This window comes from Limnobacter sp. CACIAM 66H1 (genome assembly GCF_001601825.1).
Classification (GTDB): Bacteria; Pseudomonadota; Gammaproteobacteria; order Burkholderiales; family Burkholderiaceae_B; genus Limnobacter.
Genome location: NZ_LUJK01000006.1, coordinates 1 through 57671, shown reverse-complemented (window position 1 = coordinate 57671; position 57671 = coordinate 1). Strand labels below are relative to the sequence as shown.

General features: G+C 52.9%; 45 protein-coding genes and 1 pseudogene (1 of these 46 running past the window's edge). 14 read left to right on the top strand and 32 right to left on the bottom strand.

Annotation, left to right across the window (positions count from 1 at the left end):
- Positions 1-536 carry the 5' end (the start) of an EAL domain-containing protein gene (locus A0129_RS03045; protein WP_291712303.1) on the bottom strand. It extends 1183 nt beyond the left edge of the window, so only the first 536 of its 1719 coding nucleotides appear in the window; the start codon lies at positions 534-536; its stop codon lies beyond the left edge, outside the window.
- A 102-nt stretch (positions 537-638) separates the two neighbouring features.
- Here A0129_RS03045 and greB point away from each other — a divergent pair, with 102 nt between their 5' ends.
- Positions 639-1196 (top strand): transcription elongation factor GreB, encoded by a 558-nt coding sequence (gene greB / locus A0129_RS03040; protein ID WP_291712301.1) that lies wholly within the window; start codon positions 639-641, stop codon positions 1194-1196.
- Between the two features lie 563 nt (positions 1197-1759).
- On the opposite strand, the gene A0129_RS03035 is transcribed toward greB, so the two are convergent.
- The 8 genes from A0129_RS03035 to A0129_RS03000 all read right to left on the bottom strand — a co-directional run bounded on the left by A0129_RS03035 (position 1760) and on the right by A0129_RS03000 (position 8903).
- The gene (locus A0129_RS03035) at positions 1760-3988 is read right to left on the bottom strand and encodes a bifunctional (p)ppGpp synthetase/guanosine-3',5'-bis(diphosphate) 3'-pyrophosphohydrolase (RefSeq protein ID WP_291712299.1); all 2229 of its coding nucleotides are present in this window, start codon (positions 3986-3988) and stop codon (positions 1760-1762) included.
- Between the two features lie 59 nt (positions 3989-4047).
- Positions 4048-4302, bottom strand: a complete 255-nt coding sequence (gene minE, locus A0129_RS03030; protein ID WP_159571646.1) for a cell division topological specificity factor MinE — start codon at positions 4300-4302, stop codon at positions 4048-4050.
- A gap of 4 nt (positions 4303-4306) precedes the next feature.
- Entirely contained in the window at positions 4307-5119 is an 813-nt protein-coding gene (gene minD, locus A0129_RS03025; protein ID WP_008251789.1) for a septum site-determining protein MinD, read from the bottom strand.
- A gap of 10 nt (positions 5120-5129) precedes the next feature.
- Positions 5130-5939: a septum site-determining protein MinC gene (gene minC, locus A0129_RS03020; RefSeq protein ID WP_291712297.1), complete on the bottom strand. Its 810-nt coding sequence runs from the start codon at positions 5937-5939 to the stop codon at positions 5130-5132.
- Between the two features lie 115 nt (positions 5940-6054).
- Positions 6055-6261 (bottom strand): DNA-directed RNA polymerase subunit omega, encoded by a 207-nt coding sequence (gene rpoZ, locus A0129_RS03015; protein ID WP_291712296.1) that lies wholly within the window; start codon positions 6259-6261, stop codon positions 6055-6057.
- A gap of 9 nt (positions 6262-6270) precedes the next feature.
- Positions 6271-6918, bottom strand: a complete 648-nt coding sequence (gmk, locus tag A0129_RS03010) for a guanylate kinase (RefSeq protein WP_291712295.1) — start codon at positions 6916-6918, stop codon at positions 6271-6273.
- 70 nt (positions 6919-6988) lie between these two features.
- Positions 6989-7891 carry a hypothetical protein gene (locus A0129_RS03005; protein ID WP_291712293.1) on the bottom strand — a complete coding sequence of 301 codons (903 nt, stop codon included), beginning with the start codon at positions 7889-7891 and terminating at the stop codon, positions 6989-6991.
- 82 nt (positions 7892-7973) lie between these two features.
- The gene (locus A0129_RS03000) at positions 7974-8903 is read right to left on the bottom strand and encodes a YicC/YloC family endoribonuclease (protein WP_291712292.1); all 930 of its coding nucleotides are present in this window, start codon (positions 8901-8903) and stop codon (positions 7974-7976) included.
- Positions 8904-8974: 71 nt separating this feature from the next.
- On the opposite strand from A0129_RS03000, the gene dinB reads away from it, so the two are divergent.
- Genes dinB through hemW form a run of 4 tightly spaced genes read left to right on the top strand, consistent with a single transcriptional unit; the run spans position 8975 to position 12950 of the window.
- Complete coding sequence (dinB, locus tag A0129_RS02995; RefSeq protein ID WP_291712365.1) at positions 8975-10183, top strand: DNA polymerase IV; 1209 nt, start codon at positions 8975-8977, stop codon at positions 10181-10183.
- Between the two features lie 38 nt (positions 10184-10221).
- Positions 10222-10953: a ribonuclease PH gene (gene rph, locus A0129_RS02990; protein WP_291712290.1), complete on the top strand. Its 732-nt coding sequence runs from the start codon at positions 10222-10224 to the stop codon at positions 10951-10953.
- Positions 10954-10976: 23 nt separating this feature from the next.
- Positions 10977-11606, top strand: coding sequence for an RdgB/HAM1 family non-canonical purine NTP pyrophosphatase (gene rdgB, locus A0129_RS02985; protein ID WP_291712288.1), 630 nt, complete (start codon positions 10977-10979; stop codon positions 11604-11606).
- Positions 11607-11645: 39 nt separating this feature from the next.
- Positions 11646-12950 (top strand): radical SAM family heme chaperone HemW, encoded by a 1305-nt coding sequence (gene hemW, locus A0129_RS02980; protein WP_291712286.1) that lies wholly within the window; start codon positions 11646-11648, stop codon positions 12948-12950.
- A 16-nt stretch (positions 12951-12966) separates the two neighbouring features.
- Here the strand turns inward: hemW and A0129_RS02975 are convergent, their stop codons facing one another.
- On the bottom strand, positions 12967-13518 hold the full coding sequence (locus A0129_RS02975; protein WP_275271819.1) for a hypothetical protein: 552 nt from the start codon (positions 13516-13518) through the stop codon (positions 12967-12969).
- 97 nt (positions 13519-13615) lie between these two features.
- Here A0129_RS02975 and clpB point away from each other — a divergent pair, with 97 nt between their 5' ends.
- Positions 13616-16204, top strand: a complete 2589-nt coding sequence (gene clpB / locus A0129_RS02970; RefSeq protein ID WP_291712284.1) for an ATP-dependent chaperone ClpB — start codon at positions 13616-13618, stop codon at positions 16202-16204.
- A gap of 765 nt (positions 16205-16969) precedes the next feature.
- On the opposite strand, the gene A0129_RS02965 is transcribed toward clpB, so the two are convergent.
- Positions 16970-17848: a metal-dependent hydrolase gene (locus tag A0129_RS02965; protein WP_291712282.1), complete on the bottom strand. Its 879-nt coding sequence runs from the start codon at positions 17846-17848 to the stop codon at positions 16970-16972.
- A 124-nt stretch (positions 17849-17972) separates the two neighbouring features.
- Here A0129_RS02965 and A0129_RS02960 point away from each other — a divergent pair, with 124 nt between their 5' ends.
- The gene (locus A0129_RS02960; protein WP_291712280.1) at positions 17973-18977 is read left to right on the top strand and encodes an AraC family transcriptional regulator; all 1005 of its coding nucleotides are present in this window, start codon (positions 17973-17975) and stop codon (positions 18975-18977) included.
- A gap of 82 nt (positions 18978-19059) precedes the next feature.
- Positions 19060-19551 carry a ribonuclease E activity regulator RraA gene (rraA, locus tag A0129_RS02955; protein ID WP_291712278.1) on the top strand — a complete coding sequence of 164 codons (492 nt, stop codon included), beginning with the start codon at positions 19060-19062 and terminating at the stop codon, positions 19549-19551.
- Between the two features lie 116 nt (positions 19552-19667).
- Here rraA and A0129_RS02950 read toward each other — a convergent pair whose 3' ends face one another.
- Complete coding sequence (locus A0129_RS02950; RefSeq protein WP_291712276.1) at positions 19668-20006, bottom strand: hypothetical protein; 339 nt, start codon at positions 20004-20006, stop codon at positions 19668-19670.
- A gap of 360 nt (positions 20007-20366) precedes the next feature.
- Between A0129_RS02950 and aceA the strand changes: the two genes are divergently transcribed.
- The gene (gene aceA, locus A0129_RS02945; protein ID WP_206018588.1) at positions 20367-21683 is read left to right on the top strand and encodes an isocitrate lyase; all 1317 of its coding nucleotides are present in this window, start codon (positions 20367-20369) and stop codon (positions 21681-21683) included.
- Between the two features lie 206 nt (positions 21684-21889).
- Here the strand turns inward: aceA and A0129_RS02940 are convergent, their stop codons facing one another.
- The 4 genes from A0129_RS02940 to A0129_RS02925 form a co-directional block, all read right to left on the bottom strand.
- Positions 21890-23578, bottom strand: a complete 1689-nt coding sequence (locus A0129_RS02940; RefSeq protein ID WP_291712275.1) for a cation:proton antiporter — start codon at positions 23576-23578, stop codon at positions 21890-21892.
- Positions 23579-23683: 105 nt separating this feature from the next.
- On the bottom strand, positions 23684-25312 hold the full coding sequence (locus A0129_RS02935) for a methyl-accepting chemotaxis protein (protein WP_291712273.1): 1629 nt from the start codon (positions 25310-25312) through the stop codon (positions 23684-23686).
- Positions 25313-25421: 109 nt separating this feature from the next.
- Positions 25422-28748, bottom strand: a complete 3327-nt coding sequence (locus A0129_RS02930) for a PAS domain S-box protein (RefSeq protein ID WP_291712271.1) — start codon at positions 28746-28748, stop codon at positions 25422-25424.
- Between the two features lie 137 nt (positions 28749-28885).
- On the bottom strand, positions 28886-29788 hold the full coding sequence (locus A0129_RS02925; protein ID WP_291712269.1) for a LysR family transcriptional regulator: 903 nt from the start codon (positions 29786-29788) through the stop codon (positions 28886-28888).
- A 103-nt stretch (positions 29789-29891) separates the two neighbouring features.
- Here A0129_RS02925 and A0129_RS02920 point away from each other — a divergent pair, with 103 nt between their 5' ends.
- Positions 29892-30560 carry a haloacid dehalogenase type II gene (locus A0129_RS02920; protein WP_291712267.1) on the top strand — a complete coding sequence of 223 codons (669 nt, stop codon included), beginning with the start codon at positions 29892-29894 and terminating at the stop codon, positions 30558-30560.
- A gap of 101 nt (positions 30561-30661) precedes the next feature.
- A complete protein-coding gene (locus A0129_RS02915; RefSeq protein WP_291712265.1) occupies positions 30662-32530 on the top strand; it encodes a hypothetical protein in 1869 nt (622 codons plus the stop codon).
- A 57-nt stretch (positions 32531-32587) separates the two neighbouring features.
- On the opposite strand, the gene A0129_RS02910 is transcribed toward A0129_RS02915, so the two are convergent.
- The gene (locus tag A0129_RS02910) at positions 32588-32797 is read right to left on the bottom strand and encodes a cold-shock protein (protein WP_008251850.1); all 210 of its coding nucleotides are present in this window, start codon (positions 32795-32797) and stop codon (positions 32588-32590) included.
- A gap of 254 nt (positions 32798-33051) precedes the next feature.
- Here A0129_RS02910 and A0129_RS02905 point away from each other — a divergent pair, with 254 nt between their 5' ends.
- On the top strand, positions 33052-33852 hold the full coding sequence (locus A0129_RS02905; RefSeq protein ID WP_291712263.1) for a GNAT family N-acyltransferase: 801 nt from the start codon (positions 33052-33054) through the stop codon (positions 33850-33852).
- A 26-nt stretch (positions 33853-33878) separates the two neighbouring features.
- On the opposite strand, the gene ppx is transcribed toward A0129_RS02905, so the two are convergent.
- Positions 33879-35378 (bottom strand): exopolyphosphatase, encoded by a 1500-nt coding sequence (gene ppx, locus A0129_RS02900; RefSeq protein WP_291712262.1) that lies wholly within the window; start codon positions 35376-35378, stop codon positions 33879-33881.
- Between the two features lie 144 nt (positions 35379-35522).
- Here ppx and ppk1 point away from each other — a divergent pair, with 144 nt between their 5' ends.
- The gene (ppk1, locus tag A0129_RS02895; RefSeq protein WP_291712260.1) at positions 35523-37667 is read left to right on the top strand and encodes a polyphosphate kinase 1; all 2145 of its coding nucleotides are present in this window, start codon (positions 35523-35525) and stop codon (positions 37665-37667) included.
- Between the two features lie 3 nt (positions 37668-37670).
- Here the strand turns inward: ppk1 and A0129_RS02890 are convergent, their stop codons facing one another.
- Positions 37671-39965 (bottom strand): bifunctional (p)ppGpp synthetase/guanosine-3',5'-bis(diphosphate) 3'-pyrophosphohydrolase, encoded by a 2295-nt coding sequence (locus A0129_RS02890; protein WP_291712258.1) that lies wholly within the window; start codon positions 39963-39965, stop codon positions 37671-37673.
- A gap of 30 nt (positions 39966-39995) precedes the next feature.
- Positions 39996-40856 (bottom strand): alpha/beta hydrolase, encoded by an 861-nt coding sequence (locus tag A0129_RS02885; RefSeq protein WP_291712256.1) that lies wholly within the window; start codon positions 40854-40856, stop codon positions 39996-39998.
- An 84-nt stretch (positions 40857-40940) separates the two neighbouring features.
- On the opposite strand from A0129_RS02885, the gene A0129_RS02880 reads away from it, so the two are divergent.
- Positions 40941-41708 (top strand): 3-hydroxybutyrate dehydrogenase, encoded by a 768-nt coding sequence (locus tag A0129_RS02880; protein WP_291712254.1) that lies wholly within the window; start codon positions 40941-40943, stop codon positions 41706-41708.
- A gap of 659 nt (positions 41709-42367) precedes the next feature.
- On the opposite strand, the gene A0129_RS02875 is transcribed toward A0129_RS02880, so the two are convergent.
- The 12 genes and pseudogenes from A0129_RS02875 to A0129_RS02820 form a co-directional block, all read right to left on the bottom strand.
- Positions 42368-43171 carry a transglutaminase family protein gene (locus A0129_RS02875; protein WP_291712252.1) on the bottom strand — a complete coding sequence of 268 codons (804 nt, stop codon included), beginning with the start codon at positions 43169-43171 and terminating at the stop codon, positions 42368-42370.
- Entirely contained in the window at positions 43168-44127 is a 960-nt protein-coding gene (locus A0129_RS02870; RefSeq protein ID WP_040513408.1) for an alpha-E domain-containing protein, read from the bottom strand. Before A0129_RS02870 ends, A0129_RS02875 begins: the two co-directional genes overlap by 4 nt.
- 12 nt (positions 44128-44139) lie before the next feature.
- A complete protein-coding gene (locus A0129_RS02865) occupies positions 44140-45555 on the bottom strand; it encodes a circularly permuted type 2 ATP-grasp protein (protein ID WP_291712250.1) in 1416 nt (471 codons plus the stop codon).
- A 99-nt stretch (positions 45556-45654) separates the two neighbouring features.
- Positions 45655-47346, bottom strand: a complete 1692-nt coding sequence (locus A0129_RS02860) for a DNA internalization-related competence protein ComEC/Rec2 (RefSeq protein WP_291712363.1) — start codon at positions 47344-47346, stop codon at positions 45655-45657.
- A 380-nt stretch (positions 47347-47726) separates the two neighbouring features.
- On the bottom strand, positions 47727-48683 hold the full coding sequence (locus tag A0129_RS02855) for a phospholipase D-like domain-containing protein (RefSeq protein ID WP_291712248.1): 957 nt from the start codon (positions 48681-48683) through the stop codon (positions 47727-47729).
- 85 nt (positions 48684-48768) lie between these two features.
- Positions 48769-49941: an SH3 domain-containing protein gene (locus A0129_RS02850; RefSeq protein ID WP_291712246.1), complete on the bottom strand. Its 1173-nt coding sequence runs from the start codon at positions 49939-49941 to the stop codon at positions 48769-48771.
- A gap of 85 nt (positions 49942-50026) precedes the next feature.
- The gene (locus A0129_RS02845) at positions 50027-52654 is read right to left on the bottom strand and encodes a DEAD/DEAH box helicase family protein (protein ID WP_291712244.1); all 2628 of its coding nucleotides are present in this window, start codon (positions 52652-52654) and stop codon (positions 50027-50029) included.
- Positions 52645-54402 carry a site-specific DNA-methyltransferase gene (locus A0129_RS02840; protein ID WP_291712242.1) on the bottom strand — a complete coding sequence of 586 codons (1758 nt, stop codon included), beginning with the start codon at positions 54400-54402 and terminating at the stop codon, positions 52645-52647. The genes A0129_RS02845 and A0129_RS02840 overlap by 10 nt, the downstream gene beginning before the upstream one ends.
- 377 nt (positions 54403-54779) lie before the next feature.
- On the bottom strand, positions 54780-55757 hold the full coding sequence (locus A0129_RS02835) for a DUF4238 domain-containing protein (protein WP_291712240.1): 978 nt from the start codon (positions 55755-55757) through the stop codon (positions 54780-54782).
- Between the two features lie 97 nt (positions 55758-55854).
- Positions 55855-56562 carry a hypothetical protein gene (locus tag A0129_RS02830; protein WP_291712239.1) on the bottom strand — a complete coding sequence of 236 codons (708 nt, stop codon included), beginning with the start codon at positions 56560-56562 and terminating at the stop codon, positions 55855-55857.
- A 166-nt stretch (positions 56563-56728) separates the two neighbouring features.
- Entirely contained in the window at positions 56729-57514 is a 786-nt protein-coding gene (gene istB / locus A0129_RS02825; protein WP_291712236.1) for an IS21-like element IS1326 family helper ATPase IstB, read from the bottom strand.
- Positions 57501-57671 (bottom strand): annotated as a pseudogene (locus A0129_RS02820) (IS21 family transposase); the annotation flags it as partial. The pseudogene A0129_RS02820 and the gene istB, both read right to left, overlap by 14 nt.

Here is a 57671-nt window from a genome sequence, read left to right as displayed (position 1 = left end):
CTCAACAGGCACAGGTCATTGTCCTCACCAGAATTTGTGCTTAGACCAGAGAGGGTTTTTACCAATCCTTGGCGGTTCAAAAAACCGGTGGCTGCATCAAAGTAGACTGCCCGCCTGTGGGCCTGTTCAAGCAATAGTTTTTCCCGGCGAAGCCGGTGAGTGTGTATTTCCCGGCGGACGGCCGGAATCAGGCGCTCGGGTTTGGATTTTTCCACATAGTCGCGCACTCCTTCATGCATGGCTTGTACACCCAGGGCGTCGCTGGCCAGTCCAGAAAGCAGAATCATGGGTGTTTCAGGTCGCAGGGTCTGAACCATCTCGATGGCTCTGTCGTGCGTCAGTTGAGGCATGGAATAGTCGCAGATCACCAGGTCGGGTTCGAGGTCATCCAGTGTTGTTCTCAGCGTTTCCTCGCTATGGGCATGCCGGACAACGGCGGTGTGCCAGGTTTTTGTCAGCTGCCGCTTGATCAAAAGAAAGTCATCGTCGCTGTCGTCGACAACAATGATTCTTGGCGCTTCCTGTTCTGTCGTCATTGAAGGATTTATGATGGTGTGATTGGCAAAGAAACGACCGCTTTCCTGTATCCTGCACACTTCTGCTGAGGCTGTCTAGTCGGGCAATTCACGAGAAAAGACATGAGCAAAGCTTTCACCAAAGAAAACGATTCAGAATTCGAGGACGACGGTCCCGATGCGAGCCCGGCCTTGCCTCAAGGCTTGAAAAATTACATCACACCCAAAGGTTACCGCCGCTTGCGCGACGAACTTACCCATCTTGTGAAAACCGAGAGGCCCGAAGTGGTGTCTGTGGTGTCTTGGGCGGCGTCCAATGGGGATCGCTCCGAGAATGGAGATTACCTGTACGGCAAAAAACGCCTGCGTGAAATTGATCGCCGAATTCGTTTTCTTACCAAGCGCACTGAAATTGCAGAGGTGGTAGACCCCGCCACGCAGCAGGAACTTGAGAGTATTTTCTTCGGCGCTACAGTCACCTACATCAATTCAAAAGGTGAGGAACTGACTGTAAAAATAGTGGGCGTTGATGAGGTAGACACTGCCAAGGGTCACATCAGCTGGATTTCTCCGGTGGCGCGTGCGTTGTTGAAAGCAAAAGAGGGCGATGTTGTGCAATTGATGACACCTGCAGGGCGTGATGAGCTTGAGATTGTCGAAGTGCGGTATGTGATCGATTGACTGGGTGACTGCGAGCTGAACTTGAATGGTCACCGTTGCGGTTTCTGGCCAACTCGGCGTGGGTTACTTGTTCCGCACAGAAAACCGCTGGATCCCTTTTTGAATGGATTCTTGCTCACCTCGCTCGGCAAAAAGGCGGGCCGAGTCTCGGTGTCGGCTTGTAGCCGAGCGCTGCGAATCCACTCAAACGGGGCGGTTTTCTTGAAGTGCTCCCCAAGCAATCCCACTGCCGAGTTGGCTCAAACCCGCAGAGTGCGCTCATCTGCAAGTTCAGCTCCCAGCCAGTCCCGCACGGCGCTTCGCCACCACCACGTAACTCGCAGCTGTGTTTGGTGCCCAATCGGCGGCGGTGTTTCGATCGCCTCGCCTTCAAGAAAACCTGCCCGTTTGAATTCACCCGCCACGGTCGGCCATGGGCCGGCACCGAGACTCGGCCCGCCTTTTTGCCGAGCGAGGTGAGTCAGGGTGAATATCAAAAAGGGAAATACAGGTTTTCTGGCGAGAGAGCGGAACCCAAGCCGAGTGGGCGATCAAGAACGACAAGAGATCGGAACCCAAGCCGATTAGTGTGTCGCCGTGTCTGCCACGGGCAAACGCACCTTTGCAAAAGCCCGGCCCTTCACACGGGTCACACGCTCCACGTATTCAAGCCTGCGCAAGGCCATCAAAATGCGCGCCAAGTGCACACGGTCAGTCACCTGAATGGTGAAATGCAGCAATTTGCGGTAGGCCGTTTCATCACTCATCGTCAGGTTGGTGATGTTGGCACCTGCGTCTGACAAAGTGGCCGCGATCGTGGCCAGTGCGCCTTTCTCGTTCACCGCCTGCAAATCTACATTTACATCAAATGGGCGGGTAATTTCGGGTGACCATTGAACATCGGTCCAGCGCTCCGGTTCCTTGCGAATCTGTTTGCGGGCTGTTTCGCATTCATCGGTGTGAATGATCAAGCCTGAGCCCTTGCGCACATAGCCAATAATATTGTCACCGGGAATGGGCAGGCAGCAGGGCGCGCGTTGAACCGACATGCCTTCGCCACCGTGAATCATGATGGGTGCACGGGCCTCCCCCTGGTTGCCCGAAGGCGCGTCCACTCTGGCGTCGGCTCTTCCCAAAGCAATGAGTACTCGGCGAGCCACCACCGGTGCCACACGCCGACCCGCGCCAATATCAGCCAGCAACTCGTCACGGGTGCTGACTTGTGAATCCTTCAGCAAGCGGTCCCAAACCTCATTGCTCAGGTTATCCAATTTGATTTGGTCTGCCTCAAGCGCCTGCTCCAACAACCGGCTTCCCAGGCGCACGGTTTCCTCAAGGTTCATCGACTTCAAATAGTGCCGAATCTCGGAGCGCGCTTTGCCTGAACGCACAAAACCCAGCCAGACCGGATTGGGACGGCTGTGAGGCGCGGTAATAATTTCGACCACATCACCACTCTTCAGAATGGTACGCAATGGCTCAATCACCTGGTTCACGCGTGCAGCCACGCAATGGTTGCCCACATCGGTGTGTACTGCGTAGGCAAAGTCGACCACCGTTGCACCCCTCGGCAGGCTCATGATCTTGCCGTTCGGGGTGAATACATATACGGCGTCCGGGAACAGGTCTACCTTGATGTGTTCCAGAAACTCGGCCGAATCGCCGGTCTGGTTTTGAATGTCAAGCAGGCTTTGTAACAGGCGGTGGGTTTGCGTTTGAATGGTATTGAGTGCCTCACCTTCGCCTTTGTACAGCCAATGTGAGGCCACACCTTTTTCCGCCACCTGGTGCATTTCTTCAGTGCGAATTTGAAATTCGACCGGTGTACCGTATGGACCCAGCAAGGTGGTGTGCAGGCTTTGGTAGCCGTTCAGTTTTGGAATGGCGATGTAGTCCTTGAACTTGCCCGGTACCGGCTTGAACAGTTGGTGCAACATGCCCATGGCCATGTAACAACCAGGCATGTCTTTCACCACAACGCGGAAACCGTACACATCCAGCACCTGGGAAAAGCTCAGGCGTTTTTCAATCATTTTGCGGTAAATACCGTACAAGGCCTTTTCCCGGCCATACACCTGGCATTCAATGTTGGCGTCGCTCAGGCATTTCTCCACAGCTTCCAGAATTTTGCCCACCACTTCACGACGGTTGCCCCGTGCTGCCAACACCGCTTTCTTCAGCACCTCATAGCGCATGGGGTAAGCATGCTGGAAGCTGAGTTCTTGCAGTTCGCGGAAAATTTCATTCAAGCCCAGTCGATGGGCGATGGGAGCATAAATTTCGAGGGTTTCTAGAGCAATGCGGCGTTTTTTGGCGGGACTCATGATGTCGAGCGTTCGCATATTGTGCAAACGGTCTGCCAACTTCACCAGAATGACCCGCAAGTCTCGGGCCATGGCCAACAGCATTTTGCGGAAGTTTTCGGCCTGAGCTTCTTCCCGGGAAGAAAACTCCATTTTGTCGAGTTTTGAAAGCCCATCAACCAAATCAGCCACTGATCCGCCGAAGCGCTCAATCAGGTCCTCCTTGGTGGTGCCCGAGTCCTCCATCACATCATGAAGCAGGGCGGCTTGAATGGCTTGGCTGTCCAGGCGCCAACTGGCACAAAGCTCGGCCACCGCAATGGGATGGGTCACGTAGGGTTCACCCGTTGCACGAAACTGCCCCAAGTGCGCAACGTCAGAAAACTTGTAAGCCTCGCGAACGCGCCGGATCTCAGCCTCTGGCAAATATGTCGAGGCTAGTCCAATAAGCTGTGCGATAGAGACCACATCGGGTCGGTTTGGCTCAGGTTGAAGTTCTCTGGCTTGCATTGCCCCCCGCATTTTGTACCACTGTTACAACTAAAACTACGATCTTCTATTGTGCAGTCTTACTTCTGGTCCGGCAAGACGATATTGACTTCCAACATCTCCATATTGCCTTGTTTTTGAAGGTTAAACTTCACGTCTTCTTGGTCAATCTTGACGTATTTGGCGATCACTTGCATCAATTCGTCCCGCATTTGGGGCAAAAAGTCGGGGCCGTCCTGGTCTACACGCTCGCGTGCAATGATCAAAGACAGTCGTTCTTTTGCAACATTGGCCGATTTTTTCTTTTCGCCAAACAGCATGCTCAGTAGTGACATGGTCTTAGCCTCCGAACAGGCGCTTGAGCAGACTTGGCTTTTCATAGTCTACAAAACGCAGTGGTTTGGTTTCGCCCAGGAAACGTGAGATACAGTCTTGGTAGGCCAAGGCGGCATCATTTTCTTCGGCGTGAATCACCGGCATGCCCTGGTTTGAGGCCTGCAATACAGTTTCGCTTTCAGGGATCACACCGAGCAAAGGCACGCGAAGCAGGTCGGCCACGTCGGTGTAGCTCAGCATTTCCCCATCAGCGGCGCGCTTGGCGGAGTATCGTGTAATCAGCAGGTGTTCTTTCACCGGCTCACCGCCCTCCTTGGCGCGTTTGCTCTTGGCTTGCAAAATGCCAATGATGCGGTCTGAATCCCGAACGGAAGACACTTCCGGGTTAGTCACCACAATGGCCTCGTCGGCAAAGGTCAGGGCCATCACGGCGCCACGCTCAATGCCAGCAGGGCTGTCGCACACAATGTATTCAAATCCCATTTCGATCAGGTCTTTGATCACTTTTTCCACACCTTCCTCGGTCAAGGCGTCTTTGTCGCGTGTCTGAGAGGCTGGAAGAATTGACAGCATGGGGCAGTGCTTGTCTTTGATCAAAGTTTGCTGAAGGCTTGCTTCACCGTTAATCACGTTGACCAGGTCATAGACCACCCGGCGCTCGCAACCCATGATCAGGTCAAGGTTTCGCAAACCCACGTCAAAGTCGATTACCACTGTTTTAAAACCACGCAAGGCCAGGCCTGCGGAAAAACTTGCGCTGGTGGTTGTTTTACCAACGCCACCCTTACCGGATGTAACAACAATGACTCGACTCACAAATGGTCTCCTAGCGGATGTTGATGGCTTTGAGTCGCAATGCTGCCGGCTCAGTGCCATGGTCAAGATGAATTAATGTAGGTTTGGAACGGTTCTCCTCGGGAAAACCGCCCTCGAATGTCAAATAGTAACCAGCCACGGCCACCAATTCTGCTTCAAAACAGGTGGAGATAATTCTGGCTTGATTGTCGCCCGCTGCACCGGCCAAGGCGCGGCCGCGCAACACTCCGTAAACGTGCACATTGCCATCGGCGATGACTTCAGCACCAGCCGACACCTGCCCCATGACGATCAGGTCTGCCCCCTGGGCATAAATTTTTTGACCGCTGCGGACGGATTGGTCGATCACCATGGTTCGGCGGGCATTGTCAAAATTGGGCACTGCGGGGTGATTCGCCTGAATGAGCCCGGGTTCAGTGTCGGGTTTTGCCGCTGCGCTTGGGGCATCGGCTTGCACTGGCAGCGGCTCTTGTTCAGGTTCAGCCTGATCGGCCTGGCCGGTCTCGAAACGAATGCCCAATTCCTCTGCCTGGGATTCCAAGGCGGTGCCGTGCCCTCGTGTCTCCACCAGCAGAACGCCTGCGGCTTGAAGCAATTCTGCGTAGGCTTTTAACTCAATGCCATGTTCAACGAGTTCGGCTTCGCTCCAGCCAGAGAAATCGAGAACTGCAGGTTCAGCGGAGTACACACCGGGTGTTGGCCCCAGGCGTTTTTTCAAGGCATCAAGGCTTTCCTGAAGCGGTGCAGGGCGCAGGGCGAATGTTACCGCCTTGATTTTGGCAAATTTGATGTCCAGCGGTGCTGAGGAGGGTTTGTTCAAGGTGATCGAGGTCCGGAAATTCTGAGTTTCAGCCAGCTTGTTTTCGGTCAATTTTACGAACAAAGCCCGAGCCGTATGCCGGACTCGGGCTTTGGTGAATTCGCAATCGCCCGGATTAGATGGGCACGCGTTTCAGCATTTCAGTGCCGATTTCCCCAGCGGCGATTTCTCGCAGCGCGGTTACCGTGGGCTTGTCTTTGTCTGCTTTAACCTTTGGTGTGTGGCCTTGGGCCAGCATGCGGGCGCGGTAAGTGGCGCACAGGGCCATGTCGAAACGGTTAGGGATCTTTTTCAAGCAATCTTCAACGGTGATGCGGGCCATCTGGTGTCCTTACAGTCCAATACTTTTGAGTTGCGCCCCGTGGCGCGCCATTTGCTGGTTGAAACGGCAACGGGATGCGAAGACGATCGATTTCAGCTCCAAAAGAGCCTGTGTGAAATCATCATTAAGGATAACATAATCAAAGCGTCTCGCCTGCTCGATCTCGAGTTGTGCAGCACCCATTCTCTTCAAAATTACCTCTTCACTGTCTGTGCCGCGTCCGCGCAGTCTTTTTTCGAGTTCTTCGATGCTTGGCGGAAGAATGAAGATCGACACGACGTTTTCTACCTTGCGCACCACTTGCTCGGCGCCTTGCCAGTCAATTTCCAGAAGTACGTCGCGGTCAATTGCCATTTGCCCTTCCACCCATGAACGCGATGTGCCGTAGTAGTTGCCGTGCACATGGGCCCATTCCAGAAAGCCGTCTTGGTCTCGGATGGCTTCGAACTCGGGCTGGGAGATGAAATGATAGTCTTTGCCATCAACCTCGCCAGGGCGCGCCTTTCGAGTGGTATTGGAGATGGAAAGACCAATGCCCTGAACCTCGGCCAAAAGCGCTTTCACCAGCGAGGATTTGCCAGCGCCTGAAGGTGCGCTGACAATAAACAGGCTGCCAGAATACTGTGGCGTGTGCTGGGGTTGGGCCAAGGCGGTCATGAAGCGCTCGAACAAGGATCAATAAGCCGTGATTCTATGGGATTTCCTGTGGACTCGCCATGCCGCATGTTTATTCAGAGTGCTTGGAATGCTCTGTCAGAACAAACCACGGTTTTGTAGAGGTTTCATCGCCGAAGCCACTGCCTTTGTTCACTTGATAACTTGAAATGGGCGCGGCGATTAATTCCCGTTCATTGGGCAGTAGGGCATTCGACACGGACACATCTTTGGCCAGCTCAGTTTCAATCACGCAGCTGACCGTACCAAAAAGGCTCGAAACCATGGCGGCGGATGGCTCGTCGCACTTGCGCATGCTCAAGAAATAGTCGGGAACGAAAGGTTTACCCGTTTTTGCCGCGTCCAGCATCGCCAGAAACATCGGAGAGTTGCGATTCAGGTTGTGTTGGGCCTGGGCTGATTGCACAGGCAGGGCATTCAAAAAGCTGATCAATATCAGGCTGCGCTCTCGCAGATCCGAGTGCTGCTGTGGTGCGCCCTTAAACTCCCCACGCAAAAATTCGTTCATGCGTTGCGAGTATCCATCCGTTGCAATGTAATCCCGAAGCACGCACCGTTCTGCTGCGGTAACCGGCAGGGGCTGTGGCCCCTGCTTATTGACATTGGGCATGGTTTGAGGTGCTGACAGCACTTCAATCCTTTCCTGAAGGGACAGCTCGTTTTCGAACTTGTATCGCTCACCCACTTTGACTTTTGGAATTTCCCCCTGGCTGGAATTGCCGATTTCCAGGCGGCCGCTTTTGATCAGGTCCATATCAGCCAGTTTTTCCGGTCCAACCCGATATTGGGCGAGTTCACTGCGTTGTTGCCGCAATGTGGGGTGGCACAACAAGGCTTGTGCCGCTCGCTGCTGCCCTTTGGCGACCAAAAGCAGACCGGCAAGGCGCGGGTCTGTGGCTGCGTGGGGTAACACGTGCTTCAGTAGTTGATTGAGAAAAGAGATAGGCGTGGTCATCGGGCAAGGTCTCGAACAAACGAAAGTTCGATTGGGTGCCCAAGTATTCAGATTGGTTCAGTTCAATTGCAAATGCCGAAGTTTATTCGATGTTCTGGACCTGCTCGCGAAACTGCTCCACCAACACTTTCAAATCAATGCTGGCCTGGGTTTGCGCAATCGCGTGTGCTTTGCTGCCCAAAGTGTTGGCCTCGCGGTTCAATTCCTGGGTTACAAAATCCAGCCGTTTGCCAATCACCCCGCCTTTTTTCAGAATACGGCGAACCTCAGTGAAGTGCGTTTGGAGTCGCTCAACTTCCTCTTTCACATCAATGCGTACGCTGTGCAGGGCCACCTCGTGTTTGATGCGTTCTTCAAGGTCTTCCACGGTCAAGTGGCTTGCTTTGTCCGAAATGATTTTGTCAAAGGCCTCGGTCATGCGTTCCCGAATCTTGCCTTCATAGTGGGCCAAAAATTGGGGCAACATCGGCAGCAGGCTGTTCACAATCGCCTCCATTCCATCGATTTTTTCCAGAAGCACCGCTGCAAGGCCAGCACCCTCACGTTCGCGGCTTTGCTTTAAGGTTTCAATGGCCTGGTCGCACAAGGTTGAAATGGTTTCTTGCAACTCTTCGCCGCTCAGACTGTTGTCTTCGACCACACCGGGCCAGTTCAGCACCTCGGTAATGCGAAAGCCGTTGGCCTTGGGCAAGGCACCTTGAATGCTGGCCTCAAGCGTAGCCAATTGTTTGACTTGTTCCAGATCAACCTTCGGAATCCGTTTTTCACCCTCTGCACGTCCCCAGGAAATCCGGCATTCCACCTTCCCACGGCTCAGCGCATTCATCAGTTTTTCGCGGATCAGTGGTTCCACCATGCGCAGGTCATCGGCCATGCGGAAGTTCAGGTCCAGAAAACGGGAATTCACGCTGCGCAACTCCATGCTCAGGGTGCCAGCACGGGTCGTGCTTTGTGTATTGGCAAAGCCTGTCATGCTGTGTACTGCGGCGGTGTTTTTGCTGTCCTTGCTCATTTGCGGCCTGTGCGTGTGTGTCGGTGGTGCATGGATTGTAAACTCTGGGCTGGTGCTTGTTTTATTCGGGGGTGTTTTTGTCGGGTCGAATCATTGCCCATTTGGACATGGACGCCTTCTACGCCAATGCCGAATTGGTGCGCAACCCGGCTTTGCGGGGTTTGCCCGTGGCTGTTGGGGGGCGCCGAGGCATGCAGCCGCTGCCCGGGCAGCAATTCCCGACCTTGGCACAGTACCAGGGCAGGGGTGTGTTAACCACCGCCAACTACGAAGCCCGTGCACTGGGTTTGCATTCGGCCATGCCCACCATGAAAGCAGCAAAACTGGCGCCTCACGCGGTGTTGTTGCCCGCCGATTTCGACTGGTACAAAACCCTGTCAAGGCAGTTCAAGACCGCCGTGCGGGAATTGGCACCCAACGTTGAAGATCGCGGTATCGATGAAATCTACATTGATTTGACCGGGGAAACCGGGGGGGATTATGAGGCAGCCATTGAACTGGCGCGCCGATTAAAGGCTGCAGTAACCCGGGCCACTGGCGGCATGACCTGTTCAGTGGGTCTGTCCGAGAACAAGTTGACCTCCAAGATCTGCTCCGACTTGCAAAAACCAAACGGTCTAAGCGTGGTGCGCCCCGACCAGTTTCAGGAAATGATCTGGCCGCTTCCGGTGGGCAAAATCAACGGTGTCGGGCCCAAGGCTCAGGAAAAGCTGAAAGCCATGGGTGTCAACAGCATTGCCGAGCTGGCTGCTCAACCCGTCGATTTGCTTCAGATGCGTTTCGGCGAAAGTTATGGGCTTTGGATGCATGAAAGCGCCCATGGTATTGACCGGCGGGAAGTCACTTTGTTTTCGGAACCGAAAAGCATCAGCCGTGAAACCACGTTCGAGAACGACATGCATGTGCGCAGGCAACGCGACAACTTGACGCAGGTACTTGAGCACCTTGCAGACAAGCTTTCTCAAGACTTGGCCCGAAAGCAGCGGCTGGCAAAAACCATTGGCGTGAAAGTGCGTTTCGCGGATTTCAAATCCCTGACCCGCGATGTCACCACTGGATTGACCGTCCGCACAGCGGATGAGGTTTTGCAAGCCGCTCGAGCTTGCCTGAAGAAAATTCCGTTTGAAGACAAAGGAGCCAGATCAACCATCCGCCTGTTGGGAATCAAAGCCAGCCATCTGATTACCCCTGCGGAGGATGCGCTTGAAAAGGCTGCCGAGGAAAGCAGGCGAACCAAAGGGCAAGCCCAGTTGTTTCTCGACCTTGAAGATGCGCCATAATGCGTGCACTACGAAAGAACACGCACCGGAGAATTTGAATGAATGCCACCACAGCCCGCCCTGACGGGCGAAGCACCCACACCTTGCGCAATATCAGCCTGGAGCGCAATTACACCAAGCATGCCGAGGGTTCAGTCATGGTGCGTTTCGGCGACACCCATGTGTTGTGCACCTGCAGTGTTGAAGACAAGGTGCCGGGCTTTTTGAAGGGTCAGAATCAGGGTTGGTTGACTGCCGAATACGGCATGTTGCCCCGTTCTACCCATTCCCGCATGGATCGTGAGGCGGCCAAGGGCAAGCAAAGTGGCCGCACGCAGGAAATTCAGCGTTTGATTGGCCGTGCCTTGCGCGCAGCTGTCGATTTAAACAAGCTGGGTGAACGCACCTTGAAAATTGATTGCGATGTGATCCAGGCCGATGGCGGCACACGCACGGCATCGATCACGGGCGCCATGGTCGCTGTGGCAGATGCAATTGGCAAACTGGTGGCCAGCGGCGCTTTGGCTGAAAACCCGATCAAGCAGTTCGTAGCGGCTGTGTCGGTGGGAGTGGTCAATGGGCAGGTGGTGCTTGACTTGAATTACGACGAAGACTCCACCTGCGAAACCGACTTGAATGTGGTGATGACCGAGAAAGGCGGCTTTGTAGAAGTGCAGGGCACCGCCGAGGGCGATGCCTTTAGCCGGGACGAATTGAATGGCATGCTGGACTCTGCCGCAGCCGGTATTGCTGAGCTGGTTCGCCTGCAGAAAGCGGCTTTACAGGCATAAAAACCAAGTTGGATTACAAAGCGATGGCAGCGAACAGCGAATGGGTATTGGCCAGTGGCAACAAGGGCAAACTGCGGGAATTTCAGGACCTGTTTGCCCCTTGGGGCGTGAATTGGGTTGCACAAGGTGAACTGGGTGTGCCCGATGCCGAGGAGCCCTTTCATACCTTTGTGGAGAACGCCCTGACCAAGGCGCGCCATGCCAGCCGCCTTACAGGCCGCCCCGCGCTGGCCGATGACTCGGGCTTGTGCGTGCCGGCCATTGGGGGGGCGCCGGGCGTGCTGTCGGCCCGCTATGCCACCTTGTTTGGGCAAGACAAGAGCGATGCCAACAACAACGCCTGCCTGATTGACAAGCTCAAGGGTGTTGAAGACCGACGAGCGTACTTCGTGTGTGCCATGGTTTGGGTGACCCATGCCGACGACCCCACACCCACCATTGCTCAAAAAATGTGGTGGGGCGAGGTCATTGATACACCGCAAGGTGAGCACGGTTTTGGTTACGACCCTCACTTCTGGTTGCCAGAGCATCAGTGCACGGCTGCGCAAATGCCCAAGGAATTGAAAAACCGTTTCAGTCACCGTGCCCAGGCCACTCAAGCCTTGTTGCTGGAATTGCAGCAGCGGCTGGGTTTGAAAAAGGCGGTTGCGTAAGTGGAGCAGGGCGAGGACAAATCAGGCAAGCCGGGATTCATGGCTTCGACCACGGCTGGCAACCTGGTGGGCCGTGTCTTCATGCCCAGTGAACTTCGATTTGCCGCCATGCCGCCTTTGGCACTTTACATTCACCTGCCCTGGTGTGTGCGCAAATGCCCTTACTGTGATTTCAACAGCCACTTGGCGCCGGAAAGCAAGCTGCGTGAAGTGGGTGTACCGGTGGTGTCCGAGATACAGCGCGTCGACATTGATCCATCAAGCGCTGTTGAGCAGGGTTTTGCAGAGTCGCTGCCCTTGGACTTGCAACGCCGTTACCTTAATGCCCTGATTGCCGATCTTGACCAACAATTGCCAAAAATCTGGGGCCGAAAGTTGTACTCAATTTTCATTGGCGGCGGCACACCTTCCCTGTTTGCGCCTGAGTTGATTGATGAATTGTTGGGCGCAGTACGTGCACGTTTGGGCATGCCACAAAGTGGCGAAATCACCATGGAGGCCAATCCTGGTACTTTTGAACAAGCGCGATTTGAAGGTTTTCGAGAGGCAGGCATCAACCGCTTGTCGATCGGTGTGCAAAGTTTCTCCGATTCTCACTTGAAGGCCTTGGGACGGGTGCACAACAGTGGGCAGGCCCTGGCCGCAGTGCGCAGTGCAGTGGCCTTGTTCGATGAAGTGAACATTGATCTGATGTATGCCTTGCCCCATCAAAACGTGGAGCAGGCACTGGCCGATGTGGCGCAGGCTGTGGCGCTGAACAGCACGCACTTAAGCCTGTACCAGTTGACCCTGGAGCCCAACACGCTGTTTGCCGTAAAACCGCCGCCTCTGCCCGATGACGACACCTTGATCGACATTGAAGAGGCTGTTCACAAGGCTGCGAAGGAGGCAGGCTTTGAGCAATACGAAATTTCGGCCTTTGCAAAACCCGGACACCGCTGTCAGCACAACCTGAATTATTGGGGGTTTGGCGACTACTTGGGGCTGGGTGCCGGGGCGCACGCAAAAATAAGTTACCCCAACCGCATTGAGCGGGAAACCCGCCACCGCAACCCCATGGCCTACATGGAGGAAATGGAGGGCGCGGCGCAACCACTGGAGGTGCGCACCCTGGCTGTGAGGGAGTTGCCATTCGAGTTCATGCTCAATGCCTTGCGCTTGATCGACGGGGTACCCGAAAGCTGGTTCGTGGAGCGTTGTGGCAGGCCACTGAGCGATTTGCAAAAGCCTTTGAAACAGGCATTGAGTAAAGGTTTGATCGAAACCCAACCTGGCCTGTTCAAACCCACTGAATTGGGCTTTCGTTTTCTGAATGACCTTCAGGAAATGTTCTTGGCCGGTTAAGCGCCTTTAGTCCGGTTCAGTTCAAGTGGCGCGTTTCGGGCCGTTCGATGATGCTGGGTACACTCTTGAAATGCAAACCCCAATCAGCCTGCCCACAGGTTTTGATCAACAAGTCAGCAAAGCCGTGTTGCAGCTGTTCGGCCATTCGCATCTCGAACCCTTTGCCACTGCCTGCAACCAATTTCAACACCAGATCGGTGTTGTGCGCCTCTCCACTGGGGCGCAGCTCAATCTGGGTGATCAGCAGTGGGTCCGCACCCAGTGGCGTGGTGGTGTTTTTGTCTTGAAACGGGCTTTTGAAATCTGCAGAGTAAAGGGATACCTCCCGACTCATTTCGAGCAAGGCCTTCCGGCCCGCCTCGTTTAGCGGTCTGTCGCTGGCTAGAAGCTTCTGCATCATTTCATCCAGACTGGGTATCAACATGCGCACCATGCGGCGCGTCAGCCATACCCGTACCTCCTGATTTTCAGCCGAATTGATTCGCATCAGAATGCGATCATGCTCGGGCGCGTAAGCAACTTGGAGTTGTTTGATTTGCATGGCGGCGTACTTGGAAAAATAGTGCATGTCATTTGTGTTGGCGTTATCTTGAAATCACCACGCTCGCCCACACATACGGTTCAAGGGTATTGTGACTCAAAATTGTTAAGAAGGGTTTGCACACATGCGTTTAGATCGACTCACCACCAAGTTTCAGGAAGCTTTGGCCGACGCCCAGAGCCTGGCTGTGGGAAAAGACAACCCCACAGTTGAACCTGCACATGTGTTGTTGGCCATGCTCAAGCAGGGCGAGGGGTCTGTTCGCGGCGTCATCAGCAAGGCGGGCGGTAACCCGCAGGTGTTGGTCAAAGGCGTTGAGGCCGAGGTGAACAACCTGCCTCAAGTGGCCAACAATGCCGGTCAAATCCAGATTGGCAGCAAATTACAAGCTGCCTTGAACCTCACTGACAAAGAGGCGCAAAAGCGAGGCGACCAGTTTATTGCCAGTGAACTGTTTTTGCTGGCTTGTTTGCAAGACAGCACCGGGTTGGCCAAGGTCATGAAAGAGGCGGGCTTGAATGCCCAGTCGTTGAACACCGCAATTGAGCAGGTGCGCGGTGGCGCAGCTGTCGACAGCGCCGAGGGTGAAAGCCAGCGCGAAGCTTTGAAAAAATACACGATTGATTTAACCGAGCGCGCCCGGATGGGCAAGCTGGATCCCGTCATCGGTCGCGATGACGAAATTCGTCGTGCCATTCAAATTCTGCAGCGCCGAACCAAAAACAACCCTGTGCTGATTGGCGAGCCAGGCGTCGGAAAAACAGCCATTGTCGAAGGTCTGGCCCAACGCATCGTCAATGGCGAGGTACCCGATACCCTGAAAAACAAGCGTGTGCTGGTGCTGGACATTGCTTTGTTGTTGGCTGGTGCCAAATACCGTGGCGAGTTTGAAGAACGCTTGAAAGCGGTGTTGAAAGACATCGCAGCGGATGAAGGTCAAACCATTGTGTTCATTGATGAAATTCACACCATGGTGGGTGCTGGCAAAGCCGAGGGTGCAATTGATGCAGGCAACATGCTAAAACCTGCATTGGCCCGCGGTGAATTGCATTGCATTGGCGCCACCACCCTGGATGAATACCGCAAATACATCGAAAAAGATGCCGCACTTGAGCGTCGTTTTCAGAAAGTACTGGTCGGTGAACCCAGTGTAGAAAGCACCATTGCCATTTTACGTGGCCTGCAGGAGCGCTATGAGTTGCACCACGGGGTCGACATTACCGACCCCGCCATTGTTGCGGCTGCGGAGCTCAGCCACCGCTACATCACCGATCGCTTCCTGCCTGACAAAGCCATTGATCTGATCGATGAGGCTGCAGCCCGAATCAAGATGGAAATTGACTCCAAGCCTGAGGAAATGGACAAGCTGGATCGCCGGATCATTCAACTGAAAATTGAACGCGAAGCGGTCAAGCGTGAGCAAGACGAAGCCTCTAAAAAGCGCCTGGCCTTGATCGAAGAAGAAATTGTTCGACTTGAGCGCGAGTACGCAGACCTCGACGAAATCTGGAAAAGTGAAAAGGCCGCAGTGCAGGGCAGTGCGGCCATCAAGGAAGAAATTGATCACATTCGCGCAGAAATCGAGCAGTTGAAACGCAAGGGCGATTGGCAGAAAGTGTCTGAACTTCAGTACGGCAAATTGCCCGATCTGGAGAAAAAACTGAATGATGTGAAAGACAACGAGGGTGGAGAAAAGAAGCCGAACAGGCTGTTGCGCACCCAGGTTGGCACCGAGGAAATTGCAGAGGTGGTTAGCCGCGCAACCGGCATTCCAGTGAGCAAAATGCTGCAAGGTGAACGCGACAAGTTGTTGCAAATGGAAGCTGCCTTGCATCTGCGTGTCGTCGGGCAGGACGAAGCCGTTACTTTGGTGTCTGACGCCATTCGCCGTTCGCGTGCCGGTCTCTCTGACCCCAACAAGCCCTTGGGTTCGTTCCTGTTTCTGGGCCCCACCGGTGTGGGTAAAACAGAGCTGTGCAAGGCACTGGCTGGCTTCCTGTTTGATTCGGAAGACCATCTGATTCGCATCGACATGAGTGAGTTCATGGAGAAGCACAGTGTGAGCAGGCTGGTGGGTGCGCCTCCAGGGTATGTAGGCTACGACGAAGGCGGTTACCTGACCGAAGCCGTGCGCCGCAAACCTTACAGCGTAATTTTGCTGGATGAGGTGGAAAAGGCTCACCCCGACGTGTTCAACGTGCTGTTGCAAGTGCTGGATGATGGGCGTTTGACCGATGGGCAGGGCCGCACTGTAGACTTTAAAAATACAGTCATTGTGATGACATCCAACCTGGGTTCGCATGAAATTCAGCGTTTGGCAGGTCAGGATGGCGAGGTGATTAAAGCCGCGGTCATGGAAGAGGTGAAGCAGCACTTCCGTCCGGAATTCATCAACCGGGTGGATGAGCTGGTGGTGTTCCACGCTTTGGACAATGCGCACATTGCAAACATCGCCCGCATTCAGTTGCAGCGTTTGCAGCAGCGCCTGGCCAGCCGCGACATGCGCCTGGAAGTGAGTGATGCGGCATTGGCCGAAGTGGTCAAGGCAGGTTTTGATCCTTTGTATGGTGCAAGGCCTTTGAAGCGCGCCATTCAGCAAATCATCGAGAACCCGGTTTCAAAAATGATTCTGGAAGGCCGGTTTGGGCCGAACGATGTTGTGCCGGTTGATTTCAAGGAAGGGGCGTTCACCTTTGAACGGGTGGTTCACTGAGTGCAGCTATTTGAAATCGCATAGCTGTGCTCATCGAAGTCGCGTGGCTTCTTTATTCGAAGCCGCGTAGCTTCGTTCTTCGAAGCCGCTGAACTCTGCGCCGGAGAAGCCTTGCCCCAGTCACTTCTCTCGACAGCCCCGCCCAACGTGAATATTGCGGCGGTGGCCGTTCTGATCCCGTTCGGAATGGATGCCGCAAACGCTAACGCGTCTTGCGGAGCCGCTTCGCGTCTTGCGGAGCCGCTTCGCGTCTAATCCATTCCAAACAGGGAACGGCGGGCGGGTCTTGAACGTCGCGAGTAAGTGACTGGGGCAAGGCTTCTCCAGCGCGAATATTGGTTCTTGCGTTGACCAGTGAATTCGAGACGCTGCTGCGGACTTGCGGACTTGCGGACTTGCGGACTTGCGGACTTGCGGACTTGCGGGCTTCGCTGAGCGATGGTGTTCTTTATTCACGGTGTAGTGTCGCGATCATCTTGCCGATTCAGGTGGGCTTCCCGCTTGATGCACGGCGAGGGGCGACTCCGCAAGGAGTCGATGCGAAGACGCGTTCGCGTTTCGCATGCCCCAAGCAAGCAATCAAGAAGGGATTAAAGCCCGCCAAGGCGGGATGACGTGACCTGCACCGGAAACAATACACGAGTTCCAACGCCTTGCCCGCCAAGGCGGGATGACGTGACCTGCACCGGAAACAATACACGAGTTCCAACGCCTTGCCCGCCAAGGCGGGATGCAACAATGCACAAGCGTCGCAATGCCCACGTATCAATGCGCTGCAGCGTACATTGCCTCGCCAGCCTCGACCGGGTTACCGGTCTTGTTGAACACCTCAAGCCACACACCATAGTTGTGGACTGTGGGGTCTTGCCAAGGGTGAAACCCAGGTTTGAAGTAGTTCAACAATTTGGGCAGCAGGCTGCTATATAGCCCTTTTGGACCCAACAGCCAGACCAGGCCTTTCGAGTACATTTTGAACCGTGTCCAGCCCTTGAAACCATCGGTGCCCAGAATAATCCAGGTGAATACCAGCGTGTGTAAGGTGAAGTTGAACATGGCGTGGGCCATGGCAAGGCTTCGCTTGAAATAACCTACTTTGGCCACTTTCTGCATGACATCAAATGCCACAGCCTTGTGTTCCATTTCTTCAATGGCATGCCACGCCAACATGGCACGAACCCGATGATCTGCGCCGGCCATCACTTCCTTGCGGGCAAAAAACATCTCGGCCATCATGGCTGTGAAATGCTCCAGCGCTGCGGTCATGGCCAGGTTGTACTCTGGTGACAGAACCTGCAAACGGCGGTTCATGATCTTCGTAATCACATGCAACATTTTGTCCACTGGCACACCTTGCTCTTTCAGGCGCCTGTTGTAGTCGGTGTGAACCTTGCCATGTTGACCTTCCTGAAAGGAAAAGTCTTTCACTGCTTTCAACAACTCAGGATCGGTGATTTTGTCTTTGAAATTGCGAACGCTCGAGATGAAATAACGCTCGCCGTCCGGAAAACTCATTTGAACACCATCAATCACGCGGGTTTTGAACGCGTCTCCATCCATCCAATAGCGGGGGATGTCCTTGTCAGTGATTCCAAAATCCAGATCTTTCCGGACTACGATGTCTTCTTTGAACGATGTTGTTGTCATGACTGCCTCCTGCTGCATTGTGTGAATAAAGATTACCGAATCACCACAACACACGATATGATTTGAAATGACAAAAAGGGAAGAATTCGCGACAGGTTTAATCGTTCGCGTCACAGGAGGTTTGGTGGAAACCATCAATTTTCAAATGCTTGCAAGCCTTGCCAATGCTGCACGGCGCTGCGACATTGATTTGAACAGTGTGATGCAGGAGCTGAAACTGGAAATTGACATGACCGGGGACCCTCGTCGGCGCATGTCTTTGTCGTGCTTTAGTTCTTTGTTCTCCGCAGTTGAGGCACGCAAACCAAGCCAACACTTTCCGCTGGTGTTTGGTGATTCTTTCAACTTCGATGGTTTGCCCGAGTTGGCCACTTTTGTGACCAGTGCGTCTACTCCTCAAGAGGCCATGAGAGTATTGGACTGGTCCCCCAAGCTGCTTCATCCGAATTTGCATTTTACAACGCTCAATTTGGGTAGCGAAGCGGCGTTAGAGATCAGGGTGCCCGATCCGGAAGGCGTAAACGAAGACCTGCCAGGATTTGTCGAGGCGGCCATGTCTGCTGTTTTGAAGTTTATCCATCTTCTCAGTCCTGGCTCACACCTGATCAAGCGCATCGAATTTCGCCATGCGCCATTGACCCAGGAGTCGGCCTATCTGGAGGTGCTCAAGACCACGGTGCTGTTCAAGCAGGCCCACAATCGCTTGGTGGTGGATTCGTCTGCACTGGATTTGCCCTTGCCTGGGGGTATTCCTTCAGCACATCACAAGGCGCAGGCTGTGATTTTGAACCGCTTGTTACCGGATGTTGAAGAGCAAACCCTTGAAAAACAAATCAAGCGTTTGTTGAGGTCGCGTTTGAGTATGTTGAGTGAGCCAATACAGGTGATAGCCGATGTGCTGCATATTCACCCGCGTACCTTGCAGCGAAGGCTGAAAAGCGAGGGCAAGTCGTATGCTGAAATTCTGGGGGCTGTTCGCCACGAACTGGCCTGCGAGATGCTGAAAGGCTCGGTACTCGACATTGAAACGATTGCAGCGAATCTGGGTTATTCCGATCGTCGAAGCTTCACCAGTGCATTCTTGAAATGGCAGGGGGTCTCTCCGCGGGAATTCAGAAATCAGCAGTGAAACCGGATGGTCATGTTCCATGCCTGAATTTCATGCTTAAATTTTGGCTTTGAATTGATTCATTAAATTTTCGGAGAGCTTTATGACCCCTACCACGGACCTATGCGATGCCAACGAAGACAAAATTGGCGCGGGCACTTTGCGTGTTGTCGAGCCGATGTTTCAAAGTTGGGGCATGAAAAGCAGTTTTATGGGGCAAGCCCACACATTGAAAGTATTTGAAGACAATTCCTTGGTGCGCAGCGCCCTCGAAAAGGACGGACAAGGCAAGGTGCTGGTGGTTGATGGTGGTGGCAGCATGCGTTGCGCCTTGGTGGGCGGCAACCTTGGCATGTTGGCTGAAAAAAACAACTGGGCAGGTATTGTGGTGTACGGCTGCGTGCGCGACACCCTCGAATTGGATGAATGCAATGTGGGAATTCGTGCACTGGCCGCGCATCCCATGAAAAGCCAGAAGCGAGGCACGGGTCACGAGAACATCGAAGTGGCCTTGAGTTTCACCACTGTGCGCCCTGGCAATTGGGTGTATGCGGACGAGGATGGTGTTTTGATTTCAGAAACAGCCTTGATCTGATTGTTTCAGGACAGGTCGCCGGTTAAAAAATTCGGTGGCCTTGTTTCATCGGTTTGAATCAACGAAGTTCGACTCACCTTTATTGCGCCGGTGTCAGAAACGATTGATATTTCATCTTACCCTTGTTTCACGATGGGCAGCCTGCCATAAGTTTTTACCAGCGAGTCGACAATTTCATTGGTGCTTTTGTCCGCGCCAGCCGTCACGCACAAAAATTTACCAGGATTCGGAATCAATTGATAAATTCGATCAACTGATTCTTTAATCTTGTGCAATTGATCCGGTTGTATGTGAGCCACCAAGGCCTTGCCATCGGACTCGCGCCACAAAGCCAGGCCCACGCAAAGCGCGCACCCTGTCGTGCCAATCCGAGTGGAATCGCTTTGGTTCGAAGCCGGGGAAAGTAAACCATATTGGTTTTGACCAATCATGTGGGTGGCTAGCAAGCGAGTCATGTGAATGTCTGTTGGATATTTTTTGTTGAGTGGTCCGGCAAGATCAAAATGTTCACACGAACCATTTTTAGAAGGTTGCGCCGCATGATTTAGAGTGTTCACTCTTTTTCATTTAGAGAAAAAGTATTTCATATCGTGATTAATTTCAGATAAGTATTTGATTTTAAACGATACGAAAAAAAGTCTTGTATAAGATATAACTCTTGTTGCTCTGCGAAATGATCTGTAAGATACGGCTCATCACCTGATCGACACCACTTGCCCAAGTGATACCCGCGTAGCTGCACCCGCAGGGCACCGCAAGTAGGCCATCAAGCGAACCGTTTTCTTTTTTCTCTATTGCCTTCTGAGGACATCACTATGAAATCTTTTGACCAACAGGTTCAAGAACTCAACAAAGACTGGGAAACCAACCCACGCTGGAAGCTGGTAAAGCGCGGCTACAAGGCCGAAGACGTGGTACGTCTGCGTGGTTCAGTTCAGCCAGAGTACACACTGGCCAAGCGCGGCGCTGAAAAGCTGTGGGAAAAAGTGAACGGTGGCGCCAAGAAGGGCTACGTAAACGCTTTCGGCGCAATCACTGCTGGTCAGGCCATGCAGCAAGCCAAAGCTGGTTTGGAAGCTGTTTACCTGTCAGGCTGGCAAGTTGCTGCCGACGGCAACAGCTCCGAAACAATGTACCCCGACCAGTCACTGTACGCCTATGACTCAGTGCCAAAAATGGTTCGTCGTATCAACAACACATTCCAGCGCGCTGACGAAATTCAGTGGAAGAACATTTGCGACGGCAAGATGAAGGCCGAAGACGCAATCGATTACTTCCTGCCAATCGTTGCCGACGGTGAAGCTGGTTTCGGTGGTGTTTTGAACGCCTATGAACTGATGAAGAACATGATCGCCTCTGGCGCCGCCGGTGTTCACTTCGAAGACCAATTGGCTGCTGTAAAGAAGTGTGGTCACATGGGTGGCAAGGTGCTGGTTCCAACCGCTGAAGCCATTCAAAAGTTGATCGCTGCACGTTTGGCTGCCGACGTAATGGGTGTTCCATCCATCGTTCTGGCCCGTACCGACGCTGAAGCCGCCAACCTGCTGACTTCTGATTTCGATGAGAACGACAAGCCATTCCTGACTGGTGAGCGCACTGCCGAAGGTTTCTACCGTGTGAAGAACGGTCTGGAACAAGCCATTTCCCGCGGTATCGCCTACGCGCCTTATGCTGACCTGGTATGGTGTGAAACAGGTACACCTGACATCGGTTTTGCCCGTGAATTCGCGCAGGCCGTTCTGGAAAAGAATCCAGGCAAGCTGTTGAGCTACAACTGCTCACCCTCTTTCAACTGGAAGAAAAACCTGAACGACAGCCAGATCGCTTCCTTCCAGGAAGAACTGAGCGCACTGGGCTACAAGTACCAGTTCATCACTTTGGCTGGTATCCACGTCAACTGGTACAACACATTCCAGTTTGCCCACGCATACGCTCGTGGCGAAGGCATGAAGCACTATGTGAACATGGTTCAAGAACCTGAGTTCGCAGCACGTGAAAAAGGTTATACTTTTGTATCTCACCAGCAGGAAGTGGGCGCAGGTTACTTCGACGATGTAACTACTGTGATCCAGGGTGGCGCTTCTTCAGTAACAGCCTTGACAGGTTCTACAGAAGAAGAACAGTTCCACTGATCCGCTGGTTGAACTGAATTTGTCGGCAATCTTGGCAGTCTCCCACCCCAGGAGGGGTGGATAGATTGACCGACGGAGGGGGAGAGGAGACAAGCTCAAAAAATCAATTCAAGAGTATTTTTCCCCTTGCTGAGCCTTTACAAAAGGCTCAACAGCGAGTGCTGAAGCCCGGTAAGAAACTTGCCGGGCTTTTTATTTGGTGCCACTCAAGCTGTCTGTCTGGCCTTGATCAGGTCATGAACAATGGCGTCGCTCAAAGTGTCTTCCCATCGGTAAACATGCACATCGGGCAGCGCGTCGAGCATTTGCTTTTCCTCCTTCGAGTACGCCTGAACAAACACTTGAATCGCTGGGTTCAGCATTTTGGCGTTCTCAATCATCTGGGTCAGCCCCGGAGTATCGCCTGTGGCGATGATCAGGCTATTGGCGTTGGTGGTGTGCGCTTGAACCAAAGTCACCGGATCTGCATATTCGCCAGACACGGCAGCCTGTCCATTCTTTCTCAGTTTGGCCACCACTTCACGGCTGGTGTCCACAATGACCATGGGTACATTTTTTTTCTTCAGTGACTTGGCAATTTTTTTACTGAGCTCCGTGTGACCTACCAGCACAACGTGTTTGCCGAGGTATTTGCCATCGGTTTGTTGAGGGAGTTCTTCCATGGTGTGGCTGCGCGCATTCAAATTGCGTACCCATTGAAACCGTCTCACCATTCCGTCATTCAATTTTGGGATCAAAGAGAACACCACGGGGTTCAGGGCAATCGATAAAATTGCGCCCGATACAACAAGGCTTTGTACCTGAAGATCTACAAGACCGAGATACAACCCCAGCCCAATCAAGATGAAAGAGAATTCACCGATTTGAGCAAGGCTGGCCGCAATTATCAAGGCGCTTTTCAAGGGGTACTTGAACATCAATACCAGCACCCCGGCGGCCAGCGATTTGCCCAACACAATAATTGCCACCACGGCGAGCACGCGAAGTGGGTATTCGAGGATGACGTCAAGTTGAAACAACATGCCTACAGAAACAAAAAACAGAACGGCGAAGGCATCCCGCAAGGGCAGGGACTCCTCGGCTGCGCGGTGGCTCAGTTCTGATTCCCGCATCACCATGCCTGCGAAGAAGGCGCCAAGTGCGAAGGACACATCGAACAGCCCTGCGGCAACGAAAGCGAGACTGATGGCCATTGCAATGACTGAGAGTGTGAACAATTCACGGGAACCCGTTTTCGCAATGTGCCAAAGCATCCAGGGAATCACCCGCTTGCCCACCACCAGCATCAAGCCCATAAAAAGCGCCACCTTCACCAGAGTGAAACCAATGTCGAAGACCAGATTGGTCTCTGGATCCAGGGTTCCGCCTTTCAACAAACCTGCCAGTGGCGGAAGCAAAACCAGAATCAGTACCATGGCCAGGTCTTCAACCACCAGCCAACCCACCGCAATTTGACCGTTTGCACTGGTCAACATGCCGCGGGCTTCCAGTGCCTTCAGCAATACCACGGTGCTGGCCACTGACAATGCAAGGCCAAACACCAGGCTCTGGCCCATGGGCCAATCCCAGAAATAGGCCACTCCCATGCCAAGTAGAGTTGCGGCTGTCATTTGAACGATGGCGCCCGGCACGGCAATCTTCTTCACGGCCAGCAAATCATTGAGCGAGAAGTGCATACCCACACCGAACATGAGCAGCATTACACCGACTTCCGCCAGTTGATTGGTCAGCGCGGGGTCGGCGACAAATCCAGGTGTGGCTGGACCAATCAGAAATCCGGCGACCAGATAGCCCAACAAGGCTGGAGCCTTCAGTTTTTCTGCAATAAAACCGAAAATGAGCGCAAGGCCAAAGCCAAATGCCAAGGTGGCAATCAGGGAAACGTCATGGGGCATGATGGGGTATTCCAAATGGTATTGTTCTAATGATAGCAAGTGCGTATGGAACACACCTGCTTCATAGACAAGGACTTGGCCCCAAAGTTGCGTAGAGAATGCGTCTTATTCTGTCTTGAATACTTTGACAGCATTCATCATCGATTGCGAAACGCTCGACAAGTGTGTCGCAACTTGTGTGTTTTGCTGGGCAGCAGCCGTATTTTCTTCGGTCATTTGAGCGACACGCTCTACGTTACGGCTGATCTCTATGCTGACATTCGATTGCTCTTTCATGGACACTGCGATGGCGGCAATTGCCTCAGATACCCGATCCGAATCAGACTTGATTTTCTGGATGGTAGTGTTTACCACATCCGCTTGATTGATTCCCTCCTGCACCAATTGCACCGAGGCATCCATCGACTTCACCGCACCTTGCGTGATGTTCTGGATTTCAAAAACCATGCTGGAGACTCTGTCCGTTGACCCTTTGGTTTGCTCAGCCAGTTTTCGCACCTCATCAGCCACCACTGCAAAGCCACGCCCCTGTTCGCCAGCACGCGCAGCTTCAATCGCTGCATTCAGGGCAAGCAGGTTGGTACGGTCTGCAATCTCAGTGATCGTGGATACGATTTCGGAAATGTCTGCCGATTGTTTCTCCAGTGTCTGGACAGCTTGCGCACTGGTTTTTACGGCCTGCGCAATTCGCTGAATGCCCGCAACCACCTCACTCAAAGTCACCATGCCATTGTCGGCCGATTCGCGTGCCGCATTGGCGGTGGCCGTGGCATCGTTTGAATTCTCGGAAATTTGAGAAATACTGACGGTCAGCTCTTCGACTGCTGCAGCCATGGATGACGTGGCATCGGCTTGCTCCACACCCGCATTGGCCATGGTTGATGAAGATTCTTTGACCTGTGTAGCACTGCTGCTTAATTCCAGCGCAGAGTGGCGAATGCCATCAATCAGTTTCTTCAAGTTGCCCTGCGCGGTCGCCAAAGCGGCCAGCAACTGGTCCACTTCGTCTTTGTTCTGGTGGTGAATGGGGCTGTTCAATTCTCCGTTGGCCAGGGCATTGATGTGTTTGCCTGCAGTGCCCAATTTGTTGTGCAATAACTTCACCAAACTGATGGTGGCAAAAACGCCCACCACAAAGCTTGCAATCAGGGCGGCTGCCACAGACCACAAAGCCGTTTGGTATGTCGTTTCGGCCGCCTGAGTACGAACCTTCAACAAATTCAGTTCTTCTTGTTCAATCTGCCCAATCAGCTCCCGCATTTTGTCCATGATGGGTTTGCCGGACAAGGCGATGAACCGGTTCATGAACTCGGTCTGATCGATCTCCTGATTGTTCAGTGACTGACGCAACTCAATGTTCTTCTCGATTGAAAGATTCAGCCAGTTCGAATACATGTCCCGCAGTTGGCTCAATCTCTCGGTTTGTGTCGGGTTGTCCGAAGTGAGTTTGATCGCTGCATCGAAGTGGATGTCAATTTCCTTTTTACCTTCGGTGTAGGGCTCCAGATAAGTGGGGTATCCCGTCACCAAAAAGCCGCGTTGACCGGTTTCGATATTGGTCATGTTTTCCCGGATCAGACCGACCTCTCGCAACACTTCATGGGTGTGCTCATTGGCCTGAGCTCCATCCATGATTTTCTTGGCGTTGATCAGGCCCAGTGCGCCTGTGAGCAGGCCCAAGACAATGACGAGAGCGAAGCCAAAACCGAGTTTGGCACGTATGGTATTGAACATGGCACTTCCTTTGTGGTGGTTTACTTGTTGTAGTGCGCCAAGTATCGCCAATGTTCACAAAGTGAAGCATCTCTAGTTTTGGGGGATTCCCCTTTTGAGTGCTTTGGAGTTAAAGCGATTCGGTGGATTGCTGACCCTGAATGTCAAGCAGTATTCGAATCAATGTCTCTTTCTTGAATGGTTTGATGACATGTTCACACATGCCAGCATTCAGAATGTCCATACGATCCTGTTCGCTGGCCGATGCAGTTACGGCGACAATCGGTGGAGCCGCGTTGCCCAGTTCCTCAAGAATTCTTGCAGTGGCCTCATAGCCATCCATTTCAGGCATTTGCAAGTCCATCAACACCATGTCATAACGCTCTGTAACACAGGCTTGCACAGCTTCTTTGCCATTTTCTGCAAGATGCACCTGTGCGCCCCATTTCTTGAGCATTTCCGAGGCCACCATACGGTTTAGTTTGTGGTCGTCAACGACAAGCACCCGCTTGTTCAACATGGGTGGAACGGAAGGGCCCGTTTCCGCAGGCGCTGTCTGGGTTTGCAATTTCAGGGCCTGCTGATCCTCTGCCCGGATCTGGAATTCCGGTTCTATGCAATCCACCGTGAAATGGAAGGTGGTACCCAAACCTGGTGTGCTTTCTACCCAAATTTGTCCGCCCATCAACTCAACCAGATTTTTACAGATCGACAGGCCCAGACCAGCGCCACCATACCGGCGTGAGGAGCTGTCATCGACCTGGCTGAAAGGCTGGAAGATGGCTGCGCACTGTTCCTCGTTCATGCCAATGCCAGTGTCTTTCACACTGAACTGCAACTGCCTGCCGTTGGCCAGGCTTTGAACCTGCAAATGAATCCGTCCCTTGTCGGTGAACTTCAAGGCATTGGACAGCAGATTGTTCAAAATTTGCGCCAGGCGCAGTCGGTCACCTTTCAGGCTGACGGGACAGTTTGCGTCTTTGGTGCAATACAGTTGAATTGCTTTTTCTTCGGCCCTGTACGCAAACAAATCGGTGGCTTTGCTCAGTACCTGATCCAACAGGAAACGGTTGTGGCTGAGTTCCAGTTTGTTGGCTTCAACCCTTGAAATATCCAGAATATCGTTCAACACGTTCAGCAATACATCGGCTGCCGAGCCGATTTTGCTGAGGTAGTCGCGTTGCTTGGCTTGCAGTTCGGTGTCTTCCAGTAATTGCAGCAAGCCTACGATTGCATTCATGGGGGTACGTATTTCATGGCTCATATTGGCCAGAAAAGCGCCTTTTGCCTTGCTCGCGGCCTCGGCCTGTTGAGTGCGCTCGGTGAGTACGTGGTTGATCCGTTCTAGCTCGCGTTGTTGGGCCTTGAAGTCGGTAATGTTCGTCGAAATCGAGAAGAAGCCCTCAACCTTGCCGTACAGTACATCCGGAATCAAATGCACCAGCATGTCGGCATAGCCACCAGAGGGCAAGGGTTTTCGTCGCTCAAAACGCTGCTTCTCTCCTTTCAGTACACCCAGCACATAGTGGTGATCATGAATGAACAGTTCTTCACCCAGCACCTTGCGCATGTGCTGGCCTCGCATTTTGTCTGCTGGAATATTCGACCATTTTTCATGGTTGCGGTTTGCAAAATGGCAACGCAAATCCGTACTCCAGTACGACACCAATCCCGGCAAACATTCAGACAAAGTTCGCAGAAAATGCTCCCGCTCAATCAGCGTGGCCTCATTTCGTTTGCGCTCTGATATGTCTTGAATCTGGGAAATAAAGTAGATCACCCGACCTTTGTCATTGCGCACTGCCGAGACCGACAGGTGAACCCACACCACATGCCCTTCTTTGTGAATGTAGCGTTTTTCAAGTTGATAATTGTGACGACGCCCCTTGAGTACATCGCGCACCAGATGGGTGTGCTGCATGGTGTCTTGAGGGTGCGTAATCGCGTCAAAACTAAACCCCAGCAATTCCTCTTCGCTGTAACCAAGAATGTCAGAGAGTGCTTTGTTGACCTGTAAAAACTGACCCTTGAAGTCCAGCATCGCCATGCCGATTGCCGCCCATTCAAACGAGGAACGGAATCTGGCCTCGGCCTCACGCAAAGCGTCTTCAAACTGGCGCTGTACAGTCACATCCACATTCACCCCAATCATTCGGAATGGAATGCCTTTGGCGTTTCTGTGGGTTTTCGCGCGGGCCTGAATGTTGCGAATGCGCCCATCGCTCGCCCGGCGAATGTTGAAGTTGAATTGAAAGGTGTCCTGGTTTTTTGAAGCTTCGAGCAACACAGTACCCAGCTTGTTGACATCCTCAGGGACCACATAATTCAGCCACTCTTTGTACGACACGAGTTCCTGTTCATCTTTCACGCCGTAGATTTTGCGCATGGCACTGTCCCAGCGAATGAACTTGTCCTGGATGTTGTATTCCCAAACTCCAATACCCGCGCTCTCCGTGGCGAGTTGAAAACGCTCATCATTGAATTGCTGGTCGGCTTTGGCTTTTTCTCTCGCCAACACCTGTTGGGCCTGATAGGTCATGCTGGCTTTCACCATCAGCACCGCCAATATGCAAAAGGCAACGTAACCCAGAAACAGACTGATGGTCTGCTCCCGCCACTGCACCTTCATGGGCGCTGCATCCGCCCAAGTGATCAGGTAGAGGGGAATGGGCGTGTTTAACTGATCCGAATTGGCCAGTGACAGGCTTGCAAAATAATGATCCTTGAACAACCCATGCTCAACTAAATTTCTTGCAGCCTGTGGTGTATCAGCCAGCGATCGAAAAGATTCAAAGTAGGGCAATTGTTTGCCCACAATCTGGCTGAATTCCGGTTGAATCAATAAAACAGTGCCGTCTTTATAAGCCAACCCACTGCGCATGTGCTCGCTTAGCTGAAGGGATGAAATTTTGCGCTCCAGGTAGCGGGCATTGAATCGGCCTTGAATGACACCCAGCATCTCGCCCCGAGTGTCTTTGATCTGGTAGTTGACAACCAGCACCAATTGCCTGTCGTCGTTGAACCCATGGGAGAACGAGACCAGCCTCTCGTTGTGCAGCAGCCGTGCATTCGGGGTGAAGTCAGCTTTGGTGTTGATAAGGTGTTTGTCTACTCCGGTTTGCCCCAAAATATTGCCGACCGAGTCTCTGGCAATAATGGTTTCCATGGCGGGCAAGGCGCTTTTCAACAACTCAAGTCGCTTGTGGATGTTGGTGCTGTTGTTGACTTCAATATTGTCTGAGAGCTGTAAGGTGGCTTCATCAAATGACCGGACAATTGCACTGAACTCATCGTGCAGAATATCGTGAAGCAATCGTAGCTGAGTCTGCGTATTGTGTTCAGCTGAATTGTTGATGCGTCGCAAGTCTGCGGCGGCCATCGCAAGCAAAGCAAGGCCAAGCACGCAGAGCATGGCTGCGGCGAGAATCCATTGATATCGGATTTTGCTTGTAGTCAACTGATACGACCTGTGGCAAGTGGAAAAAGGGGAGCTGATTCTTCGGGGCATATCACCCCACAGCTATTTTGTTACACCTGCCCGCGCATCAATTCGAGGATTAAAGGGGCCTTTTCGCGGTTTATTGCCCTCAAGTTTCAGGTATTCCAGTAAGAGTCAACGCTGTAGCGGTGTTTCAGAAAATCGATCCACAAACGCACGCGCAAGGGGAGGTGCCTTCTTTGAGGGAATACGGCGTAAATGGCGTTCGGAGGTGCAATAAACTCGTCCAGCACCGTCACGAGACTTCCATTGCGAAGATGTGGTTGAACTTCCCATCGGCTTCGCCACGCCAGGCCAGCATCGTTCAAAGCCCAGTCCAGAATGGATGAACCATCATTGCAAGAGAGGCTGCCGCTTACCCGGATGGACGTTGCCTCACCGTTGATGGTGAAGAGCCAACCGCCTGGTGCGCCCGAGCTCACCAGGTTCAGGCAGTTGTGATTCACCAGATCGCCCGGATGCATCGGGCAGCCGTGGCGCTGAAGGTAGGTGGGAGTGGCCACCACCAGTCTCTGGTTGTCGGCCAGTTTTACACCCACCAGGCTGGAATCGGGCAATACACCAATTCTTACAGCACAGTCCATGTTTTCGTTTAACAAATCGACTACCCGGTCTGAGAGGTCGAGTGACACAGTGACTTCCGGATGTTCTCGCACAAAATCATGCACCAAAGGGGCCACATGCTGCCTTCCAAATCCGCCTGGTGCGGACACGCGAAGGTGTCCACTGGCTTTGATTCCACCCAGACTGACGCTGGCCTCAGCATTGGCCAGGTCATTCAATATTCGCTGGCAGTCTTCAAGGAATGCCGAGCCCTCATAGGTCAGATTCAAAGTCCGGGTGGTGCGAAGCAATAGTTTGACCCCCAGGCGCTCCTCCAGTGCATCCAGTCTTCGGCTGATTACCGCGGGTGCTACGCCTTCTTCTCTGGCCGCGGCCGAAAGACTGCCCTTGGTCGCCACGGCAGCAAAGGTGGTGATTTGTTTGAAGTGGTCCATGTTTTTGCTTAAAAGGTAAAAATGTATTCAATTAACCGAAAGAGTACGGTGGTTTTATTCAATAAACTAGAGATTAATCCATGTGAATGTCGAGGTACGAGCAATGGCGACTCCCCAATTGGTTCTTTTTGATGCCTATGGCACCCTGTTTGATGTGTATTCCGTGTCCAGTACCGCCGAACAAATTTTTCCTGGTCATGGATCTGCGCTTTCAGTGTTGTGGCGTGACAAGCAGATTGAATACACCCGCCTGCGCGCCATGGCCGAACGTTACAAACCTTTTTGGGATATCACCATTGATGCGTTGCGATACGCCTGCGAGGTGCTAAAACTCGATTTGACAGAAGAACGGCAACGTCGGTTGTTGAATGTGTATTCAAGTCTGGCCGCCTATCCGGAAAACCGAGCGGTTTTGCAGGCACTCAAAGACCGTGGAATCAAAACTGCAATTCTGTCCAATGGCAATCCAGAGATGTTGAATGTGGCCGTACGTGGCGCCAACTTTCAGGATTTGCTGGATGCGGTGTTGTCAGTCGATGCGCTGCAAACCTTCAAAATTCATGGTTCTGTCTATCAAATGGGCCTTGATCACTTCGGTGTAAGGGCTGCGGATGCGCTGTTCGTCTCCAGCAATTGTTGGGACGCCTGCGGTGCTACCTGGTTTGGTTTACCAACTCTATGGGTGAACCGCGCTGGCTTACCTTTGGAGCGGTTGGATGTCGAGCCCATGGCCACGGGTCGGAATTTGAACGATGTCTTGTCCCTCGTATGAGGGAGTGGTGGTCCCGGTTTTTGCCAGCAACCCAGAATCATGTCACTGTGGTGAAAAAATACTGTCAATCCTTGTCTTGAATTCAAGCAAAGGAAGTTGTAATGGCTGGCTCCCCACCATTGGTCTCAACCCATACGGGCGCTGTTGCGCCAGTTCAATCAAGGTACTCTCCCGACAAAGACGATTTTTCATTGCAAAAATGCCGGGCACACACCATTCGCAAGGCGAATTACAAATCGTTGGGCAATGGGCAACTGGTTCGCACGGGCTGGCAATCCAGGCTGAGGGCATGGGTTGAGGGTAACAATGCAGACCAGCGCTATCACCGGGCGGCTTATGAAAGCAGCCAGCGGGTGTCGGCGGCACTTTTCTCAGAACAATACAAATGCGCATGCGAGGGTAAACCGGCGAATGTTTCAAGCAGCCCATTGGTCAAGGCGCGTTTTTACAGGCAAGACAACTTGCGGTTCAACCCGCAACTACGTCACCCCGGGTTTGGTCTGTCCACACAGGATCAACGCGCAGTCAAGCTTTCCAGATGGGCCCATTACGCCAATGGCGTGACGGAGCTGGGCGCAGCACCCACCGGGTTGTTGCTCAAGATCAGCAAAATATGGTTCACGCCAAAGCAGGATGACAAGTCCTTTACAAGTCAATTGCGCGTGCTTGCGGTATTGCCTGTGGTCGCGGGAATTGTCGCGTTGTTCTCCCGCGGAGTATTCATCGAAGGCATGCACAAGGCGCTCAACAATGTGAAACAGGCCTTGCAAACCGATATGCGCGCGCTGGCTTGTAGCTTCAGCGCCATATCCGCAGTGTCTGCTTTGGTTTCGCTGGCCCTGGGGGCAGGTAGTTGTCTCGCTGGCTCAAGGTCGAACCTGAGCAGTGCGGTCACGGATCTGATTCAATTCAACAAGGACAGGCACCTTCACCGTGTTTTTTTATTGCTGAACGATGTGAAAGACAAGCCTGGTGCAGCCTTGCTGCTTTCCAGGGCTTTGCGGCAAAAGATCGGGCAAAAGTATTGCACGGGTGATGGGACTCCCATTCTTTTGAATCGTTTACTGAGCAATCTACGTGGCAAGCAGAATGAGGTGGAAGTTAAACGGGCCATTGAAAGGACGATTGGATCTTACCTGACAGAATGGAGTCCTTGGGGTAGCACACCGGGCCGTTTTCTGGATCCCAAGTCTGACAAAGCTGAACTGTTGGCCCGTGAGAATCATTTTCTGGCCTTGACCAATCTGGTTGAGCATTCCGCCGTTCATGCGGATCCTCACAAGAAATTCATGGACATTCGTCACCACATTGAAAGTGGGGCAGAGAAGTTGCGAAAGCGTATTCTGGAGGGTCCTGGTAGTTTGCTCAATGTGCTTGGTTCTGCCCGGAAAGACACCCAGGGTTCTGGCTCTTTGTTAGGGCACCCGGCGAAAGGACTGCGTTACAGCGCAGAGAACATTTTGAATAATTCCCACCAGTATGGACCGTTGACCCGTGGCTTGGCGAAGTTTTCAGAGGGTTTGAGGGTGTTTAATCATGGCGTCCTTTTGTCTCTCAACTACCAGTTGACTCGCCCAATTGCCAAGCTGGCGGGTTACATCACGGAGACTGCACTTAAACGGCCCAACTCCCGTGTGACCAGTTTTAGCATTGGCAGGGCGATCGCCAGCTCGATCTGGGCAGCCGTCGATGCGTTTTTGATACTTTCTTTGGCAGCTGGCAATGGCGTGGCCTTGGGCGGACCTGAGGCCGCAACCAAGGTGAAGTTTCCGCTCAATATTCCGTTTGGGTCTATCAGCCTGGGAGTCTCCATTATTAGCACAGCCGCACAAATGCTGGTCGTGGCTCTACCGGCCGCTATTTTAATGGGGGCTGCAAAAGGTGCTTGTTACATTGAAGGTTGGAATGGAAATACAGCAAGACCACTGGACGTGATTGGCAGTCGACGACGGTCAGTCGCCTGGATTTGAAAACGATAGACATAAAAAAAGCCGCCCGAGGGCGGCTTTTTCACGTAGACGCGAGTATTACAGCGCAGTTACGTTTTCAGCTTGTGGGCCTTTCTGACCTTGAGTCACAGTGAAAGACACTTTCTGGCCTTCAGCCAAGGTTTTGAAGCCGTTGCCCTGAATGGCGCTGAAGTGTACGAACACGTCAGGACCGTTTTCACGGGAAATGAAGCCAAAGCCTTTGGATTCGTTGAAAAATTTAACTTGACCGGTTACGGTATCAGACATAGCAATATCCTGGATTTCTGAATTGAACAAAATAGCTAAAAAACTGGGTGAAATTCGAGAAACAGAACTATTGCTTAAGCGGTTTGCCTGAATTGAACTGACCTGAAGTAGCGCCAAATTTTTTTTGCTGAAGTCAGTTTAGGCTTTTCCTGATGCTTGTCAAGCAACATTTTCAGTTCAGTCACCTTTTCTTCATATTTCTTTTATAGCTCTGTCACATGCAGTCCGTACATTTCGTGTCATCGAAATGACAAATGGACCTTTGGATGGAAGCGATCAAGCACGATGTCACCAAGCAAGATGCCTTGAGAAATGCCCTGTATCTCAGCACGCCGGCGCGTGCACAGGCTCCTTCGCTGGAGGTTTGTCTGGCGAAAACAGCTGCTGAGGTGCTGGAAGCCCAAAAACTACGTTTCAACATTTTTTCTGAAGAATATGGTGCAGATTTGGGTAGTAACGGGATTGATCATGATGTGTTTGATGCCTACTGTGATCACCTTCTTGTAAGAAACAGCCAAACTGGCGAAGTTGTAGGCACTTACCGAATTCTTGCCCCAGAGAACGCCGCGCGCCTGAAATGCTGGTATTCGGAAACCGAGTTTTTCATGAACCGGATTGAACGGCTTCGCAAAACAACGGTAGAGGTGGGTAGGTCTTGCGTACATCCAGACTACCGCAATGGTGCTGCCATCATGTTGTTGTGGAGTGGTATCGCCCAATACATGAAGTTGGGTGGCTACAAACATCTGATTGGATGCGCCAGTGTCAGCCTGCGCGATGGCGGCCACCAGGCGGCAAGCCTGTTCAAGCAGCTTGAACCGCACCTGGCCGAAGCCAGTTGCCAGGTTTTCCCCAAAAACCGCTTGCCTGTCGAACGTTTGCGTTGCGATGTGGAAATCGAGCCACCACCCTTGGTGAAAGGATACTTGCGTCTTGGCGCCGTGGTGTGTGGTGAGCCTGCATGGGATCCGGATTTCAACACCGCAGACTTCATGATGCTGTTGTCAATTGATCGCATGAGCCCGCGTTACGCGAGACATTTCGGCTTTATTTGATCAGGTTTGATGCAGTGGCGCCCGGCTTAGCGCCGGGTGAGCAACTCAAGCTGCAGTCCGATTCTCTGCCACTGTTCAACTTCGGTTTCCAGGCTGTATTGGGTTAATGGATGGGTGATCAGCCAGTTTTTGGGGACACTCATTTGAATGCCTTGTTCAAGCAATTTCACCTTGAGCTCCGGTAAAGCCTCGACTTCCCGGCGACGCAAAAACAGCGCAGCCAGGCGCAAGCACATGGGCGCCGCCCAATGAATTGCAGTGTTGGCGATGTCGCTGACTTTGCCAAGTTTCCCGTTGTGAGCCAACACCCAGGTTGACAGCAGCTGTTGCTCACGTTTGGAAAACCCGGGCATGTCCGCATTGCTGAGAATGTATGCAGCGTGTTTGTGGTGGCCGTTGTGACCGATCGACAAGCCAATTTCGTGCAACATGGCGGCCCAATGCAGCATGGGTAGTTGATCTTTCAACTCGGGCATCTGCTTCATGAGCTGTTTAAACAATAGTTCGGCAAGTACTTTGACTTTCCCGGCATGTTTACTGTCGATTTTGTATCGATGCAGAAATTGGGCTACCGTGATTTCGCGCATGTCCTCGTTGTGCTGACGGCCCAGCATGTCATAGAGCAAACCTTGGCGCAGTGCGCCATCGGTCACATCCATGTGCTCGATTTCAAGCTCTTCAAATACTGCACTCATCACAGCCAGTCCGCCTGGCATCATCGGCAGGCGATCCACTTTCAATCCCTCCAACGTGATGTTGTCGAGATGCCCAGCTGCAGTGAGGTGTTCACGAATCAAGCGCAGACCCTCTGCGGACATGCCATGTTGTGTGAATCCGTTGGAAATACAAATTTCAGCCAATGCTCGGGCTGTGCCCGAGGAGCCAATGGCGTGGGTCCAACCCATGTCCAGCATTTGCCTGCGCAGCACCGCGACTTCCTTGCGGGCTGCCATGACTGCGTTTTTCATCGCGCGGGGACTGATGCTGCCATCTGCAAAATACTGTTGAGCCGTGCTGACGCAGCCAATGTACAAGCTCTCCATGGCCTCGGGTTCATAGTCTTCACCAATGATGAATTCTGTAGAGCCGCCACCAATGTCGACCACCAGGCGTTTGCCCTGACCAATCGGCAATTGATGGGCCACTCCGCAGTACACCAAGCGAGCCTCTTCCACACCTGAAATGACATCGATCGGGAACCCGAGGGCAGCCTCTGCTTTGGCAATAAATTCGACAGCATTTCGAGCCACACGCACGGCGTTGGTGGCCACGGCGCGTACCTCACCCGGCTTGAATGAACGCAGACGCTCACCAAAACGGCTCAGTGCACCCAAAGCGCGCTCTTGGGAGTCATCGTCCAGATATTTCTGGGCGTTCAGCCCCGCACCCAAGCGAACTGGTTCGCGCAGGGTGTCGATGATGTAAATTTGAGATTGACCGTTGAGTTCTTCTACCCGGGCAACAATCATTCGAAAGCTGCTCGAACCCATGTCTACGGCGGCAATCAACTGGCGTTGCTTGGACATTGTTTGTTCTGTGTTTCAGGTCAGGCGCTAGGATGCCACAAATGCAGCACACTGGCTTTGTTTGTAGCCATTTGACCACTTTCAAATGTTTGTCACAATTTTGAAATACCATCAAGGGTAACGCATCCACATTTGGAGTTTTGCTTGAAAGTAGCCGCTGTCTCTGACGTAGCACCCAATAAAGAATTGTTTTTGAACCGCGAGTTGGGCGTTTTGGCCTTCAACCGCAGGGTTTTGGCCATGGCAGAAGACCAAAGTGTGCCATTGCTGGAGCGTTTGAAATACCTGTGTATTGTGTCCAGCAATATGGACGAGTTTTTTGAGATTCGTGTGTCGGGATTGCAGGAACAAATCCGGCAGAACCCTGAATTCAAGGACAAAGACGGGCTGAGCGCCCTGGAAACCCTGCACAAGGTGTCTTTGGCATCGCAGGAAATTGTGGAGCAGCAATACCGTTTGCTTAATGAGTCAGTGCTGCCCGCCATGCGGGACGAGGGCATCGCCTTGATGACTCTGGCGACCTGGAATGAAGAGCAGGCACATTGGGCGCGTCAGTATTTCAGGCATGAAGTGTTACCTGTGTTGACGCCCATTGGACTGGACCCGGCACACCCGTTTCCACGTGTGTTGAACAAGTCCCTGAACTTCGCCGTCGAGCTGACCGGTCACGACGCTTTCGGGCGCGCATCGAATGTGGCCATTGTGCAGGCGCCGCGGGCCTTGCCAAGACTTATTCGCATGCCCTCCAATTTATCGGGTTACGAGCATGGTTTTGTCATGTTGACGTCGATTCTGCAGGCTTTTATTCCCGAGTTGTTCCCGGGTATGGAGGTGCATGGCGTGTACCAGTTTCGCGTTACCCGCAATAGCGATCTGTATGTGGATGAAGAAGAAATCACCAACTTGCGAGTTGCTTTGCAGGGTGAATTGTCGCAACGACATTTCGGGGATGCAGTTCGCCTTGAGGTAAGTGATCAGACCTCGCCTGACATGACCGCCCGCTTGTTGAAGGAGTTCGGACTGCCGGAGCAGGCCCTGTACAGGGTCAACGGTCCCGTGAATCTGGTTCGCCTGATGCAGCTACCTGATTGGGTGGATCGTCCCGATTTGAAATTTGCGCCTTTCGCACCTGGACGCCCGGACGCGTTGGTCAAGCAACCCGATATTTTCAAGGCAATTCAAAAAGGTGATGTGCTGTTGCACCACCCGTATCAAAGTTTCAGCCCAGTGCTGGAATTCATCAAAAAAGCGGCCACTGATCCTGATGTGGTGGCGATCAAGCAAACCATTTACCGCACGGGTACCGAATCGGTTCTGATGGACAGCCTGTTGGCTGCCGCGCGCAGTGGCAAGGAAGTGACCGTGGTGCTGGAGCTGATGGCCCGTTTCGATGAAGAAGCCAACATCAATTGGGCCTCAAAACTGGAGCGCGTAGGTGCCCATGTGGTGTATGGCGTGGTTGGCCAGAAAACACACGCGAAAATGTTGATGGTGGTTCGCCGTGAAAAAACTGAAACAGGCAAAGTGGTGCTGCGCCGCTATGTGCACCTGGGTACAGGCAATTACCACCCAAAAACAGCGCGTTTGTACACTGACTTTGGTTTGTTTTCCTGCGATGAATCGTTGGGCCACGACGTGCACGAGGTGTTCAATCACCTGACTGGTTTGGGCCGTGCCCGCAAGTTGAACAAAATATGGAATTCACCATTCAATTTGCACAGCAATGTAGTGATCGCTGTGCGCAAAGAAGCCGAACTGGCCAAGGCTGGCAAAAAGAGCAGAATCATGGCGCGCATGAATGCCTTGCTGGAGCCACACCTGATCAATGAACTGTATGCCGCATCACAGGCCGGGGTGAAAATTGATTTGATTGTGCGGGGAGTTTGTGCGCTGCGCCCGGGCGTACCAGGCTTGAGCGACAACATTACCGTGCGTTCAGTGGTTGGCCGCTTGCTGGAGCACAGCCGAGTATTTTATTTCAGCAACGACGGTGAAGAAGAGGTGTACATCTCCAGCGCCGACTGGATGGACCGCAACTTCTTCCGTCGCGTTGAGTTGGCCGTGCCAGTTACGGACAAAAAACTGAAGAAGCGGGTAATCGACGAGGGTTTGAAGGCTTTACTGGCCGATAACATCTTGGCTTGGACTATGGATTCCAACGGTAATTATGTGCGCCGAAAGCCAACAGGGGCACGCCGAATGAATTCACAGAATTATTTGTTGAGTACGCTTGCAGCCCGTTTCACTGAGCACATCCCATCGAGCGACCCAGTGACGTCGGTCTCATAGGTTCTAACGCCGCCGCACTTCAAATACACCGTTGATTTCCAGCAGGTGAGTCAGTGCTCCGCGCAACTGCTCACCACTGCTCACCTCGGCGGTGAATTGCATTTTGGCAATGCCGCGTTGTGTTTCAGTTTGTACGCCAATCACATTGATTTTGTCTTTTGAAAATACTTCGGTGATATCGCGCAGCAAACCCTGCCTGTCGTTCGCGGTTACTGCGATGTCCACGGGGTAGTGCAAGCCCGAGGACTCTCCCCAGGTGGTTTCAATCAGCCGTTCGGGTTGTCGACGCATTACCTCGGCCAGGTTGGAACAACCAAGCCGGTGAATGGACACACCTTTGCCGCGGGTAACAAAACCAATAATCGGATCGGGTGGGGCAGGGCGGCAGCATCGCGCCAGGTTGGTCATCAATGTGCTGACACCGACGACAAGCACACCGGACTCCTTGCCCGTTGAGTTACCCAACGAGCCTGGTTTGCGTTTGTTAAGTAACTCAACCTGCTCTTCGTCTGACAATGGCCCGGCAGGTTGCAGGTCGGCGCGCAAGGCGTTTTCAATGGCGCGGGGCCGTATTTCTTCACGAGCCAACGCGACATACAAATCATCGGGTTTTTCGTAGCCCAACTTTTGGGCCAATAGCTCGAGGTTCTGTGCGGTCTGCCCGATGCGTTGCAGTTCACGTTCAGCAATCGCACGGCCGCGTTCAAGTGTTTCCTTGCGTTCTTGCTGGGCGAACCACTGCTTTACCTTTTGACGAGCGCGGTGGCTGATCAGGTACTTTTGCGTGGGGTTCAGCCAGTCGCGGGAGGGACCGGTGGCCGCATCGCCGCGAGCACTCACAATTTCAACCGTTTGACCATTGTCCAGGGGCGTGTTCAGTTGCACCATTTGCCCGTTGACCTTGGCACCGCGGCAACGATGGCCCAATTCAGTGTGCACGTGATAGGCGAAATCCAGTGGCGTACTGCCGGTGGGCAATTCAACGACCTTGGCCTGTGGCGTGAATACGTATACCCGGTCGTTCAGCGCGCTGGTTTTCATTTCCTGCGCCCAGTCGCTGGCTTCACCCATGGTGTCGGTGACGTCTTTTTGCCAGGCCAACAGTTGGCGTAACAAGGCAATACGCTCTTCAAACTGGCCCTCGGCTCGACTTTCGCCGGTGTAGCCGTCTTTGCCCGATTCTTTGTATCGCCAGTGCGCCGCCACACCATATTCAGCAAACTGGTGCATGGCTTCCGTGCGAATTTGCACTTCCAGCGTTTTGCCTGTCTCGTCCTGCACCACGGTGTGCAGGCTTTGATAGCCATTGGGCTTGGGCTTGCTGATGTAGTCGTCGAATTCTTCAGGGATGGGAGTCCACAAGTTGTGGACAATGCCCAATGCGGTGTAGCAGTCATCGACTGTGTCTACAATCACACGGCATGCACGCACGTCGTACAGCTTGTCGAAGCTGATACCCTTGCCTCGCATCTTGTTCCAGATGCTGTAAATGTGTTTCGGGCGCCCACTGATTTCACAATGAATGCCAGCCAGCAACAAATTTTCCTTGATGCTGGCCATGGCCGATTCAATGAATGCTTCACGTTCGACGCGTTTTTCATCCAGCATCTTGGCCACGTTTTTGTACGTGTTGGGTTGCAAGATGCGGAACGACAAATCTTCGAGTTCCCACTTCAACTGCCACAGCCCCAAACGGTTGGCAAGGGGGGCATAGAGATCGAGGGTTTCCTGCGCATGCGACACCGCATATGGCCAAAGAGGGCCTTTCTCGTTTTTGATGTCCTCGTGGCTGGTAAAGTGCCTCAAGGTTTGGAGTCGGGAACACAAACGAATCATGATGACGCGAATGTCGGTGGACATGGCCAGCAACATTTTGCGCAAGGTTTCAATTTGGTCGGCCCACCGCAGGGTTTCAATAGTGGTGCGCGTGGCGCTGGGCCCTACCATGGATCGCATTTTGAAAAGTTTGCGCAGGCTGGCCAGCATGCGGCCCACCTCATCACCGAACTTTTTCTCCATCTGGCTTTCAAGGTGTTTGTCAAAAAACACCAATGGCCCCAGGGCGCCTGCGATGCGGGTGTTGGCATCGGCGCGCAACTCCGCCAACAGGTCAGCCACAGCCAACATGTGTTGAATAGCGGGTTCTTGAGTATCCAGAATATGGTCAGCTGCGTGAAGTCGTGCGTAATTCAGTGCTTCTTCAACCCGGGCCGCGTCAAATTTGTTCAACAACACCAGGGCTGGCGCAGAAGCGCCGCCGTTTTTCTCGGAGCCCAGTGTTGATGAAACTGAAACCATGTGTATTTGGGTGGATTCGTTAAGACCAGTTTAAAACAAAAAATCGCGAACAATATTAATTTGCTCGTTCTGCATGAAAGTAGGGGCATGGCCAACGCCGTGCACCTCGATAACGCGTGGCCTGGGGCCACGTTGACTCATTTCCGCCACGGTCTGTTTTGACAGAAGATCAGAGTGTTCTCCGCGCACCACCAATGTGTCGGCCTTGACGGCGTCAAATGCAGCCCAGAGGGCTGTTTCATGCAGCAAGGTGGTGGATTCTGACAGGTTTTGAAACGCTTGGCCGATCGCTGGGTCGTAGTGGGGTTGCCAATGTCCGTTTTTTTCGACCAGTACCGAGTCGCACAATTCATTCCATTGCGATTCGGTGTGTGGACCGAAAGGTTGCGATATGGCGCGAATGTATTGTCTTGCCTCCCCAAGTGTTTGAAATCGAACAGGTTTACCCACATAGTCTCCAATGCGCTGCAGCGCGCCAAAGTTCAGACTTGGGCCGACATCGTTCAGTATCAGTTTTCGAATCGGATTGTTGGGCAAGCTTGCGTAAGCCATGCCGATCAGGCCGCCCATCGAAGTGCCAAACCAGTCCAGCGTACCGGCATTCAAGCGGGCGACCAGGGCCACGCAGGCACCCACGTAGGTGGGCACGCCGTACAGGGCAGCATCGGGCAGCCAATCTGAGGCTCCCCGACCGGGCATGTCGGCAGCCACCACGCGCAGGTCTTTTCCAAGGTCCTGGGCCATAGCTTCAAAATCAGCACTGCTGCGGGTTAAGCCGTGAACACACAACAACACATGTGGGTTGTCGGGATCGCCCCATTCGCGGTAGGCTAATTTGTGTAAACCATGTGGACTTAACCATTGCACAGTGTGCAAGCGCGCTGTCAGCATTGTTCAATACCCTCCATGAAATTGTTTTAATCAGTATTTCAGAGTTTCATTATCGAAAGAGGTTCATCCGTGGATTTTAAGAACATGAATGCGTTGGTCACCGGCTCAACCAGTGGTATCGGGTTGGGCATCGCCCAGCGCTTGGCGGCCAAGGGTGTGAATGTGATGCTGAATGGTTTTGGCACACCTGAGCAAATTGAGGCAGCCAAACAAAGCGTTGCAGCGTTCGGTGTGAAAGTGGGTTATCACGGAGCCGATTTAACCAAAGTGGCCGAAGTGGAAGACTTGGTCAACAGCACTGAGCAGTTGTTTGGCCAAGTGGATGTGCTGGTGAACAACGCAGGTATTCAGCATGTCTCCCCGGTTGAAAGTTTTGATCCTGCCAAATGGGATGCGGTAATCGCCATCAATCTGAGTGCGGCCTTTCACACCACTCGCTTGGTGTTGCCGGGAATGCAGGCACGCAACTGGGGACGAATTGTGAATATTGCGTCGGCCCATGGTTTGGTGGCCTCGGCCAACAAGTCCGCCTACGTCGCAGCCAAGCACGGTATCGTGGGGCTGACCAAGGTAGTCGCTTTGGAAAATGCCAAAACCGGCATCACCTGTAACGCAGTGTGCCCAGGCTGGGTACTAACACCATTGGTGCAGGCACAGGTCGATGCACGTGCGGTTCGGGAAGGTGTCTCTGTCGAAGAGGCCAAAGTGGGTTTGTTGAGTGAAAAACAACCTTCGCAAGAGTTTGTAACGCCAGAGCAGTTGGGTGGTTTGGTGGTGTTTTTGTGTTCCGATGATGCGCAGGAAGTGCGGGGCGCGGCGTGGAACATGGACGGCGGGTGGGTGGCGCAGTAAACGTCGCCACTACGATTATTTGCTGAACTCGGCATGGGTTACTTGTTCCGCACGGGACTGGTTTATTGGGAGCTGAACTTGAAGGGTCACCGCTGCTGTTTCTGGCAAACTCGGCATGGGTTACTTGTATCGCACAGAAAACCGCTTAGTCCCTTGTTGAATGGATTCTTGCTCACCTCGCTCGGCAAAAGGGCGGGCCGAGTCTCGGTGTCGGCTTGTGGCCGAGCGCTGCGAATCCACTCAAACGGGGCGGTTTTCTTGAAGTGCGTCCCAAGCAATCCCAATGCCGAGTTGGCTTAAACCCGCAGAGTGCGCCCATCTGCAGGTTCAGCGCCCAGCGCTCCGGTGCAGCGCCTCGCCACCCCCGAGCGACTCACGGCGGTGTTCAATGGTCAATCGGCACTGGCGTATCTCCCTCACCACGCAACTCGCAGCTGTGTTTAGCGCGTCCAATCGGCGGCGGTGTTTCGATCGCCTCGCCTTCAAGAAAACCTGCCCGTTTGAATTCACCCGCCACGGTCGGCCTTAGGCCGGCACCGAGACTCGGCCCGCCCTTTTGCCGAGCGAGGTGAGTCAGGGTGAATATCAAAAAGGGAAATACAGGTTTTCTGGCGAGAGATCGGAACCCAAGCCGATTGGGCAATAAAACAGCTGGCGATTTAACCAACCCGTTCAATGCTTACTTGCACGTCAAGGGTCTCTTGCCCACCCCCGGTGCGAATGCCACGAATTGGAGACGCACCTGTGAAGTCCTTGGCCACTGCCAAGCGGCAATGATTACCCTGCACCAACGATTTGTGGGTTGCATCCACCCCTAGCCACTGCTGCCGTTTTTCATCGAATACTTCGACCCAAGCGTGGCTGTCGTGCTGTTCCACATTGGGATTGAAAAAGTAGCCGCTCACGTATCGCGCAGGAATGCCGTGTGCACGCAGGCACGCCAGCATCACATGAGAATGGTCCTGGCAAACACCTTGTCCATTTTCAAACGCCTGCATCGCCGAATCAGCCACGGTGGTGCTGCCTTTGGTGTACACAACACGGTCCGCCACTGCATGGGCCAGAGTCAATATCCTGTGGGTAAAAGGAATGTGTTTGTCCGTCACAAAACTCGCGAATTCACGCATTTCATCACTGAAACGCGTAAGCGGCGTAGTGGGGGTGTACACCAATGGATTGAGCGACAATGGCTGCAGGGGCACGTAACCATCATCGAGTGGATCAATTTCTACATGGCCATAGGACTGCACCGTCAGTTCCCTGTGCTGCTGGTTCACCGAGAATGTTTGCACCGAGTTTCCATGATGGTCGCAGGCACTGTGATGTTTTGCAGGTGTTCTTATTTTCCAGTCAACAATACGTTGTTTGTCGTCTTGCTGCGGGGTAAGGCGCACGTGCTGAATGCTGTACAGCACGGGCCAGGTGTAACGGTAGGTGGTGTGGTGTTGAATGCGCAGTTTCATGCCTCAAGTGGTACCAGGAAATCTTTGCTGATCCGGTTGCCCAAATCATTGACGCGTTCAAGAAAGTTGGTCAGGTAGGCATGCAAACCCATTTGCAGAATGTCGTCGATTTGGCTGTACAAAAGCTCAGCGCGAAGCTTGCCTGCCCGACGCTCTGTGTTGGCCGAGTAATCGTTCCGAATCATTTCCAGGTTGGCACACACTTCATTCAATGAGGCCAACAGAGAGCGAGGCATGTCATCTCGCAAAATCAGCAATTCAGCAACGCGGTCGGGTGTGATTACATCCCGGTATACCTTTCGGTATGTTTCGAAAGCAGACACCGAGCGCAAAATGGCGGCCCAGTGGTAATAATCGGCATGGGGGTCAGCAGTGCTCAAATTGGCCAAGGGGCTAAAAGGCATGCTGTGAAACTTCACATCCAACAATCGTGCGGTGTTGTCTGCACGTTCCAGAAACGTACCCAAGCGAATGAACCGGAATGCATCGTCTTTCAACATGGTGCCAATGGTGACACCACGGGACAAATGACTGCGAAATTTCACCCACTCAAAGAACTCAGAGGGGTCGCGTTCAACCGTGCCGTCAGCCAATACTTTCTTTAGTTCAAGCCATGTGGTGTTGTTGGTTTCCCAAACTTCGGTCGTTAACGCCCCGCGCACTGCGCGTGCGTTTTCCCGCGCACCTTGCAGGCAGCAGTAAATACTGGAAGGGTTGCTGGGGTCTTTTACCATAAAGTCGATTACCGCTTCGGCGCTGACTTCATCGTGCCTTTGAGCAAACGCCTCGGTTAACTCGCAAATCGACAGCATGGCTCGCCAGCCCTGTTCTGCATTCTCAGGGTCCTGCGGGAGCAGGGCGGTTTGTACATTCACATCAAGCATGCGGGCGGTGTTCTCGGCGCGTTCAATGTAACGGGCCATCCAGAACAAATGGTCAGCAGTTCTACTCAGCATCTTGTTTGCTCCTTATCGTTCCAGTACCCAGGTGTCTTTGGTGCCGCCGCCCTGGCTGCTGTTCACCACAAGCGATCCTTCTCGCAGTGCCACGCGGCTTAGTCCACCGGGGATCAGGCTGACTTTGCTGCCCGACAATACAAAGGGCCGAAGATCAATATGGCGAGGGGCCAGACCCTGTTCTACAAAAGTTGGGCATGTTGACAAGGCCAAAGTGGGTTGGGCAATGAATTTTGCAGGGTCTGCAATCAGCTTCTGGCGAAAGTCTTCAATTTGCGCCTTGGTAGAGGCCGGGCCCACCAACATGCCGTATCCGCCTGCGCCGTGCACTTCTTTCACAACCAACTCGGGTAGCTTGGCCAAAACTTCTTTCAAGTGGTCAGGTTTTCGGCATTGCCAGGTGGGTACGTTTTGAATAATCGGTTCTTCGCTCAAATAAAAGCGAATCATGTCGGGCACATAGGGGTAAATTGACTTGTCGTCGGCCACGCCAGTACCAATTGCGTTGGCCAGAGTTACGTTGCCAGCGCGGTATACGGAAAGCAGACCGGGCACGCCCAATTGCGAATCCTCGCGAAATGCCAGTGGGTCGAGAAAATCGTCATCCAAACGGCGGTAAATAACATCAACACGTTTGGGACCCTGTGTGGTGCGCATGTAAAGCACTTCCTCATCCACAAACATGTCTTTGCCTTCCACCAGTTCAATGCCCATTTGCTGGGCCAGAAATGCATGTTCGAAATACGCTGAGTTGTACATTCCCGGTGTCAGTAACACCACCGTGGGGTCACTGCTGTTTTGGGGTGAAACTGAACGCAAGTTTTCAAGCAGATTGTCGGGATAATGCTCAACCGGGGCCACGCGATTGCGTGCAAACAGTTCCGGAAACAGGCGCATCATCATTTTCCGATTTTCAAGCATGTAGCTTACGCCTGACGGCACACGCAGATTGTCCTCGAGCACATAGAACTCGCCTTCCCCAGCGCGCACGACATCCACACCAGCGATGTGGGCATAGATGTCGCCGGCCACTTTCACACCCTGCATTTCAGGGCGATACTGCTCGTTGTTGAAAATCTGCTCAGGCGGAATAAGCCCAGTGCCCAGAATTTTTTGTTCGTTGTAAATGTCTTTTAAAAACATGTTCAAGGCTTGAACACGTTGGCGCAAACCGGCTTCCAGTGTTTTCCATTCGGACGCTTTGATTACCCGCGGCACAATATCGAATGGAATTAACCTCTCAGTGCCCGATTCCTCGCCGTAAACGGCAAAGGTAATGCCTACCCTTCTGAAAATGAGGTCCGCCTCAGCACGTTTGTTCTGCAGCTTCTCGGGAGCCTGCATTTCCAGCCAGCGCGAAAAATCCTGATAATGCGGGCGAACCTCACCGCTTGGCGTGTACATTTCGTCGAAGGGTGTTGGTGACATAAGTTGATTATTCCTGTTCTGTGTAGTGATGAAGTAACAAGAAGCATGCCAAGCGCACGCGGGCTGATTGTGTCGCGCACAGTCATAAAGTTAACAGTCTTACCGGCCTTTTGCACCGCTTTCGTGCATGTGCCAGTAGCGCCGACGTAGCGCGTGTGCATCGTCCACATCAGGTTGGAAGTTCAGGTGGTTGAACCTCCATTTCATTGCACCATTTTGGGCGGTGCTGAACCATTGGACGCCCATCGCCTCGTATCGTTCAATCACGGCTCTGTGCGGATGACCAAACTGGTTGTCCCAGCCAGCTTGTATCAGTGCATATTCAGGCCGAACTGCTTGAAGAAAAGGCATGGTGGACGAGGTTTTGGAGCCATGATGCGGCACAATCAGAACACGTGATCTCAAGGCATTTGCGCCGTGTTGGGTTAGCAATGCCATTTCTGAAATCGCTTCGATGTCGCCGGTCAGCAGCACGCTGTGATTCGTATTGCTGACTTTTAACACGCAACTTTGATTGTTCTTGGCCAATAACTTTCGATTTGAATGAGCAGGTGTATCAAGCCTGATGGGGGTGAAAGTGACGCCATCCCAGGTCCATGGCTTGAGCTTGTGACATTGCGCTATGTCGCTTTTCAGGGTTTGTGCGAGCTGGTTTAAGCTGTGTTGTTTGTCGATCGAGGACGCGAACTGTACGGGCGGTGCCTTTTGTAGCAGCAGGGGTGCGCCGCCCGAATGGTCTGCATCATCATGCGACAGCATGAACATGTCGGCCCGCCGATAACCATGCGCTGCCATCCAGGGCAGCACTACACGCCGGGCCGAATCCGCACGCGCGTTGAACGCAGGGCCTGCATCGTAAATCAGCAGATGGTTTTGGGTTTGAATGCCGATGGCAGTACCTTGACCGACGTCCATCAAGGTCATCCAGAAATCATGGTGTTCGGGCCTTGGCGGTGGAAGCACCAGCAGGGCAATCAGTGTGACTCCTGCCCACCTTGGGATCAGCCCCCGAGGCAAAATCAAAATCAGGCAACCCAAGCCCACCAGGCCATTGACCCACCATGGCTGGTTGTGTATTGGCAAAGTAGCCCAACTCAATTCATTGAAGTACACAAGCCAATCGCGTTGCAGTGAAAGACTGTCGCCCGCAAGCGAGAGCAACACGGGCTGTTGTGTAAGCCCACCGATCAGAGCCAGTGGCGTACTCACGAAACTCATCCACGGAATGGACAGGGCGTTTGCCAAGGGGCTAATTAGCGACTGCTGGTTAAACAGCATCGCGCAGGGCAGGATCAATCCGATGGTCACCGTGTATTGGGCTTTCACCGCGTTGGCGATGAATTCATGCTTCGGTTTGATGAAGTGGTAGTGCCCTTGCGTGATGAAAATAAGGACTACCACTGCACCGAAGGAGAGAATGAAGCCTGCATCCAGCACAGCCCAGCTGTCAAAGGCAAGGGTTAAAAACAAGGCGAGAAAAAAGGTGTCCCAACTGCTTTGCATGCCACCACGTACTTGTCCAACAAACAACGCAAACAACATGAACACCGTGCGTTGGGCTGGCACTCCCCAGCCTGCAACCAGGCCATACAACACCGCAAACAGCAATCCAAATGCGCTACCTGCCAAAGGGGCCGGTACGCGAAGGCATAACCGGGTTGATCGACGCCAAAGCGCGCCAAACAGTTTGCCTGCAAGCATCGCAAACAGGGTAATGTGCAAACCGGAAATGGCAACCAAATGTGCAATACCAGTGGCACTGAACATTTCCCGATCCTCTGGGTGGTCTATGACATTAAAGTCTTGGTCTGTGCCAATAAGTTCTGTTTTGGCGCCGTTGTAACAATAAGTTCTGGTCCACTACGGCTTTTTAGCCGATCCGCCATGACATTAAAGTTCTGGTCCGCCTTGCTACGCGGCCTTTTTCGACAATTTTGCCGATAGGGCTAGAACGGACGCTTGGCTACCGGTTGGCCGCTTGCCCTGATCGCACCTCGAACAAATCCGTAAGTTTTGCTCGCTTCTTAAGCAAATCTGCGAGGATATGACAATAAGTACTGTTCCAGCTTCGGGCATGACATTAAAGTTCTGGCCTAGAAAGAGATCGTCTTCCGTTCCTAACACGTGCTCACGGCACCAGGCCAATCCGCCTACAACTGGGCGATGGACTATCACCAAATAGGGCCACCACCTCGCTGACTATCGATGATTTCGGAAATAGTACCCTCCCAGCAATCTATCCATTGTGGAATATGGCGACGCATCCAACGATCGCGCCAGCCAATCGCCAACCCCCACTCCTCAACGTCGGAATAGCCTTTGTTGACTTCGTTGAAGTTCTGCATCATCACTCGCCCTACGGCGTGAAGCTTTATCGAACGCACTTGGCCATTTTGATCAGTTACTTGTCGCCATGCTGCGTACTGCTGTGCGGTATTTATTCGGGCACGTTCACGAGCAAAACACGTGAGCATACTCTCACGATCCTCCATGCTGTAGTCACCTGGAAAGTCATGCTCATCGTCTAAACCCAATCGAGCCTCAAGGAACTGTTCATACATCAAGCCTCTATGGGTTGCGTGCATATTGCTGACACAGATGCTCCAAATATCCACCTGGCTTTCCGAGTACTTTCCCCACTCTTCGCCCAATACCACCACGTTGAATAAAACGCTGCGGCAGTGAGGGCAGTATTCCGGCGTCTGCTGGCTGTCAAGGTCCCGCAAATCGTGAAACTCATGCAGATAGTCCTTAACCAGGCTGAAATTATCTTGAATCACTACGACGTTTTCATAATGATTCGCTGCATTTCCTGACCAGTTGTAGCTCCCGGTAATCACCGTGTGCTCGTCGATAATACAAAACTTGTTGTGCATGAGCGCGTTGCGCCTAGCATTTCTCGCATGCAACTGCACACCATGCATTAGGTTTACGCCCGAGCGCGCGTTGATGTGATCATTGTTGTAGATCAGATCGATCTTCACCCCTCGTGAAGATAAAGTGGAAAAAATCGGCTGGAACTTCGCAGGGCTAATCCATGCCACACAAATGCGCACACTAATCTGGGCGCGAGCCAACAGTTGAATGATTTCCTGTTCGATTGCTTCAAAATACGCATAAGCCTGCATCTTGTTTCCTTTTCTAGCCGACGCGCTCACCCACTGTGAATTGGTCTACGCAAATGCACACACTCGGCAAACGCTCGGATGCACCCTATGGTGTTCTCGCCTGAGAATAGTTCGCCGGTACGCGCTCCAGGTACTTCTTTAAAACCCAACCCGTTCTATATTCCTCGTGCAGCCAGTGGTAGTACTCAACCTCAATCCACTTTCCCTTTTTATCCAGCGCCTTCACGACTTCATTAGGTAGAAGCTTACCTTCCACCGCAGCGCCGTGCTCGGGCTTTGAGCGCACCGTAGCGGTTCTCTCCCTAACAACAAATCGCTCATCATGCGCCTGAGCAGCGGCGACTAGCGCCCGCTCAAGAAGGACCGTGAGACTACGGATCTGATTAGCTTGAATCTCCAGGATTTGAGAGGTTTGGGTCTGAAATTCCTCAGTCTTCCTTTTATCCTGCTGACTGGATGACTCTTGATAAATAAAAATTAGGAAGGTCAAGAGCAGACTCAATATAGCCAGCGCGTCAGACTGCTTCCGACTGAGGAGCCCTTTTTCCGGGAGTTCCCCCGCTTCATGCAACGTGCCATCGGGGTCAATTCCTAGATGTGCAAGTTGTCCTTCCAGCCCTTCCTTGCCCAGAAGCTGTGCGAGCGCCCCGGCTGAACTCCAATCGATGGCGGGCAGAGTCACCTTGCCAATTTGGTCTTGAAGCTCTTTGAGCGAGCCCATCAGCCCCAGCACCTCATTGGGCACTTTCCACTGCTTATTGACCTGCTCGAATTCTTTCAGATAGCTCTGTAGGCTGGAACCAATAGCGGCGCGCTCGAATATCTCCCTGGCATGGCTATGAGAAGCATCAAGCTGCAAAGCCCCCATCTTAGCCACTGAACCCAGGGCGGATGTCTGATCTAGCAAACTCCTGAATTGCTCAGTTATGGCCCCAAGCCCTGCAAACTCCTTGGCCATCCGGTGAGTTGACTCAGCAGCTATCAAGCTCTTACGGATGTCGGCCAAGGGTTCGAGCATTTTGCGAATACTCGCTTGTTGCTCTTGTTGCGCCGCCTGCCACTGTCGAATAGTTTGCATAGCGGCTGTGTCTTCCCCTAAGAGAGCCTTGTACTGGGAAGCCAGAGCCATCGCTGGGCTCTGAAGATCTTTGACTAGCTGCGCATACACTGAGCCAACCTTCGATAGCTCCTGCCATTGCTTGGAGATCGAATTGGCCTGGGCCAGAGAGTTACGCCAACTCGCACGATCTTCTTCCATGCGAGCCAACTCTCGAGCCACGCTCCCTACAGATCCAATAGCAGCTAATTTTCCGATATCAAGCGTCACAGTTTAAGCACCCAGCTCAAGACAAAGCGTCTTTAATCGCCTGCCAGTTCTTATTCTCTACCCAAGCAAAACGGCAACGACCTCCACTGCGCCTTGCCCAAAGCTCCCCGATCCGCTTTTTCTCCTTGCTATCGGAGCCGTCCGCAATATGGTCGCCCTTGTACTCAACAGCGAGGAATACCCCAGACTTCATTTTCACAACGAAGTCTGGATAGAACTTGTCCGACGCGGTCTGCAACCAGAAGGAAGTTGGCTTCTTCTCGACGTTCCGTACCCACCATTCGACATCTGCAAGTTGGTTGGCGATGAACTCGGCACACTCAAACTCTTCGCCCTTGGCCTTTAGATTCCCGATGACCGGGAAGAAATGGCGCTTCAAGGGAATAAATCCGGCGTAAGGAATGTCGTAGGCGTACCGGCCCTGCTCGAACACCACTGCGTGCTCATCTCGGATCTCGAACCGGCTATCGTCTCCCAGCAAATCCTCAAAGACCCTCTGTTTGGCGAGCTTCAGCCCGGCGACCAGTTTGCGCTCCAATGCACCTCTGAGCCGGAATTTGCGGTACGCCAGTTCGTCCAATGTGAAGCTGCGCGACTCCATCAAGTAGGCCACCGCTGCATTCAGCCAGGCCGCTTTCTGAGGGCCATCTGCATAGGGGAAATAGATGTTCCGATCCAGCCAATGCACCAGATCGGTAGCCTCCCAGCCTTGTTCATGCCCGAACAGCGCGAACTGGCTATCCAACCGGTCATAGACGTCGCACTCAATCCTCTCAAGCTGGGAAATGCTCAAGGACGCGCGGCGCATCGCCTCTACGTCATGAGCAAACTCGGCTTCGGTCAGTTTGCAGTCGAACTCGTCAATCTCCCAGTCCGCGTCAAGAAGCGGCGTCTCATCGAAAACGTCAAAGAAACCTAGCTGGTTGAACGTCAGAAGGGGTACAGAGGCAGACTGACCAAGTTCCGCAGGCGTCTTCTGGCGAGCAGGCGGCGCCGCTCTCACAGCCATCTGAGTATCCAATTGCTCCCGAACTGATTTGGCCACGTCAGGCTGCTTGAAGGTTTCCGCAATTTGCTTGAGCTGGGCGGCCGTCACCGATCCTTTCACCGTCAATGTGCCAGCTTCCGGGGATAGCTCCATCTTGTCTCGCACTGATTTCGGCAATGCCGCAATCGCGTCCTCGTCGGGCATCGCAACCGTATCGCCGACCTCCGGTAAGGGAATAGTGAGGTCGAGCTCGTTAGCAAACAGGCCACCAAGCTCCCCATCATCCTCATCCTGGGTGCGAATCAAATCTTTGGTTTCGAGCCTCTCGAACCCGCTCTGCACGAGACCATCCTTGAGGTTCTGAACGGTAGCAGCAAGTTCGTTCGAAACTACGTAGGCATAGCTTCGATTCAGTGCCTCTTGCTGCTTCCTGGACACGTGCGGCATCCGCAGAACGCGTCCCAGCACTTGCTCGACCGCGGTGGCCGATGTCGTATTTCGGAACGAGAACAGGACGTAGGCGTAGGGGCAATCCCACCCTTCACGCAGCTTGTCTACCGTGATGATGAACTGCGGATAATCTGGGTCGCCAAGCTTTTTGCCGCTCAGCTCATCCAAAGCGCCGGTCGCAATGGCAATCGAGTCAGCCGGAATGTTGAAATCGTCTATAAGGTGCTGACGCACCCGATCTGGCGTGAAGGTTTCCCGATCTTGAACTTTGCGCTCGGCCTGGATCAACATCACTACTGGGCTGATGACTTCGCCAGTGAGCTGTTGTTCTTCCGCTGCTTCCTTCTCAAGCTGTCGCAAGCGAGCGATCGCCTCAGTCAAGGAGACACGCCATTCCGGATGGATTGCCAGCTCCAACGGCAACTTCAGCATATTCTCGGCTTGAAGGGTTGCGGCGGAAACGCTGCGCAAAACGTTGGATGGCTGGCTTGCGCGGTCTGGGGTTGCGGTGAGCTCAAGGATGCATGAGGGATTCAGTCGAATCAGGGTATCGACCGCAAGCGGTGTTCCCTGGTTATGGGCCTCGTCCACGATGATGTAAGGACGCCGTAGTCGAATCACATCAAGGAGTGAGCAGTCTCCTTTTTGCGCACTGGAGGCACCCTCAAAATGAGGCATCAACGCTCCGTTCTGCCGGTATACCCGAAGCCCATCAGCCGTGTCGCGCTTGAAGCTCTGCATTGTCGCAACGATGATGGTGTTGCCGGTATTCAGGGTCGCTGGCTGGACGTACAGCGCCTCGTCAATGTCAAGGACGTGAACTGAGCCAAAAAGCTCCCGCATGTCCTCATGCAGCAGCTCCCCCTTGGTTTTTAGGGCGTACAGCGTTTGCTCACGAATTGGGTCTGACGGCACAAGCCAAAGTATCACCGAGTGATCGGTGGCTAAGAACGATTCGTTGACGCGTTTGATCGACTGGCCTGCAATGCGAGTCTTACCCCCGCCTGTGGGCACGCGCAAACATACGTAAGGCACGTCATCCACCCCGGGAAGTGGATGGTATTGCAACGCATGGCCGAAAAACGCAGCAGTACTCTCAGCGAATGCAGACGCAGGACTCTTGAGCTCCCGAGTGCGAGCCAAAAAACCTGATAAGGCATCTAGGAGCTTCTCTTGATAATCCTTGAGGCTATTATTTAGAACCATGTTTTAACCGCCAATTCATAGGGGAGCTGGTGGAAGGTTATGCCAAGTTTTGCCAGCTTTGATTTGTCGAAGCGAGTACGGGCTCCATAGACAACTTTTGGTCCATCAAACCCAGAAAGCACCTCATTTAGATAAGCCAATGACCGGCCATTAAGGACATTGCCCCCGTCCTTCGAGCTATCCTTCAGGATACCGTTATAGAGCAAGAAGATAGCCCGCCCCTTGTGCGTGCCAAGGTAGGGGGTGCGATGTTGTGCATTGATCAGCGCAGATTCCGCAAGTCCAACTCCGGTCTCCATAAACCATACAAATTCCGCTAGCTGGTCGTAGGATACGGTTGAGCGTATTTTTCCATCAGCTTGGAATAAGGGCTCCTCCGATAGGCGGAAATACTGAAAGCCTCCACCCAGGCCAGGAACCGGCGTCTTCTTCTTTCCAACCAGAGGGGTATACCCCTCAATTGCCTTTTTGATCCGCGTCCTTGTTTTGGTTTCTGCCGTGTTACTGTCGATCTCAACCAAAATGAAATTTAGTGGCTTTTTCAAATGTTGGTTCTTGCGGAGCACCGCGTGCGCCGTCGTTCCAGAACCGCCAAAGCTATCCAAGACGATGTCGCCAGGCTCGGTAACCATCCCAACCAAATCAGCAATTACCTCTGAGTCCTTTGGAAATGGAAAAGCCCCTGCGCCTAATAAGGACTCCACTTCCAGAGTCGCAGCCCTTCCATCCTTATAGAAAACGCTCATCATTGGCTCCTCGTCGATCTCGAAGAGGTAGCTCTTTCGATTAGGAATAGTCGTATGGTCCTTACCGAAATGAATTCGTGGGGGATCGTCGGCTAGAGCCGCCTTTGTGGTGTCTTCCTCCCAGCGCCACCCAGTTGAAGGCATTGCGCACGGCTGCTGGGTAGTCGGATGCAGTATGGGGTATCTAGGTCTATTTTCCCGACCGTCATCTGGCCCAGCGAAATCAGCCGCGAAGTAGAGGCCACGCTTGTCGGACCAGTTGTAGTGTTTATGCGCCTTCCTAGGATCCGTTTTTGGCATCGCGCGATACCAAGCCATCATCTCCTTACGGATAATGGTGTGGTCATCGCCATGCTTCTTTCGAAGGTCATCATAAAACTCTAAAACCTCTTCAACACCAGGCTTCTTACGCCTCCATTTGACTTTGCGAGCTTTCAGTAAAGACTTGTTTCGAGCGAAAGCCACAATGTATTCATGGGTCACAGATACAAGCTTTGAGTCGCCCTTCTTACCTTTTTCCCAAACGATGGTAGCGACCTCGTTGCCTGTCCCAAATATCTCACGCATGAGAGCTTGCAGGTTTCCAAGCTCGTTATCATCAATAGAAACGAAAATTGCGCCGTCTTCCCGCAGAAACTGCTTAAGAAGCACCAGGCGGGGATACATCATGCACAACCACCGATCATGACGATCTAAGGTTTCCCCTTCTTTGCCTACAACCTCTCCAAGCCATTTCCTTATCTCAGGGCTGTTCACATTGTCGTTGTAGACCCAACCCTCATTCCCCGTGTTGTAGGGCGGGTCAATGTAGATGCATTTGACCTGCCCTGCATACCGAGGCAGCAGCGCTTTCAATGCATGGAGATTGTCTCCTTGGACAATCAAATTTCCGCTTTCCGCATCACCACACGACAGGTCAGGTACTGATTCCAACAAACGGAATGGCACCTCCTTGTGATGAGTTTCAACAGCCTCTTTCCCAATCCAGTTCAATGTTGGCATTCAATATCTCAACTTTTGTCTTTCTGATTATGTTCCCTCGGGTCTTCCGTCACCGTGAGCCCATGCGTCTCCGCGTAGGCAAGGACCAAGACCTCGATCATCGATGCGATTGACCGGTGCTCCCTGTCCGCCGCGGCACGCAAGAGACGCTTGATGTCGCTCGACGTCCTAATCGACAAGGTTTCATCCTTTAACCGTTTCATCAGTGAGTCCTCAATTCCATGTACTGCAAATGTAGTACATTTCCTACAGGAAGGCCACATACTTTCCATGTAAACAAGGATTCTGCGGCCCCGGGCACGAATCTTCAGGCCTCTGACGCAGAAATGCCGCCTTAGAAGGCGGCATCTTGTTTTTTTAACAATGCAACTTGACGGTCAGTCGCCACCTTGCCACTTAGGCTTTTGCGGACGTGGACCAAAAGCCTGTTGCATGACTACTGCTTCGCCAGTAGCGGTTGGCAACATGACGGACTTGTGAACGGGGGCCACGTTTGCAAACTGTTCAATCAAAGCTTCCTGGCCGGGTTGTTGTGCGATTACTGCCTCATAGGCAAATCGACAAGTTTGGGCGTTTACGTAATGCACCCAGCCCTGGTCGGGGGCCTCTCCATACAGCAACCCTTGGGCATCGAAGCTTTTCTTGTGCTCTGGGCTGCCGATCAGCACGAGGGTCGGACTGACAGGAAACTGAAGGATGAATGGTCCGTCGGGCTTGATCGTGTATGGCGCCTGGCGCTCAAAAGCCATGGAACCGTCATACCAAGCCACCGGATTATCGCTGGTAAGAAAAGGGAGTCCCGTCGCATTGTGAATCGCAACAAGCCCGATACGACCAAAATGAGTCTCCATGCCTTTCATCATCCACGCCATAGCATGAATGCTTTGATGGGGATCGATGGCTACCGTAACCCTATCCAGTAGATCTGGGTACTTAGCTAGAGGAGGCGGTAGTTTGCCAGCTCTAGCCAGATGATTCATCGTCCCCTTTACCGTAGCCGCATAGACAGCCTCTGCAAGATCTCGAGCGGCGGGAACTCTAACCCGCTGCAACGCTATGAACTGAAAGATCAGCTCTAGGTCATCGTGCACACTCTCGCGCCGATGAAGTTTTTCCACGACTTGAGGCCAACCACTCTCCAGTGTCGAAAATAGGTCTTCCAATGCGTTGTTGTCGACGCCTCCGTCTGGCTTAGGCTGGCTGTAGTAATACCGCCTAAATTGCGTAGCGTCCGGGGCAACAGTCAAAGGATCGGCAACCTTGTCTTTTCGATAAACAAGAATCCGCCCAGAGACATCCTTGAAGGAGTTGAGGTATGCCTTGGGAACGAAGTGATGTCGCTTTTTCTGGTTCATGGTCGATCATCTTAGCAAGGCATCGCAGCTGCATTGATCTCTGACTTACGGTTTTAGGATTGTACCCAGGCACTGGAACTACGAGTTATGGACCACCTCACGCAAGCTGCCCCTGCCATACCTTGACTGCTGCCACCCAGATAGTGGGAAGATCTGCTAGCGAGCACACAGCATTACGTTGGCCAGGAAAGTCTTCGGCAAGAGCCTGAAGCCGTGAGTGCCTTCCGTCATAAGGACGCTGGTAATAGCTTCCATCGCAAATTGCAAGGAAGAGCGTATTTTGATCACGGCAAGCTTGGGCTTCGCGCAAAAAGCGCTTCACATCAGCAAATTGATTGTCCTGCGCCCCGCCTTCGTCCCGGGTGTATTTATGGGTCGCAAATGCACGCAGCACCTTTCCACTCTGGGAGTATGACCACGAAAAGTCGATCGATTTGCCGTGATCATTGGTGGCTGCGTGAAGCGTGCTTCCCTCGACAACCAATCCCCTGACGACATACTTGGCGTTCGCACCACCGGAAGGTGGCGTGTCAAATTCTTCGACGTACGGCACCTTATTCTTGATGTGTGTGGCAGCAATTTTCTGATGAATCGACTGCTTTGCCGGGTCTTTAACAAAGTGCAGCGCAAAGGTGTCGTCGGTTAGCACCTTAAACCGAACAAACTCGGGCTCCAAGCCATACCGCACAGCCCAATTCTGGATTTTGTGCATAACATCTGGCGCGTTTAAATTAGCGCGCAACTTTTCAGCATTCTCCAGGCGTGCCTGCTTTTCTGCCAACTCGTAGTCAGGAGGAGTGATCACATTGCCCCCGCATTTCGTGCAGCAAGGTTAAGAATTTCGCGCGCCTGGGAAAAGTCTAGGCGACGACGATAGCGACCGTCCTTACGTAGCCCTTTAAAGTGTTGATTTGCACCCAAATTTGACCCGGGATTTGCATTGAATTTTGACCCACCCCTTGGTGTCAGAATTATGTCTCGATTTTCAGTTTTCGGGTTTGTTTTTCCTCCTTCTTGTTCTGAGTTGAACTGTGTTTGAAGCGGTAACTTTCGTTGCCAGTTTCCAGAATGTGGCAGTGGTGGGTCAGTCGGTCCAACAACGCTGTGGTCATCTTTTCATCGCCAAACACCCGACTCCATTCCGAGAAGCTCAAGTTGGTGGTCAGTATCACGCTGGTTTTCTCGTACAGTTTCGATAGCAGGTGAAACAGCAGTGCTCCGCCGGTTTGACTAAATGGCAAATAGCCCAGCTCATCCAGAATCACCAAGTCGGCGTACAACAAGCGGTTTGCGATTTGTCCCTGCCGTCCAGATACTTTCTCCTGCTCCAACGCATTGACCAAATCCACGGTGGAGAAGAAACGCACCCGCCGATTCAAGTGCATCACTGCTTGCGTGCCAATGGCTGTGGCCAGGTGAGTCTTGCCTGTGCCCGGTCCACCAATCAGTACCACGTTCTGGGCTTGTTCCATGAAGTCGCAGCGGTGCAATTGTTTGACTGTGGCCTCATTGACCAGGCTTTGACTGAAGTCAAAGCCCACCAAGTCCCGATATACGGGGAACTTGGCCACCCGCAATTGATAGTTCACCGAACGTACTTCACGCTCTGCTACTTCAGCTTTAATCAAGTTGTCCAGCATGGGCAAGGCTTGATTAAATGCTGGTGAATTTTGATTGCCCAACTCCTCAATGGCGTGTGCCATGCCAAAGAGTTTCAAGGATTTGAGGATTCTCACATGCCCTTCATGCTGCATCATGGGCTCTCCTCAAACTGTCATAGCGGTTCACATTCGCTTGCGGTTCCAGTGTCAGCCTTAATCCCTTGGGGATTGGAATTGGCTTGGGTGCTGGCTCTTCGATCAAGCGTCCCAGCAGGTTTAGTACATGCTCCTTCGATGGTTTGCCACACTCCAA

What these genes read in the sequence shown, in the direction of transcription:
- greB (WP_291712301.1), top strand. Translation starts at nt 639, where the DNA reads ATGAGCAAAGCTTTCACCAAAGAAAACGATTCAGAATTCGAGGACGAC.
- A0129_RS03035 (WP_291712299.1), bottom strand. Translation starts at nt 3,988, where the DNA reads ATGCAAGCCAGAGAACTTCAACCTGAGCCAAACCGACCCGATGTGGTC.
- minE (WP_159571646.1), bottom strand. Translation starts at nt 4,302, where the DNA reads ATGTCACTACTGAGCATGCTGTTTGGCGAAAAGAAAAAATCGGCCAAT.
- rpoZ (WP_291712296.1), bottom strand. Translation starts at nt 6,261, where the DNA reads ATGGCCCGCATCACCGTTGAAGATTGCTTGAAAAAGATCCCTAACCGT.
- gmk (WP_291712295.1), bottom strand. Translation starts at nt 6,918, where the DNA reads ATGACCGCCTTGGCCCAACCCCAGCACACGCCACAGTATTCTGGCAGC.
- A0129_RS03005 (WP_291712293.1), bottom strand. Translation starts at nt 7,891, where the DNA reads ATGACCACGCCTATCTCTTTTCTCAATCAACTACTGAAGCACGTGTTA.
- A0129_RS03000 (WP_291712292.1), bottom strand. Translation starts at nt 8,903, where the DNA reads ATGAGCAAGGACAGCAAAAACACCGCCGCAGTACACAGCATGACAGGC.
- rph (WP_291712290.1), top strand. Translation starts at nt 10,222, where the DNA reads ATGAATGCCACCACAGCCCGCCCTGACGGGCGAAGCACCCACACCTTG.
- rdgB (WP_291712288.1), top strand. Translation starts at nt 10,977, where the DNA reads ATGGCAGCGAACAGCGAATGGGTATTGGCCAGTGGCAACAAGGGCAAA.
- hemW (WP_291712286.1), top strand. Translation starts at nt 11,646, where the DNA reads ATGGCTTCGACCACGGCTGGCAACCTGGTGGGCCGTGTCTTCATGCCC.
- A0129_RS02975 (WP_275271819.1), bottom strand. Translation starts at nt 13,518, where the DNA reads ATGCACTATTTTTCCAAGTACGCCGCCATGCAAATCAAACAACTCCAA.
- clpB (WP_291712284.1), top strand. Translation starts at nt 13,616, where the DNA reads ATGCGTTTAGATCGACTCACCACCAAGTTTCAGGAAGCTTTGGCCGAC.
- A0129_RS02965 (WP_291712282.1), bottom strand. Translation starts at nt 17,848, where the DNA reads ATGACAACAACATCGTTCAAAGAAGACATCGTAGTCCGGAAAGATCTG.
- rraA (WP_291712278.1), top strand. Translation starts at nt 19,060, where the DNA reads ATGACCCCTACCACGGACCTATGCGATGCCAACGAAGACAAAATTGGC.
- A0129_RS02950 (WP_291712276.1), bottom strand. Translation starts at nt 20,006, where the DNA reads ATGACTCGCTTGCTAGCCACCCACATGATTGGTCAAAACCAATATGGT.
- aceA (WP_206018588.1), top strand. Translation starts at nt 20,367, where the DNA reads ATGAAATCTTTTGACCAACAGGTTCAAGAACTCAACAAAGACTGGGAA.
- A0129_RS02940 (WP_291712275.1), bottom strand. Translation starts at nt 23,578, where the DNA reads ATGCCCCATGACGTTTCCCTGATTGCCACCTTGGCATTTGGCTTTGGC.
- A0129_RS02935 (WP_291712273.1), bottom strand. Translation starts at nt 25,312, where the DNA reads ATGTTCAATACCATACGTGCCAAACTCGGTTTTGGCTTCGCTCTCGTC.
- A0129_RS02925 (WP_291712269.1), bottom strand. Translation starts at nt 29,788, where the DNA reads ATGGACCACTTCAAACAAATCACCACCTTTGCTGCCGTGGCGACCAAG.
- A0129_RS02920 (WP_291712267.1), top strand. Translation starts at nt 29,892, where the DNA reads ATGGCGACTCCCCAATTGGTTCTTTTTGATGCCTATGGCACCCTGTTT.
- A0129_RS02915 (WP_291712265.1), top strand. Translation starts at nt 30,662, where the DNA reads ATGGCTGGCTCCCCACCATTGGTCTCAACCCATACGGGCGCTGTTGCG.
- A0129_RS02910 (WP_008251850.1), bottom strand. Translation starts at nt 32,797, where the DNA reads ATGTCTGATACCGTAACCGGTCAAGTTAAATTTTTCAACGAATCCAAA.
- A0129_RS02905 (WP_291712263.1), top strand. Translation starts at nt 33,052, where the DNA reads ATGGACCTTTGGATGGAAGCGATCAAGCACGATGTCACCAAGCAAGAT.
- ppx (WP_291712262.1), bottom strand. Translation starts at nt 35,378, where the DNA reads ATGTCCAAGCAACGCCAGTTGATTGCCGCCGTAGACATGGGTTCGAGC.
- A0129_RS02890 (WP_291712258.1), bottom strand. Translation starts at nt 39,965, where the DNA reads ATGGTTTCAGTTTCATCAACACTGGGCTCCGAGAAAAACGGCGGCGCT.
- A0129_RS02885 (WP_291712256.1), bottom strand. Translation starts at nt 40,856, where the DNA reads ATGCTGACAGCGCGCTTGCACACTGTGCAATGGTTAAGTCCACATGGT.
- A0129_RS02880 (WP_291712254.1), top strand. Translation starts at nt 40,941, where the DNA reads ATGAATGCGTTGGTCACCGGCTCAACCAGTGGTATCGGGTTGGGCATC.
- A0129_RS02875 (WP_291712252.1), bottom strand. Translation starts at nt 43,171, where the DNA reads ATGAAACTGCGCATTCAACACCACACCACCTACCGTTACACCTGGCCC.
- A0129_RS02870 (WP_040513408.1), bottom strand. Translation starts at nt 44,127, where the DNA reads ATGCTGAGTAGAACTGCTGACCATTTGTTCTGGATGGCCCGTTACATT.
- A0129_RS02865 (WP_291712250.1), bottom strand. Translation starts at nt 45,555, where the DNA reads ATGTCACCAACACCCTTCGACGAAATGTACACGCCAAGCGGTGAGGTT.
- A0129_RS02855 (WP_291712248.1), bottom strand. Translation starts at nt 48,683, where the DNA reads ATGCAGGCTTATGCGTATTTTGAAGCAATCGAACAGGAAATCATTCAA.
- A0129_RS02850 (WP_291712246.1), bottom strand. Translation starts at nt 49,941, where the DNA reads ATGGAAGAAGATCGTGCGAGTTGGCGTAACTCTCTGGCCCAGGCCAAT.
- A0129_RS02845 (WP_291712244.1), bottom strand. Translation starts at nt 52,654, where the DNA reads ATGGTTCTAAATAATAGCCTCAAGGATTATCAAGAGAAGCTCCTAGAT.
- A0129_RS02840 (WP_291712242.1), bottom strand. Translation starts at nt 54,402, where the DNA reads ATGCCAACATTGAACTGGATTGGGAAAGAGGCTGTTGAAACTCATCAC.
- A0129_RS02835 (WP_291712240.1), bottom strand. Translation starts at nt 55,757, where the DNA reads ATGAACCAGAAAAAGCGACATCACTTCGTTCCCAAGGCATACCTCAAC.
- istB (WP_291712236.1), bottom strand. Translation starts at nt 57,514, where the DNA reads ATGATGCAGCATGAAGGGCATGTGAGAATCCTCAAATCCTTGAAACTC.